Annotated in this window: 48 protein-coding genes and 6 pseudogenes (1 of these 54 only partly in view); 33 read left to right on the top strand and 21 right to left on the bottom strand. The window is 61.0% G+C overall.

Features of this window, described 5'->3' with window-relative positions; genetic code table 11:
- The 6 genes in view from AAEZ05_RS16645 to AAEZ05_RS16620 are tightly spaced (at most 27 nt apart) and all read left to right on the top strand, a layout consistent with a single transcriptional unit that may run on beyond the window.
- A protein-coding gene (locus AAEZ05_RS16645) for a type II secretion system protein (protein ID WP_045058816.1) crosses the window boundary here: on the top strand, positions 1-154 show its end. 320 nt of this gene lie to the left of the window's left edge; only the last 154 of its 474 coding nucleotides appear in the window; its start codon lies off the left edge, out of view; it ends in the stop codon at positions 152-154.
- 4 nt (positions 155-158) lie between these two features.
- Complete coding sequence (locus AAEZ05_RS16640; protein WP_045058815.1) at positions 159-533, top strand: type II secretion system protein; 375 nt, start codon at positions 159-161, stop codon at positions 531-533.
- Positions 508-1,047 carry a type II secretion system protein gene (locus AAEZ05_RS16635; protein WP_045058814.1) on the top strand — a complete coding sequence of 180 codons (540 nt, stop codon included), beginning with the start codon at positions 508-510 and terminating at the stop codon, positions 1,045-1,047. The genes AAEZ05_RS16640 and AAEZ05_RS16635 overlap by 26 nt, the downstream gene beginning before the upstream one ends.
- Positions 1,044-1,436, top strand: coding sequence for a curli production assembly/transport protein CsgE (gene csgE, locus AAEZ05_RS16630; RefSeq protein ID WP_045058813.1), 393 nt, complete (start codon positions 1,044-1,046; stop codon positions 1,434-1,436). The genes AAEZ05_RS16635 and csgE overlap by 4 nt, the downstream gene beginning before the upstream one ends.
- Entirely contained in the window at positions 1,433-1,867 is a 435-nt protein-coding gene (locus AAEZ05_RS16625; protein WP_045058812.1) for a curli assembly protein CsgF, read from the top strand. The genes csgE and AAEZ05_RS16625 overlap by 4 nt, the downstream gene beginning before the upstream one ends.
- Before the next feature lie 27 nt (positions 1,868-1,894).
- Complete coding sequence (locus AAEZ05_RS16620) at positions 1,895-2,761, top strand: CsgG/HfaB family protein (protein WP_045058811.1); 867 nt, start codon at positions 1,895-1,897, stop codon at positions 2,759-2,761.
- Positions 2,762-3,201: 440 nt separating this feature from the next.
- Here the strand turns inward: AAEZ05_RS16620 and AAEZ05_RS16615 are convergent, their stop codons facing one another.
- The 4 genes from AAEZ05_RS16615 to AAEZ05_RS16600 are packed head-to-tail and all read right to left on the bottom strand — an operon-like array spanning position 3,202 to position 8,828.
- Positions 3,202-4,650, bottom strand: coding sequence for a curlin (locus AAEZ05_RS16615; RefSeq protein WP_045058810.1), 1,449 nt, complete (start codon positions 4,648-4,650; stop codon positions 3,202-3,204).
- Between the two features lie 27 nt (positions 4,651-4,677).
- Positions 4,678-5,139: a curlin gene (locus tag AAEZ05_RS16610; RefSeq protein ID WP_045058809.1), complete on the bottom strand. Its 462-nt coding sequence runs from the start codon at positions 5,137-5,139 to the stop codon at positions 4,678-4,680.
- Positions 5,140-5,199: 60 nt separating this feature from the next.
- The gene (locus tag AAEZ05_RS16605) at positions 5,200-7,446 is read right to left on the bottom strand and encodes an Ig-like domain-containing protein (RefSeq protein WP_045058808.1); all 2,247 of its coding nucleotides are present in this window, start codon (positions 7,444-7,446) and stop codon (positions 5,200-5,202) included.
- A gap of 35 nt (positions 7,447-7,481) precedes the next feature.
- Entirely contained in the window at positions 7,482-8,828 is a 1,347-nt protein-coding gene (locus tag AAEZ05_RS16600) for a hypothetical protein (protein ID WP_045058807.1), read from the bottom strand.
- Positions 8,829-9,109: 281 nt separating this feature from the next.
- On the opposite strand from AAEZ05_RS16600, the gene AAEZ05_RS16595 reads away from it, so the two are divergent.
- From AAEZ05_RS16595 to AAEZ05_RS16575, 5 genes are all read left to right on the top strand, one after another.
- A complete protein-coding gene (locus AAEZ05_RS16595; RefSeq protein ID WP_045058996.1) occupies positions 9,110-10,558 on the top strand; it encodes an ATP-binding protein in 1,449 nt (482 codons plus the stop codon).
- 253 nt (positions 10,559-10,811) lie between these two features.
- Positions 10,812-13,550 carry a multicopper oxidase domain-containing protein gene (locus AAEZ05_RS16590; RefSeq protein ID WP_442963623.1) on the top strand — a complete coding sequence of 913 codons (2,739 nt, stop codon included), beginning with the start codon at positions 10,812-10,814 and terminating at the stop codon, positions 13,548-13,550.
- Positions 13,547-14,575 (top strand): SCO family protein, encoded by a 1,029-nt coding sequence (locus AAEZ05_RS16585; RefSeq protein ID WP_350598373.1) that lies wholly within the window; start codon positions 13,547-13,549, stop codon positions 14,573-14,575. The genes AAEZ05_RS16590 and AAEZ05_RS16585 overlap by 4 nt, the downstream gene beginning before the upstream one ends.
- 87 nt (positions 14,576-14,662) lie before the next feature.
- Complete coding sequence (locus tag AAEZ05_RS16580; protein WP_350648110.1) at positions 14,663-16,153, top strand: sensor histidine kinase; 1,491 nt, start codon at positions 14,663-14,665, stop codon at positions 16,151-16,153.
- A complete protein-coding gene (locus AAEZ05_RS16575) occupies positions 16,122-17,549 on the top strand; it encodes a sigma-54-dependent transcriptional regulator (protein WP_045059000.1) in 1,428 nt (475 codons plus the stop codon). Before AAEZ05_RS16580 ends, AAEZ05_RS16575 begins: the two co-directional genes overlap by 32 nt.
- Before the next feature lie 5 nt (positions 17,550-17,554).
- Here AAEZ05_RS16575 and AAEZ05_RS16570 read toward each other — a convergent pair whose 3' ends face one another.
- Positions 17,555-17,938, bottom strand: coding sequence for a hypothetical protein (locus AAEZ05_RS16570; RefSeq protein ID WP_045059001.1), 384 nt, complete (start codon positions 17,936-17,938; stop codon positions 17,555-17,557).
- Between the two features lie 237 nt (positions 17,939-18,175).
- On the opposite strand from AAEZ05_RS16570, the gene AAEZ05_RS16565 reads away from it, so the two are divergent.
- Together AAEZ05_RS16565 and AAEZ05_RS16560 are read left to right on the top strand one after the other, a co-directional pair.
- Positions 18,176-18,982 (top strand): class I SAM-dependent methyltransferase, encoded by an 807-nt coding sequence (locus AAEZ05_RS16565; RefSeq protein WP_045059002.1) that lies wholly within the window; start codon positions 18,176-18,178, stop codon positions 18,980-18,982.
- A gap of 66 nt (positions 18,983-19,048) precedes the next feature.
- On the top strand, positions 19,049-19,441 hold the full coding sequence (locus AAEZ05_RS16560) for a c-type cytochrome (RefSeq protein WP_045059003.1): 393 nt from the start codon (positions 19,049-19,051) through the stop codon (positions 19,439-19,441).
- 67 nt (positions 19,442-19,508) lie between these two features.
- Here AAEZ05_RS16560 and AAEZ05_RS16555 read toward each other — a convergent pair.
- The 3 genes and pseudogenes from AAEZ05_RS16555 to AAEZ05_RS16545 form a co-directional block, all read right to left on the bottom strand.
- Positions 19,509-19,790 (bottom strand): annotated as a pseudogene (locus AAEZ05_RS16555) (phage infection protein); the annotation flags it as partial.
- 121 nt (positions 19,791-19,911) lie between these two features.
- Positions 19,912-20,484 carry a chorismate mutase gene (locus tag AAEZ05_RS16550; protein WP_045059005.1) on the bottom strand — a complete coding sequence of 191 codons (573 nt, stop codon included), beginning with the start codon at positions 20,482-20,484 and terminating at the stop codon, positions 19,912-19,914.
- A gap of 156 nt (positions 20,485-20,640) precedes the next feature.
- Positions 20,641-21,000: pseudogene (locus AAEZ05_RS16545) on the bottom strand (phage infection protein); the annotation flags it as partial.
- Positions 21,001-21,294: 294 nt separating this feature from the next.
- Here AAEZ05_RS16545 and AAEZ05_RS16540 point away from each other — a divergent pair.
- From AAEZ05_RS16540 to AAEZ05_RS16525, 4 genes and pseudogenes are all read left to right on the top strand, one after another.
- Complete coding sequence (locus AAEZ05_RS16540; RefSeq protein WP_350648106.1) at positions 21,295-22,641, top strand: MATE family efflux transporter; 1,347 nt, start codon at positions 21,295-21,297, stop codon at positions 22,639-22,641.
- Between the two features lie 174 nt (positions 22,642-22,815).
- Positions 22,816-23,385, top strand: coding sequence for a YceI family protein (locus tag AAEZ05_RS16535; protein WP_350648104.1), 570 nt, complete (start codon positions 22,816-22,818; stop codon positions 23,383-23,385).
- 136 nt (positions 23,386-23,521) lie between these two features.
- A pseudogene (locus AAEZ05_RS16530) lies at positions 23,522-23,802 on the top strand (cupin domain-containing protein); the annotation flags it as partial.
- A 133-nt stretch (positions 23,803-23,935) separates the two neighbouring features.
- Positions 23,936-24,625: a GNAT family N-acetyltransferase gene (locus AAEZ05_RS16525; protein ID WP_045059008.1), complete on the top strand. Its 690-nt coding sequence runs from the start codon at positions 23,936-23,938 to the stop codon at positions 24,623-24,625.
- On the opposite strand, the gene AAEZ05_RS16520 is transcribed toward AAEZ05_RS16525, so the two are convergent.
- The gene (locus AAEZ05_RS16520; RefSeq protein ID WP_350648101.1) at positions 24,618-25,922 is read right to left on the bottom strand and encodes an ATP-binding protein; all 1,305 of its coding nucleotides are present in this window, start codon (positions 25,920-25,922) and stop codon (positions 24,618-24,620) included. The genes AAEZ05_RS16525 and AAEZ05_RS16520 overlap by 8 nt on opposite strands.
- Complete coding sequence (locus AAEZ05_RS16515) at positions 25,919-26,659, bottom strand: response regulator (RefSeq protein WP_045059010.1); 741 nt, start codon at positions 26,657-26,659, stop codon at positions 25,919-25,921. The genes AAEZ05_RS16520 and AAEZ05_RS16515 overlap by 4 nt, the downstream gene beginning before the upstream one ends.
- A 307-nt stretch (positions 26,660-26,966) precedes the next feature.
- Between AAEZ05_RS16515 and AAEZ05_RS16510 the strand changes: the two genes are divergently transcribed.
- The 3 genes from AAEZ05_RS16510 (at position 26,967) to AAEZ05_RS16500 (ending at position 28,770) form a co-directional block, all read left to right on the top strand.
- Positions 26,967-27,230 carry a DUF2790 domain-containing protein gene (locus AAEZ05_RS16510; RefSeq protein ID WP_205892265.1) on the top strand — a complete coding sequence of 88 codons (264 nt, stop codon included), beginning with the start codon at positions 26,967-26,969 and terminating at the stop codon, positions 27,228-27,230.
- 42 nt (positions 27,231-27,272) lie between these two features.
- Positions 27,273-27,485 (top strand): hypothetical protein, encoded by a 213-nt coding sequence (locus AAEZ05_RS16505; protein WP_045059012.1) that lies wholly within the window; start codon positions 27,273-27,275, stop codon positions 27,483-27,485.
- 76 nt (positions 27,486-27,561) lie between these two features.
- Positions 27,562-28,770, top strand: coding sequence for a cytochrome c biogenesis protein DipZ (locus tag AAEZ05_RS16500; protein WP_045059013.1), 1,209 nt, complete (start codon positions 27,562-27,564; stop codon positions 28,768-28,770).
- A 159-nt stretch (positions 28,771-28,929) separates the two neighbouring features.
- On the opposite strand, the pseudogene AAEZ05_RS16495 reads toward AAEZ05_RS16500, so the two are convergent.
- Positions 28,930-29,073: pseudogene (locus AAEZ05_RS16495) on the bottom strand (AraC family transcriptional regulator); the annotation flags it as partial.
- Positions 29,074-29,314: 241 nt separating this feature from the next.
- On the opposite strand from AAEZ05_RS16495, the gene AAEZ05_RS16490 reads away from it, so the two are divergent.
- Positions 29,315-30,127, top strand: coding sequence for a class I SAM-dependent methyltransferase (locus AAEZ05_RS16490; RefSeq protein WP_350648098.1), 813 nt, complete (start codon positions 29,315-29,317; stop codon positions 30,125-30,127).
- A gap of 110 nt (positions 30,128-30,237) precedes the next feature.
- Here AAEZ05_RS16490 and pcsA read toward each other — a convergent pair whose 3' ends face one another.
- Positions 30,238-30,960, bottom strand: a complete 723-nt coding sequence (pcsA, locus tag AAEZ05_RS16485; RefSeq protein WP_045059015.1) for a phosphatidylcholine synthase — start codon at positions 30,958-30,960, stop codon at positions 30,238-30,240.
- Between the two features lie 264 nt (positions 30,961-31,224).
- Here pcsA and AAEZ05_RS16480 point away from each other — a divergent pair, with 264 nt between their 5' ends.
- The 4 genes from AAEZ05_RS16480 to ligD all read left to right on the top strand — a co-directional run bounded on the left by AAEZ05_RS16480 (position 31,225) and on the right by ligD (position 37,210).
- Positions 31,225-31,950, top strand: coding sequence for a tellurite resistance TerB family protein (locus tag AAEZ05_RS16480; RefSeq protein ID WP_205892262.1), 726 nt, complete (start codon positions 31,225-31,227; stop codon positions 31,948-31,950).
- A 240-nt stretch (positions 31,951-32,190) separates the two neighbouring features.
- Positions 32,191-33,576 carry an iron-containing redox enzyme family protein gene (locus AAEZ05_RS16475; RefSeq protein ID WP_350648095.1) on the top strand — a complete coding sequence of 462 codons (1,386 nt, stop codon included), beginning with the start codon at positions 32,191-32,193 and terminating at the stop codon, positions 33,574-33,576.
- A gap of 10 nt (positions 33,577-33,586) precedes the next feature.
- Positions 33,587-34,579, top strand: coding sequence for a methyltransferase (locus AAEZ05_RS16470; RefSeq protein ID WP_350648093.1), 993 nt, complete (start codon positions 33,587-33,589; stop codon positions 34,577-34,579).
- 3 nt (positions 34,580-34,582) lie between these two features.
- A complete protein-coding gene (ligD, locus tag AAEZ05_RS16465; protein WP_045059019.1) occupies positions 34,583-37,210 on the top strand; it encodes a DNA ligase D in 2,628 nt (875 codons plus the stop codon).
- 60 nt (positions 37,211-37,270) lie between these two features.
- Here the strand turns inward: ligD and AAEZ05_RS16460 are convergent, their stop codons facing one another.
- The 3 genes from AAEZ05_RS16460 to potE all read right to left on the bottom strand — a co-directional run bounded on the left by AAEZ05_RS16460 (position 37,271) and on the right by potE (position 41,455).
- Positions 37,271-37,672, bottom strand: coding sequence for a hypothetical protein (locus tag AAEZ05_RS16460; RefSeq protein ID WP_045059020.1), 402 nt, complete (start codon positions 37,670-37,672; stop codon positions 37,271-37,273).
- Positions 37,673-37,763: 91 nt separating this feature from the next.
- Complete coding sequence (locus AAEZ05_RS16455) at positions 37,764-40,049, bottom strand: Orn/Lys/Arg family decarboxylase (RefSeq protein WP_350648091.1); 2,286 nt, start codon at positions 40,047-40,049, stop codon at positions 37,764-37,766.
- The gene (gene potE, locus AAEZ05_RS16450; RefSeq protein ID WP_045059022.1) at positions 40,046-41,455 is read right to left on the bottom strand and encodes a putrescine-ornithine antiporter; all 1,410 of its coding nucleotides are present in this window, start codon (positions 41,453-41,455) and stop codon (positions 40,046-40,048) included. Before potE ends, AAEZ05_RS16455 begins: the two co-directional genes overlap by 4 nt.
- 181 nt (positions 41,456-41,636) lie before the next feature.
- On the opposite strand from potE, the gene AAEZ05_RS16445 reads away from it, so the two are divergent.
- Complete coding sequence (locus tag AAEZ05_RS16445; RefSeq protein ID WP_045059023.1) at positions 41,637-41,966, top strand: hypothetical protein; 330 nt, start codon at positions 41,637-41,639, stop codon at positions 41,964-41,966.
- Between the two features lie 243 nt (positions 41,967-42,209).
- Complete coding sequence (locus tag AAEZ05_RS16440; protein WP_045059024.1) at positions 42,210-42,863, top strand: peroxiredoxin; 654 nt, start codon at positions 42,210-42,212, stop codon at positions 42,861-42,863.
- A 1-nt stretch (position 42,864) separates the two neighbouring features.
- Here the strand turns inward: AAEZ05_RS16440 and AAEZ05_RS16435 are convergent.
- Positions 42,865-42,951 (bottom strand): annotated as a pseudogene (locus AAEZ05_RS16435) (cytochrome C); the annotation flags it as partial.
- Positions 42,952-43,152: 201 nt separating this feature from the next.
- Between AAEZ05_RS16435 and AAEZ05_RS16430 the strand changes: the two are divergent.
- Positions 43,153-43,374 carry a hypothetical protein gene (locus tag AAEZ05_RS16430; protein WP_045059026.1) on the top strand — a complete coding sequence of 74 codons (222 nt, stop codon included), beginning with the start codon at positions 43,153-43,155 and terminating at the stop codon, positions 43,372-43,374.
- Here the strand turns inward: AAEZ05_RS16430 and AAEZ05_RS16425 are convergent.
- Entirely contained in the window at positions 43,371-44,270 is a 900-nt protein-coding gene (locus AAEZ05_RS16425; RefSeq protein WP_350648088.1) for a LysR family transcriptional regulator, read from the bottom strand. The genes AAEZ05_RS16430 and AAEZ05_RS16425 overlap by 4 nt on opposite strands.
- A gap of 148 nt (positions 44,271-44,418) precedes the next feature.
- On the opposite strand from AAEZ05_RS16425, the gene AAEZ05_RS16420 reads away from it, so the two are divergent.
- The 3 genes and pseudogenes from AAEZ05_RS16420 to AAEZ05_RS16410 all read left to right on the top strand — a co-directional run.
- The gene (locus AAEZ05_RS16420; RefSeq protein ID WP_350648086.1) at positions 44,419-45,720 is read left to right on the top strand and encodes an NAD(P)/FAD-dependent oxidoreductase; all 1,302 of its coding nucleotides are present in this window, start codon (positions 44,419-44,421) and stop codon (positions 45,718-45,720) included.
- Between the two features lie 52 nt (positions 45,721-45,772).
- Positions 45,773-46,861, top strand: a complete 1,089-nt coding sequence (locus tag AAEZ05_RS16415; protein WP_350648084.1) for a polyamine ABC transporter substrate-binding protein — start codon at positions 45,773-45,775, stop codon at positions 46,859-46,861.
- Between the two features lie 208 nt (positions 46,862-47,069).
- A pseudogene (locus tag AAEZ05_RS16410) lies at positions 47,070-47,884 on the top strand (tripartite tricarboxylate transporter permease); the annotation flags it as partial.
- Between the two features lie 6 nt (positions 47,885-47,890).
- On the opposite strand, the gene AAEZ05_RS16405 reads toward AAEZ05_RS16410, so the two are convergent.
- From AAEZ05_RS16405 to AAEZ05_RS16395, 3 genes are all read right to left on the bottom strand, one after another.
- A complete protein-coding gene (locus AAEZ05_RS16405; RefSeq protein WP_350648082.1) occupies positions 47,891-50,332 on the bottom strand; it encodes a TonB-dependent siderophore receptor in 2,442 nt (813 codons plus the stop codon).
- Between the two features lie 154 nt (positions 50,333-50,486).
- Positions 50,487-51,461 (bottom strand): FecR domain-containing protein, encoded by a 975-nt coding sequence (locus AAEZ05_RS16400; protein WP_045059031.1) that lies wholly within the window; start codon positions 51,459-51,461, stop codon positions 50,487-50,489.
- Positions 51,458-51,856, bottom strand: a complete 399-nt coding sequence (locus AAEZ05_RS16395) for a sigma-70 family RNA polymerase sigma factor (protein WP_350648079.1) — start codon at positions 51,854-51,856, stop codon at positions 51,458-51,460. Before AAEZ05_RS16395 ends, AAEZ05_RS16400 begins: the two co-directional genes overlap by 4 nt.
- A 200-nt stretch (positions 51,857-52,056) precedes the next feature.
- Here AAEZ05_RS16395 and treS point away from each other — a divergent pair, with 200 nt between their 5' ends.
- Positions 52,057-54,123: a maltose alpha-D-glucosyltransferase gene (gene treS, locus AAEZ05_RS16390; RefSeq protein WP_350648077.1), complete on the top strand. Its 2,067-nt coding sequence runs from the start codon at positions 52,057-52,059 to the stop codon at positions 54,121-54,123.
- A gap of 113 nt (positions 54,124-54,236) precedes the next feature.
- Here treS and AAEZ05_RS16385 read toward each other — a convergent pair whose 3' ends face one another.
- The gene (locus tag AAEZ05_RS16385; protein WP_045059034.1) at positions 54,237-55,025 is read right to left on the bottom strand and encodes an AraC family transcriptional regulator; all 789 of its coding nucleotides are present in this window, start codon (positions 55,023-55,025) and stop codon (positions 54,237-54,239) included.
- Positions 55,026-55,110: 85 nt separating this feature from the next.
- Here AAEZ05_RS16385 and AAEZ05_RS16380 point away from each other — a divergent pair, with 85 nt between their 5' ends.
- Complete coding sequence (locus AAEZ05_RS16380; RefSeq protein WP_350648075.1) at positions 55,111-56,109, top strand: bile acid:sodium symporter family protein; 999 nt, start codon at positions 55,111-55,113, stop codon at positions 56,107-56,109.
- Positions 56,110-56,517: the final 408 nt, after the last annotated feature.

Genomic DNA, 56,517 nt, shown 5'->3' with positions numbered 1-56,517 from the left:
TTTGGCGTCGGTCAAGCGTGACGACGAGGGCGGTTGGGGTTTGCGCGCCTATGACAGTTCGGCCCAGAACCCGCGTGAGGGGGAGGACGTCTTTGACGTCTATTCCCAGGCTCGCGGCAAGGGGCTCAACGGCGTCGCCTATAGGGAGTGGTGAAATCATGCGTCGGCAAAAGGGATTTACCCTGCTGGAATTGATGGTGGTCATGGCAATCATCGCAACCCTGATGACCATTGCCTTGCCCCGTTATTTCAACAGCCTGGAAACATCGAAAGAGACCACCCTGCGCCAGAGCCTGTCGGCGATGCGTGAGGCGCTGGACCACTATTACGGCGATACCGGGCGTTATCCCGACTCCATCGAGCAACTGGTCGAGCAGCGTTACCTGCGTAACCCACCGATGGACCCGATCGTCGAGCGCAAGGATGCCTGGGTCATGGTCGCGCCGCCGGAGGGTGTGGCGGGCGGTGTTGCCGACATCAAGAGTGGAGCCACAGGGAGGGCACGTGATGGCAGCCTTTATTCCGAGTGGTAGGCCGTCCGCAGAGGGCGGTTTCACCTACCTGGGCGTGTTGTTCCTGATCATGGTCATGGGCATGGGCCTGGCCAGCGCCGGCGAGCTGTGGTCGACCGCATCGCGGCGTGACCGCGAGAAACAGCTGCTCTGGGTCGGCACCCAATATGCACAGGCGCTGCGCAGCTATTACCGCAGTTCGCCGGGCCTGGCGCAGTACCCCAAGGAGCTCGAGGACCTGTTGGACGACCAGCGTTTTCCAACGCCCAGGCACCATATCCGCCAGCTCTATCCAGACCCGATCGGCGGCGGTGAGTGGAGCCTTCAACGGGGCTTCGATGGACGCATCACCGGCCTCAACAGCCCGTCTACCGACAAGCCGCTCAAACAGGTCGATTTCCCCAGCCAGTGGTCCGACTTCACCGGCATGGCCAGTTACAAGGACTGGCAGTTTGTCGCCGAGAAAGCCTTCCTCGATGGCGCGTCGGGTCCGGCTAAAGGTCAGTCCAGCGCACCCGGGGCGTTGCAGCCATGAACCGCCAATGGCTGGCCGCCATGGCCCTGGTGCTGGTGCTGCCGTTCGCCTCGGCAGGGGAAGAGGACGAAATGATGGGCTTCATCGTCGATGACACGATCTCGCACATCGGCCACGAATTCTACTACTCGTTCAGTGAACGCCTGCGAGCCACCAGCCCGATGGATTTCAACCTGGTGGTACGCGAACGACCTTCGGCACGCTGGGGCAGCCTGGTGACCGTGGAATACCAACAGAGACTGGTTTACCGGCGCTTTCTACCGCCGAATACCGTGGAGCTCAAGGACGAGGCTTATGACGCCGCCGACTGGGTTCGCGGACAGATTGTCCAGCGCAAGCTGGAAGCCTTGTTGCAAGACACCACGGACCTTGAGAGGGACGAATTATGAAGACGACATTGTTTTCGCAGCGCAGCGGCCTCGCGTGGGCAGGCATGTGGCTGCTCGGGATTACCAGTTGCGGTGTGGTCCAGGCCACTGAACTGGTGTACACGCCGGTCAACCCCTCGTTCGGCGGCAACCCGCTGAACGGCACCTGGCTACTTAACAACGCCCAGGCGCAGAACGACTACGACGACCCGGACCTCAAGGATCGCACCGCGATCGCCGGCACCTCGGCCCTCGAGCGCTTCAGCAGCCAGTTGCAATCGCGCCTGCTGGGGCAGTTGCTGGACAACATCTCCACCGGCAACGCGGGGAGCCTGTCCACCGACGCTTTTATCGTCAACGTCATCGACGACTCGGGCGCACTGACCATTGAAGTGACGGACCGAGCGACCGGCGAAATTTCGGAAATCCTGGTGAACGGCCTGGCTCCTTGAGCCAAGGACTGATGGGGAGTAACGGACATGAAAAAAATAATTGTGCTAGGGATGCTGTTGGCGGCCTTGCAGGGTTGCAGCCTGCGCGAACCGATGCCGGCCGAGCAGGACAGCGAAACCCCGACCCTGACACCCAGGGCGTCAACCTACTACGACTTAATGAAGCTGCCGCGTCCCAAGGGCCGCTTGATGGCCGTAGTCTACGGTTTTCGCGACCAGACCGGGCAGTACAAACCCACCCCGGCCAGCTCCTTTTCCACCAGCGTGACCCAGGGTGCGGCGAGCATGCTGATGGACGCCATGCAATCCAGCGGCTGGTTCGTGGTGCTGGAGCGTGAAGGGCTGCAGAACCTGCTGACCGAACGCAAGATCATTCGCGCTTCGCAAAAGAAGCCGAACACGCCGATGAACATCCAGGCGGAACTGCCGCCGTTGCAGGCGGCGAACATGATGCTCGAAGGCGGCATCATCGCCTATGACACCAATGTGCGCAGCGGCGGGGAAGGGGCCCGTTACCTGGGCATCGACATCTCCCGCGAGTATCGGGTCGACCAGGTCACCGTCAACCTGCGGGCGGTGGACGTGCGCAGCGGCCAGGTCCTGGCCAACGTGATGACCAGCAAGACCATCTACTCCGTGGCCCGCAGTGCGGGAGTGTTCAAGTTCATCGAGTTCAAGAAACTGCTCGAGGCCGAAGTGGGCTACACCACCAATGAGCCGGCGCAGTTGTGCGTGTTGTCGGCCATCGAATCGGCGGTCGGCCACCTGTTGTCCCAGGGCATTGAACGCAAAATGTGGCAGGTCGCCGGCGACAACTCGGCACCGCCACAGAACGAAACCATGGAACGCTACCTGTCGCAGAACCGCGTAGTACCGGAAGGCGAGGAAGAGTAACCGAAGCAGCCCCAGTCTTCCCTGACCCCACAGTCACAGTACTGTGGGAGCAAGCCTTTCCCGCGATGACAGAGTGTCAGCCAACACATCTTTCAACTCAAAGACCATCGCGGGCAAGCCTTGCTCCCACGCGAATTTGCAGTGCACACGCGACTCCTACGCGACCAAACTGTAGGAGCTGCCAAGTGAAACGAGGCTGCGATCTTTTGATCTTGGTGGTGGCTCAACCAGATCAAAAGATCGCAGCCTCGTTTCACTCGTCAGCTCCTACGGTCAGCTCCTACGGTCAGTGCCTACATCCAGCTCCTACATTCAGCTCCTGGAGAATGGTCTGCCCTCCAAAAGTCATGATTGATGTTCGATATTTTTGGGGCAGACCAGAACCGCGCAAGCAAAAAAACCGCGACCTTCAGGCCGCGGTTTTGGTACCCCCCTATCAGTTATTGCTGCAATACAGTCGCCTGGTTAGCCCCCCCAAACTGCTGCACCGTCGCCATCTGCGACACGCCGCTCTGATCAACATTGGCAATGTTCCCGGTTCCGCCCTGGGTCACATATGCCACGTTCATGCTGTCGGCCTGTTTGACGGTGATCTGGTTGTCACTGCCATACATCTGTGTGGTGAATGCCTGGTTGCCGCTGCCCGACTGGTCGAACTCGCTGCTGTTGCCGGTGCCGGTGGAGGAACCCTGGATCAGGTTGGTGGTGCCGCGCTGGTCGGCGATGAGGATGTTGTCGGTGCCGTTCTGGTCGAAGTACAGCTCGTTGTAGGACTCGGCCTGGCTGACCGTGGTCTTGTTGCCCAGGCCGCTCTGGTTGGTGGTCATGATGTGACCGGCGCCGGTCTGGGTGAAGTTGGCGATGTTGGCATTGCCGGTCTGGTTGACGGTGGCGCGCTGGTTGGTGCCGAACTGGCCACCGGATTGTGGGCCTTTCCAGTTGCTGGCGTAGACCTTGTTCTCGTTACCTACGGAGCTGGCATTGAGTACGTGGCTGTCGCCGCTCTGGTAGGTGAAGTGGATGTTGTTGGTGCCTTGTTGGTACAACGCCAGGGTCGAGCCGATGGATTCGAACTGGTCGGCGTAGAGGGCGTTGAGGTCGCCGACTTGCACGACCTGGGCGTAGTTGTTTTGCCCAAAGCTCTGGTCGACGATGGCTTCGTTGGCCTGCCCGTATTGATCGACGATAACCTGGCTGGCGGCTTGACCGAACTGCCAGACTTCACTGCCGTTCATGTCGCCGAACTGGCTGATGGTCACGGTGCCGCCAACGCCGCTGCGCTGATCGCCGTAGGCATAGTTGTCGCCGCCATTCTGGTTGATCGCAATTTGGCCTCCCGAGTGACCGACCTGTTCGGCGGTCCCATAGTTGGCGGTGCCGTACTGCACCACGGTGGCGACATTCGCATCGCCCACTTCCATCTGTTCGATGTAAGCCACGTTGCTGTCACCGTTTTGAAAGGTCTGGCCCGAGGCTCCTTGCTGGCTGTCCTGGTAAATGAACGAAAAGTTGCCGTTACCCTGTTGCTGTTGCAGCGCTTCGTTGCCGGTCAAGCCAACAGACTGACTGGCATGGGTGTTGTTGAACGTACCCACCTGCCGTTGCACGATGGTGCTGCCGTCCTCGAACAGTTGCTCGGCATAGCCGGCGTTGTAATCACCGACCTGATTCTGGTCGATGCTACTGCTTGCAGTGTCCTGCACCGCCATCGCGTCGTTACCCTGGCCGAACTGCTGCTCGGTTGCGGTGCTGAACGGGGCCTGGGTCTGCTTCACATTGGCGATGTTGGCATCACCGAATTGTCTCTGGGTCGAGACACTGTCGTCGGCCATGGCCTGGGCACTGACAATGACCAGGATGGCGGCGGTGAGGGGCGTCAGTTTGAACATGATGAAACCTCCGGGTAGTGCAGTGCTTTAGCGATATTGTTTGACCGAAACGCTCATGCCATTACCCGACTGGGTGACGGCGCTGGAAAGCCCCGTGCCGGCCTGGTCGATGGTGGCGTCGTTGTTGTTGCCGTTCTGGGAGATCTGCGCGCGGTTGTGGCTGCCGGTCTGGGTGATGCCGGCGTTATTGCCCGAACCTTGCTGGGTGATCAGGGCCATCAGGTCGTTACCTTGCTGAAGAATGAACGCCTCCTGATTACTGCCCGACTGGACGATGCTGCCGAGCAGCGACTGGCCGTTCTGTTGCAGCAGCGCAACGTTGGCCTGGCCGTTCTGGTCGATCAGCGCCTGCTGGCCAACCGGCGGTGGCAGCTCGCCGAGGTCGGTGGCGGGGGCCAGGTCGTCGTTGTCCATCAGGTCGTCTGCGCGCGCACCAGCGCCACTGCAGAGCAGAAGCAGGCAGAGCAGGGTGGCGGTCGACGTTTTCATGGCGTTGTCCTGTGAGAAGAGGCTGGCCCCGTCAACTCGAGGAGTTGACGGGGCGAGGGCTCAGTTCGCCGTCACCGACACCGTACGCACGGTGCCCTGGGACGAGGTGATGGTGGCTGTCGGGTTCGCCGACGGGATCACCGTGGTGCTGTTGCTGACCGTCAACCGCCAGCGACCGGTCACCGGCACCGTGGTGGTACCCAGGGTCACCAGCCCCGTCGGGGTGCTGACCTGGACGGTGATGGTGTTGCCGGTGATCACCGAGCTGGTGCCGGCAAAGTCCCAGGTGAAGCGGTTGTTGGAGCGTGCCGACACCGTGGCCGTGGTCACTGTGAAGTTCTCCGCCGCAGGCCGTGGCGAGACTTGCACGGTGACCGTCGCCGGGGCCGCTGAGACAGCACCGAAGCTATCCCGCACGGTGTAGGTGAAGGTCGTGGTGAAAGCCGTGGTCACGGTGGCCGGTGGGGTGTAGGTCAGTACCGTGCCGTTACTGGTGACACTGCCGCGAGTCGCTGGTGGTTGGGTGAAGCCGGCGATTGCCAGCGGCAGGTTGCCTTCCGGATCGGTATCGTTGGCCAGCACGTTGATCGGCACTGCCACGCCCAGGGTGGCGATGGCGTCGTTCACCGCCACCGGTGCCTGGTTAGGCGCAACGGTGATGGTCACGGTCGCCGGAGCGGTCGAGGCCAGGCCTTTGATGTCTTGGGCCTTGTAGGTGAAGGTGGTGGTCAGCGGGGCATTGACCACCGCAGGGGGGGTGTAGACCACTGCAGTTGCGCCGCTCAATGCCACGGTGCCCTGGCCCGCAGCCGGTTGGGTCAACGCTGTGATGCTCAGCGGCACGTTGCCGTCGGGGTCACTGTCGTTGGTCAGCAGGTTGAGGGTGATGGGTACGCCGAAGCTGGTGCTGCCACTGTCGGCGACGGCCAGCGGAGGCTGGTTTTCGCCGGCGTTCGGCGCGCTGCCGACCACCACGACTGGCTCGGTGTCACTGCCGCCGGCCGCGGATTTTACCGTCACCGCGGCGGGCGGCTGAGTCAGGTCGGCAATGGTGATTTTCTGCAGGGTGCCTGATTTCGACAGGCGTCCGTAGCCTTGCGCGACCATGTCCGGAATGGCCACTTCATCGGTGGAGGTGGCCTCGATCAGCAGGCTGTGGTTAGACCAGTTGTAGCGTGCGGTCTGGATTTTCACCACGTCGGTGAGCTTGCTCGATACGGCTGTCGGCCGGGTAGTGCCTGCCGGGTTGGAGGCGGTGACCACTATGACCGGAGGCACCGGCCCAATGGCCTGGCGTTGACCGAAGAATAGCCCGGTGTTGTCCCCAAGCAGGCTGGTCTGGCAGGGCGACAGCGGTGGTCCAGGAACCAGCGCCACGCTTTCTCGGAAGCACAGGGACGAACCGTTGCCGGCCTTGGCGAACACTTCGACGCGCACGTTGCTGCTGCCACCTGAGGTGGTGCGCCGGTAAGTCGCGCGGTCCAACTCGACCGGAGTTTGCGCACGAGCGTCAAGTACCTTGCCTGCCACGGTGAAGAGGTTGGTCTGGATGGTGCCCGCAGGCCCCGTGACCCGCAGGAAGTTGGTGTCGTTCGGGCTGCCGGTGACTTGCTCGGTTAGGTTCGGGTCGCCGACGAAGGTTTCCACGCCACCAGTGTCCGGGTTCACCTCGGTATAGGGGCCGTTGATGCTGCGCAGGAATGGGCCTATGGCGCCATTCACCGCACCGGTGAAATTGCCCGGTGCGCCGATGCCGATGTCGCGGGTGATGTTGATCGCACGACGGCCAGGCGCCGTCACGTTGACCGTTTCCACACCGTAAGGGTGGGTGATGGTGTAGACACCCGCCGTGGGAATGTTCACCCGGATGCGAATCCGAGCAAAGCTTTGCTGGTCGCCATCTATGGGGTTCTCTGAAGCGAATGCCGCTTCGATCCCGGCCACGTAGGCGTCTACGCCATAGCCGGCGCCGTTATCGGGGATTGCGGTTTCGGCGAGAAACCAGAAGGCTTCCGGTGGCCAGTTGTCCGGGAACACCATGGGTTGGGTGTCATCGTAAATACCCGGTTCCGGCAGCAGGGTGCACATGTAGGCCGGCGGTACCGAGGCCGGCACTCGCGAGCTGGCGGCCCGGGACTGGCACAGTTCCATCGAGAGTTGATTGTTGTCCTGGTACCACATGGGGAATTTCCCCGTGGCAAAGGTATAAGGGCCCGGGTCGACGGCGGCGAGTTGCGCGAACGCGCTGCCGGACAGCGATAGAGTCAGTCCCAGGGCGTTGAGCGCCAGGCGTGGCCAATTGTTCATGATGCCTCCTGATGAGGATCTGGGCATGTGAGCGTTCATTGCACGATGACCACTTCTTCGGTGTCGCTGCCGCCATTGGATGACGTCACACGAACCCGGGACGGTGGAATCGGCGAGATACCGGTGGCCAGGGTTTTCACCGCGCCTTCGCCGCTGAGGGCGCCGATGGCGGCACCACTGCCTGACGTTGCCGTGAGCACTGGCGGCGAGGTTTCATCGCTGGTGGAGGCTACGAGGGTCAGTTGCCCGGAACTCAGGCTGTACTCGGCCCGCTGGATCACCACCAGGTCGGTCAGAGCCATGGGCAGGGTGGTCGGCGTGCTGCTGGGAATGGCCAGGTGGTTGTCGGCGGTCACTTGCAAGGTGGTCGGCAAGGTCGGGTTGGCCGACGACTGCGCGTACCAGTTGCCGGTGGTGTCGGCTTCACTCAGGTTCAGGACCGGGGTGCTGCTGGAGAGGGTCACGCTCGCCGGTGGCGGTGGCGCCATTACGAACACGTCCTGCTGGGCCACCGGCGCGCTTTCACCGGCGGTGCGTGAGTAGGTACTCCGCTGGGCGATCATGGGTGTTGGGCGAACCAAGGTCGACAATTTGCCCGAGATCGAAAACAGCGTTGTACGAAGGTCCAGGCCGTTAGGGCCTTCGATGCGCACGAAGTTGGTGTTGAACGGGCTGCCGGTTACGGCTTCGGTAAGGTTGGGGTCGCCGACGAACTGTTCGGCGCTGCCGGTCAGCGGGTTGGTCTCGGAGTAGGGGCCGTTGACGCTGCGCAGAAAAGGCCCGACATCGCCCTTGAGGGCGCCGTCGTAGGTTTTTGGCGAGCCGATGCCGATGTCCCGGGTCATGTTGATCGCACGCCGCCCGGGGGTGTCGATGTTGAACACATCGACGCCATAGGGGTGGGTGATCACGTAGGTGCCGGCGAGGGGCACGTCGACGCGAATCCGCACCCGGGCAAAGCTGACCTGGTCGCCTTCCATCGGGTCTCCGGCAGCGAAGGCCGCTTCAATGGCCGTGCCAAATGACAGGTTAATCCCCCGTGCGGCGTCGACGATTGCCGTGTCGGCGGTAAACCAGAAGGCTTCGTCCGGGAAGTTGCTGGGGAAGACGATGGGCTGCGCATCGTCAAACACACCGGGGGTGGGCAGCAGGCTACACATGTAGGTCGGCGCGCCCGGCGCGCCGGGAACCCGCGAACTTACCGCCTTGGACAGGCACAGGTCGAGGGTTCGACCGTGCGTGTCCTGATACCAGGCGGCGAAGCCACCGTTGCCAGGTAGATAGGGTCCGGGATCGACTGCAAACAGCGCCGCCTGGGCGACGCCTTGAGCCAGAGCACTGACGACCAGGGCGGCCGCAGTTTTGGACAGTAAAGGGTGCATGAGTATTCCCTCTATTGGAGACCTGTCCCCTGGGGATGGGTCAGTTGAGAGGGGTTTCGGCAACTTCCGTACCAGAAAGCGAAAATGCCCCGCATAGGCCCGGCGCACGGGCGTGCAGGTGAGAGAGGGCGGCGTCTTGCGCAAAATCCCATCGGGCCCCAGCCCCCAGAGTTGGGGGTAGATGGGGGCGGCGGGGAATGGGGGGCAGCCACCCCCAGGATCGGGCAAAGATTGGCGGGTGGGCTATAACCCTATAGGGGAATTCGTGCGGAACGCTATCCATGGCCAGGTCGACTCAAACACTCGCGTCCCACCAGGGCGATGTTCGCCTGGGCTCGCGCAAACAGCCGTTCAACCTGCTGCGCTGGTTTTCGCTGATCAGCATGGCTGTGATCGGCACGGTGGCGATCGCCCTGGGGGCAGTGTCGACACGCTTCGTGATTACCGAAAGCGTCCAGCGTGACGCCTTGCTGACTTCGCAGTTCATCCAGGCAATCGCTTCTGCCGAAGTGCGCCACGTGTCCATCCCGCATGTGCGGACCATGGGCGAGCTGCTTGACCCGCGTCAGGATCGCAACTTTTCCGACGTCGACCCTCTGGCCCGGGCCAAAGCCCGCGGCGAATTCCTCGACCATATCGAGCACTTGCCGGACGTGATTCTGGCCAACATCTATGCCCCCGACCGCACGGTGATCTGGTCGACCAACCCGTCCCTGATGGGCACCTCCATCCACACCGACGATGACCTGGACCAGGCTTTCAATTCCAGAATTCCCGTGTCCGCCAGTTATCACGAAGTGGACAAGAGCCGCACGGAGCAGAAGTTCGTCACTCCCCCGGAATACATTTTTATCGAGAACTACATTCCATTGTTCGATGCCGACGGCGACAAGGTCACGGCGATGGTCGAGATCTACAAGGAGCCCAAGGATCTGATTGATCGCATGCAGCGTGGCCTGTTGCTGATCTGGCTGGCCACGGCCCTGGGCGGTGGGCTGATTTACCTGGGGCTTTACTGGATCGTGCGGCGCGCGGCGAATCTGCTGGCGACCCAGCAGAAGCAATTGATCACCAATGAAACCTTTGTGGCCCTTGGCGAGATGTCCTCGGCGGTTGCCCACAGTTTGCGCAACCCGCTGGCGACCATACGTTCCAGCGCCGAGCTGGCCCTGGAGTTCGACACTGGCGCGGCGCACAAGAACATCAACGACATCATCGGCCAGGTCGACCGCATGTCGAAGTGGGTGCGCGAGTTGCTGCAATCCTTGCGCCCGCTGAGCGAAGAAGCGGAACCGGTGAACCTGGTAGCGGCGTTGCACGACAGCCTGACGGCGTTCGAGCAGCAGATCGCCAAGGGCGAGATCAATGTCGTGTTCGAGCCCACACAGACGCCGATGGTGCGCAGTCAGCAGGTGCAACTCAACCAGATACTTAACAGCCTCGTCTCCAATGCCCTGGAAGCCATGGACAAGGGGGGCACCCTGACCGTGCGGCTGGATCCCGGTGATGCCCGCAGCGTCAGCGTGGTGATCAGCGACACTGGCAAGGGCATGAACGCCGAACAACGCACCATGGCCTTCCGCCCGTTTTTCACCACCAAGCAGGGCGGGCTTGGCGTCGGGCTGGTGTTGGTCAAGCGGATAATGGAGCGTTTTGGCGGCTCGGTGCAGCTGGAAAGTCGCGAAGGCGAGGGCACTAGCGTGCGCCTGTGGTTCAAGCTGATTCCCTGAACCTGGGGATGAACTTTCCCCGCTAGCGGGTGCCATTCCCCAGTCACTTCGGTCAGTCATGGCACATTGATGTTGTTAAGCCATTGTATTGAATGGCGTTAGTTCTTTTGTATTAATCTGTTACAAATATGGCGAGCTCCTTGCAATTCCACCAGTACCCCTTCTGACTGTGAGGCGGCTGGTGATGAACAGGCAATCGACGTACCCCTTCAAACGAACCTGCAAGTGGTTTACGCCCGTGGGCATCCTCCTGATGACCCTGGGTGCATCTTCCTTGCGTGCCAGCCCGATCGACGACGAGCGACAGCCCGAACCCTCGGACCCTTCGGCGTATTACGACGAACCCGAGGACAGGGCCGGCGCCTTGAATGCGATCCTCACCATGCCGGAGGCCAACGAAGATTCCTTCGATTTGCCCGATGGCGTTAAAGGCAGCCGCGACACGCCGCGTCAGGAAAACATCCTGCCGCCGACGGTGCAGACCAGTTTCAACTACCCCACGAATGGTAAGCCCAGCCCACTGTTTGGCGCCCAGCCATTTACCCAGCAACTGTTGTTGTTCGAAGAATTCGGCCCGGAAAAGCTCGACCCGACCACACCGGCGGCGCCCCTGCCGTTTCCGCCCGTGGCTATCGGCCCGGCGCCGCAACAGGACCCCGCCAGTGCAGCGCGCAGTGCGCCTCCGAGCGCCGCGCTCGATGCTTTCCTGCGTCAACCGGGGCTGACACCGTTCCCCAGTCAGTTCGCCAACGTCGTGGACCGCAACCCCTGGCAGGCGCAGATCGAATATTTCCTCAACCGGCATATCGGCTCGTCGGCGGAAGGGCGCCCGCCTGGAAAGGGCTGGTCCCACCAGCGCTGGAACGAGTTCTACCCGCAACTGGCCTACAAGACCGTGCAGACCGGTGCCCGGGTCAATGGCGGGCTGCGTGACAGCCGGCAGATGCATGGTTATGCGCTGGGCGAGTTCGGCCCCGGTGGGCTCTACCACAACGTGGCCGGCGTACCGGCCACCGACGGCACCGCCAAGGGCGTCGACCCGCGCTTTCACCCGAACATGCCGGTGCAGAACCACAATTCGATCTGGACCTTCGACGGCACCCTGCCGCCCAAGTTGTTGATGGTTCGCTACGGCCAGCCCGTCCTGATGAGGCACTACAACGGCCTGCCCATCGACCCGGCGGCCAACATGGGCTTCGGCCTGCACACCATCAGCACCCACGAACACAACGGCCACGCGCCAGCGGAAAGCGATGGCTATGCCAATGCATTCTTCTTCCCCGGCCAGTACTACGACTATCGCTGGCCGATCCAGTTGGCCGGCTATGACAGCATCAACACCGACGCCCAGGATCCGCGCGCGGCGTTCCCCTGCTCGCCGGGCGAGACCCTCTGGACCAACGACCTGGCCCCCAGCCGCAAGACCTGCGACCACGGTACGATCAAGATCCGTGGCGACTGGCGCGAAACCATGAGTACCCACTGGTTTCACGACCACATGCTCGATTTCACCGCGCAGAACGTCTACAAGGGCAACGCGGCGATGATGAACTACTACAGCGCCCTGGACCGCGGCAACGAGTCGGTCAACGACGGCGTCAACCTGCGCTTGCCCAGCGGCAGCGCCTTGCCGTGGGGCAATCGCGACTACGACGTCAACCTGGTGATCGCCGACAAGGCCTGGGATCAGTCCGGCCAGTTGTGGTTCAACCCGTTCAACACCGACGGCTTCCTTGGCGACCAGATCCTGGTCAACTGGCAGTGGAAACCCACCCTCGATGTACGCGCCCGCAGCTATCGCTTGCGCGTCCTCAACGGCTCGGTGTCGCGTTACTTCAAGCTGGCCATCGTGCGCGAAATCAAGGGCAGCAGCGGCGAGTTCCAGGGGCCGAAAAACTCCGGGGTGTCCTACAGCCGGGTGCCGTTCCACATGATTGCCAACGACGGCAACATCATGGAGCACAGCGTGCCCTTTGACGGCAGCATGGACCTGGATGCCGACGGCGATAAACAGAACCACAATGCGATCCTGCCGACCCAGGGCATCGCCGAGCGTTTCGATATCATCGTCAACTTCGCGAAAAACGGCATCAAGCCGGGGGACAAGCTGTTCGTGGTCAACCTGCTGGCCCACGACGACGGCAAGGGGCCGAATGAGCCAATCCCCCTTGGCGATGTGCTGTCGGAAAAATACCTGGCGGTGCTCAAACAATCGAGCAAGGGGCCGCAGTGGGACAAGGGTGACCCGGGCGTCGGCAAAATCCTCCAGTTTAACGTCAAGGCCTACACCGGCCAGGACCTGGCCATGGACCCGGCAGCCTACGAGCCGGCCAAGCCGGGCAAGGCGGAAGGTTTGGTGATGATTCCGCTGAAGATCCATCGTGACAACGCCGCCGACAAGGTACTGCTGGCCCAGGCCCGTCACCGCACCTTCACCTACGGCCGCTCGGACGGCACTGATGCCGCGCCCTGGACGGTCAAGACCGATGGCGGTTTCGGCTTCCACATGGACCCGCGGCGCCTGAATACCTCGATCCAGCTTAAAACCGGGCCTACCGACGCTGGAGTCAGCGGTTTCGGCACTCTGGAAGTGTGGAATATCAAGGCCGGCGGCAAGGGCTGGAGCCACCCGGTGCACGTGCACTTCGAGGAAGGGATCATTCTCAGTCGCGGTGGCAAGGCGCCTCCTGAATGGGAAAAATGGGCGCGCAAGGACGTGTACCGTATCGGCTCGGAGAACGACGGCCTGGACAGCGTGGAATTTGCGATCAACTTTCGTGAGTTCGGCGGCACCTACATGGAGCATTGTCACAACACCCAGCACGAAGACAACTCCATGCTGCTGCGCTGGGACCTGGAAAAACCCGGGCAATTGCAGCTGATGCCGACGCCACTGCCAAGCTGGGACGGAGTGCGTTATGTCAACTCCGCCGCACTGCCAACCTTCCGCACCGGCGACGGTTTCGGCCCGCAAGTGACGGTGAAAAAATGAACCGCCTACCGGTCGACCGGCCACTGTACACGCCGCGCTCCCGGGCCCTGGGCATGCACCTGGTGCTGCTGCTGGTGACCTGCGTGCTGGCCAGCCGGTTGCTGCTGGCACACGAGGCGGCGTCCGCGACGAATGGCTCGGTGACGCCCTGGGGCGGCGATTATTTCCCCAACACCCTGCTGACCAACCAGGACGGTCAGCAGGTGCATTTCTTCGACGACCTGATCAAGGGCAAGGTGGTGGTGATCAACTTCATTTTCACCTCTTGCAGCGATTCCTGCCCGCTGGAAACCGCGCGCCTGCGCCAGGTCCAGACGCTGTTGGGGGATCGGGTCGGCAAGGACATCTTCTTCTATTCGATCAGCATCGATCCGCTAAGCGACACACCCGCCGTACTCAAGGCCTACGCGCAACGCTTCAGGGTCGGGCCGGGCTGGCAATTTCTGACCGGTGAATTCGACGATGTCACCGAGCTTCGGCACAAGCTCGGGCTGTTCATCGAAGGCGTCGACAACGGCCGCAACAAGGACCACAACCTGAGCCTGATCGTCGGCAACCAGGAAACCGGCCGCTGGATGAAGGCCTCGCCCTTTGAAAATCCGTGGATCCTCGCCGATCAACTGGCCAATACCTTGCAGAACTGGAAGCAGCCGAGCATTGAACAAAGTTATGCCGACGCGCCGCAGATCCGCCCGCCGAGCACCGGCGAAGAACTGTTTCGCACCCGCTGTGCTTCGTGTCACAGCCTTGGCCCGCAGGATGGCCAGGGCATTGGCATGCGCAGCATCGGGCCGGACCTGATCGGCGTGACCCGCCAGCGCGACCCGGCCTGGCTGAGTCGCTGGATTCGTGAGCCGGACCGGATGCTGGCGGAGGGAGACCCGATCGCCACAGCGCTGTTCGAACGCTTCGAAAAAATCCCGATGCCCAACCTGCGGCTGGATGAAAACTCGGCCCAGGCGGTGATTGATTTTCTAACGCAAGAGACCGAACGCCAGCAGGCGCTGGCGGCACAAACACAATAGCGGCGATTTACCATCATTGGGCCGTCGGAGGCAATGATTGCCACCTACACTGATTGGGAACGCGCCCCTGTAGAGCGGGATAGGCCCATGCATAGACCACAACAATTAAAAGCACCTGCGCCAACTTTGGCCGCAATGCGTGAGGGCTGGCCTGGTCAGTTCAATCTGCTGCGTTGGTTTTCCGTGGGCAGCTTCGTCATCATCGCCGCCGTGGCCCTGGGCCTGGGTTATATCTCCACGCGTTTTGTGGTCGAGGAGAGCATCGAGCGTGACTCCATGCTGACTGCGCAATTCATCCAGGCCATCGGTGACGCTGAAATCCGCCATGCCTCGATCAATCCGCGCCGGACCATGGGCGAGATGCTTGACCCGCGTGATGACAACGCTTATCCAGATGTTCCCCCCGAGAAGCGCGCTGCGGCTCGCATCGAATTTCTCGACCACGTGGAGCACCTGCCGGACATCCTGCTGGCCCACGTCTTTGCGCTGGATCGCACGGTGGTGTGGTCGACCAACCCCGACCTGATCCGTGAGCGCATCACCGGTGACGAAGAGCTGGACGAATCCTTCATGATGAAGGAGGCGGTGTCCACCAGCTATCACGAGGTCGATGATGAGCGTCCCGAGCAGCGGTTCCTGCGCGAGCCGGCTTATCTGTTCGTCGAGAACTACATCCCGATGTTCAACGCCGACAGGAGCAAGGTCATTGCCATGGTGGAAATCTACAAGGAGCCCGTAGACCTGGTAGCGCGCATCCAGCGTGGGTTCAAGGCCATCTGGCTGGCCACTGCACTGGGCGGCGCGGCCATCTACCTGGGCTTGTTCTGGATCGTGCGGCGCGCTGCCAGGCTGCTGCAAACCCAGCAGAAACTGTTGATCGCCAACGAGACCTTCGTAGCCCTGGGGGAGATGTCGTCCGCGGTGGCGCACAGCTTGCGCAATCCCCTGGCGAACATCCGCTCCAGCGCCGAACTGGCCCAGGACATTGCCAGCCAGAGTGCACAGAAAAACATAAGCGACATCATCAGCCAGGTCGATCGCATGTCGCGCTGGGTCCGCGAATTGCTGGTGTCCTTGCGCCCGGCCAATGACGACTCCGAAGCCGTGGACCTGTTGCTCGCCGTCGAGGACACGCTGAACGCCTTTGAGCCGCTGATCCGGCGTTCGAACGTCGAGGTGCGCTTCACTGCGCGCTTGATCGAACCGGTCGTCAGTCAGCGGGTGCTCCTCACGCAAATTCTCAATAGCCTGTTTGCCAATGCCCTGGAGGCCATGCCCAAGGGCGGCGTGCTGACGATCGGCTTCGATTCGTCGCAGCCGGGGCAGGTGAGCCTGACGTTGAGCGACACCGGCAAAGGCATGACCGCGCAGCAGCAGCAAATGGTCTTCAAGCCGTTTTTCACTACCAAGCAAGGCGGTTTGGGCGTGGGCCTGGCGCTGGTCAAAAGAATAATGGAGCGTTTCGAAGGCTCGGTCGAACTGACCAGTCGGGAGCTGGAAGGAACCCGCGTATGTCTCAACTTCAAAGTGGCAACGGGAGGGGAATATGGAGCACAGCATACTGCTGGTCGAGGATGACGAACTTCTCGCCGAGAATATTCAGACCTACCTGGAGCGCAAAGACTTCGAGGTCACGGTCTGCCACTCGGCGGAAGATGCACTGGAGCAATTGCGTACGTTCGCGCCTGATGTGGTACTGACCGACAACTCGTTGCCGGGCATGAGCGGTCACGATCTGATCCAGAAGCTGCGCGTCAGCGCGCCGGATCTGAAAGTGATCATGATGACCGGCTACGGCAACGTCGAAGACGCCGTGGTGGCGATGAAAGAAGGCGCCTTCCACTACGTCACTAAACCGGTGGCTCTGCCGGAGCTCAAGCTGCTGCTGGACAAGGCCCTGGCGACTGATCGAATGGAGCGCACGCTGTCGTTTTATCAGGACCGTGAAGCACAGAAGTCCGGCGTGCAGGCGTTGATCGGCGAGTCGGCACCCATGCAATACCTCAAGGGCACCATCGCCCAACTGCTCGACGCCGAGCGGCGCATGGCCAACACCGATTTGCCGCCGGTGCTGGTGGAGGGTGAGACCGGCACTGGCAAGGAACTGGTGGCCAGGGCGCTGCATTTCGACGGGCCGCGCAGCAAGGGCCCGTTCATTGAGTTCAACTGCGCCTCGATTCCATCGAACCTGGTGGAGTCGGAGCTGTTTGGCCACGAGAAGGGCGCCTTCACCGATGCCAAGGATCGCCGGGTCGGGCTGGTCGAAGCCGCCGATGGCGGCACCTTGTTCCTCGATGAAGTGGGCGAGATGGACCTGCTGCTGCAAGCCAAGCTGCTTAAACTGCTGGAAGACCGGACCATCCGCCGGGTCGGTTCGGTGAAGGAGCGCAAGGTCGACCTGCGGGTGATCAGCGCCACCAACTGCAACCTCGAACAGATGGTGCAGCAAGGCAAGTTCCGCCGCGACCTGTTCTTCCGTCTGCGGATCATCTCGATCAAGGTGCCGCGCCTGTACGCCCGCGGCGAAGACATCCTGCTCCTGGCCCGGCATTTCCTGGCGGCCCACGGCAAGCGCTATGGCAAGCCGAACCTGCATTTCAGCGACCAGGCCGAGGAACTGCTGCTCAGCTACAGCTGGCCGGGCAACGTGCGCGAGCTGCGCAACATGCTCGAACAGACCGTGCTGCTGGCCCAGAGTGACACCATCGCGGCTCATCAGTTGAATGTGTGCCTGAGCCTGGTGGACGATCCACCGATCCTCCAGGAAGCGCAACACCACGAGCCGCGGCCGGTCTACAACGGCACCGAGTCGATGAACCTGCCTGAGGTCGAGCGTGACATGGTGCGCAAGATGCTCGACAAGACCGACTGGAACGTGACCAAGTCAGCGCGCCTGCTGGGCTTGAGCCGCGACATGCTGCGCTACCGGATCGAAAAGCTCGGCCTCTCGCGTCCGGACAAGCGCCAGTGGTAGCCGGGCTACAACGCCGGGCCCTGGCGACTCAGGCAGGCCAGCAGGCACGTGGGGTCGAGGACTTCTTCGTTGACGTACACCCCGCGCTGGGGGTCATAGGAGCGGATGAACACCCGTACGCTGGCGTCCGCGATGGTCGGCAGGCGGGAGTCGGTAAACTCGTGCTGGCTGGCTATCGGGATGAAGTCCTGCGGCGAGGTCGAGATGTATGACCCCGGCGGCACGGTGCTGATGGACGGAGGCGAGGGGTGGGCGAAGGGCTGGTCCGTGCCGTAGTAGCTAAACTCGCTGTTGTAGGTCTGCGTCTGCATCGGACTGTCATCGGCCTGGGCGCCGTTGGCACCGAGCAGGCATACAGCGAGCGACAGCATCAGCTTGATGTTTTGCATGGCATCACCTGGTTTTTCGGTGTTTCCCCAAGGTCGTTAACTATAGACCTTCCGCAGAGGCTGCACGTTCAACGCCAGGAGATCCCCCTCGCAGGGGTGACCTCTGCTCGCGCTGAGGCCATTGAAGTCAGCGAGTCTGCCCCTTACAAGAATCCAACAATCTCCCAATGGGTTTTCCTGCACCTCTCACCTAGACTCCTTCCCCGGTCAATCAAGACCGGATCTCTGGAGCCTGCAATGGAAATGCCGACCAAGGAAACAGCCATCGCCAGCAACCGCGAGGCCTGGAACGACTCCGCCCGCCATCATCGGGACAACCCTGAATGGCCGGCGCTGCTCAGTGCTGTAGAACGCAGTGAATTCAGCTGCCTTGACACCACCTTGCACACGCTGCTGGAGCAAGTCGGCGTCGCAGGAAAAGACCTCGCGCAAGTGGGCTGCAACAACGGCCGGGAAAGCCTCTCGCTGTTTGCCCTTGGTGCCCGTAGCGTGGTGGGTATCGATCAATCCGCCGCGTTCCTTGATCAGGCGCGGGAACTGGGGGCGCGCTCGCCCCATCCTGCGCAGTTCATCGAAGCCGACATCCATAACCTCCCAAGCGATCTCCACAACCGTTTCGATGTGGCGCTGGTCACCATTGGCGTATTGAACTGGATGCCGGACATTGGCGAGTTCTTCCGCCATGTGGCCCGCATCCTTAAAACCGGTGGCGCGCTGGTGATCTACGAAACCCACCCGTTTCTGGAGATGTTCGACCCCGAGGCGAGCGATCCTTACCGCCTGGACAGCTCGTACTTTCGCAGCGAACCATTCGTGCAAACCCAACCGATTGTCTATGCCGGCAAGGTCGAGCAGCAGTCCGCAGCGTCATACTGGTTCGTCCATACCCTGGGCGACATCTTTACCGGTGCCCTGGATGCAGGTTTGGCGATCAGCCATTTCAAGGAGTACCCGCACTCCAATCGCGAAGAACTGTACGACCGCTATGAGCAGCAGAGCGCCCAGTTGCCGATGTGTTTCACCTGGGTGGCGGTGAAAACCTGATTGAGAAAGGTGGGGCAATCCGTATCCTGTGCAGCCTGCATAGTGCTTGTCTGATCAGGAGTGAAAATGAACAACGCCGCTGGAATAACGGTTGCCTTGTTGATTAGTGGTGCATTGTTCACCGCACAGGCCAAAGGGGCGGGTGATGTCGAGGCAGGGCAGAAGCTGTTTGGCCGTATCTGCGGCGGCTGCCATCAGGTCGGAGAGTCCGCCCGGGCGTCTTTCGGCCCGCAGCTCAATCAGATTTTCGGTCGGATGTCCGGCAGCACCACGGATTACCAGTATTCCGATGCGATGAAATCAGCCGGTATCACCTGGACCACGCAAACGCTCACCGCGTACCTGGAAGCGCCGAAAAAGGTGGTGCCCGGGACCCGAATGATCTTCTGGGGGCTCAGCGATCCCGAGAAAGTCGCGGATGTGCTGGCCTACCTGCAGACGTTCCAGGACGGCCAATGAGCAGACAGAAAAAACCCGGCTGCTGAGGCCGGGTTTTTTTCGGGTGCTGCCGTTAACACTTCACTCATGCGTTGCGACTCTCGATCAGGCGATCGGAGCCACCTTCGGCTACACGACGTTCCAGCAGACGATCGGAGCCGCCTTCGGCTACACGACGTTCCAGCAGGCGATCGGAGCCACCTTCGGCTACACGACGTTCCAGCAGGCGATCGGAGCCGCCTTCGGCTACACGGCTTTCAATCAGGCGATCCGACCCGCCTTCAGCGACGACGGGCTGGGCGGAAGTGGCGGCGAAAGCGTTAACTGCAAAAACCGAGAAGGCGATGCTGAGAAGGACCTGGCGTTTCATGATGGTGTGCTCCGGGGTGTTATTGGTTGGTATGGAGCTGATGTTACGCCGGAGATTTTTTATGAGAACTTCATTGAGTTGATGGTGACTATCGACGCCAGCAATGGCTGCCAATCGCCTATCACTGGGCAGTGATACACAGATCGCCCGTCGCCCGGATCAGTCCCTGGCCATGCAGAGCGTCCTTGATCAGTCCGGACCGGGCGGTGGCCAGCCACAAGGGGCAGTTGGGGTCGGTACGATAGCGGGCGAACTTGGCGTACTCGGTCAACAGGCGGGCTTGCAGCTGATCCAGGCGCGGCCGAACCTGCGTGGAAAGGTCTGGCCTTGGCGTATCGGGTGCCTTGCCAGCCGCCTGCCACTGGGCAAGCAAACCGTACTGCACCAGCTTGCTGGCTTCAATCTGCGCCGCAACCAACTCGGCGACCTCGTCCGGGTCGAGTTTGCGTTCCAGCGCCTGTTTCCTGGCATTGGCAATGACTTGCGCTTCCCGCGCACTGTCTTGCGTCGGCTGGCGCGTATCCCATTTACTCAGCGCTACCTGATCGGCGATGCTCAGCCGCTCATACATCGTCACCAGCAATGGTCGCAAACTGTCGGGCGCCGGGGCGGGCACAGCTGCCTGCGCTCCACACATGAACAAACCGAGTATCGCAGCAGGCAACAGCTTTGGCAGGAACGGGCACAAGCGCATTGGCAAAAACCTCATGGGTACAAAGTTCACTACTCACTGAGTATGTAACACAGGTGTGCCGGTGGTCATAAGTGTCAAATTGCCTGGTTTGCCCACAAAAAAGCCCGGCTGCTGAGGCCGGGCTTTCGGTGAGTGTTGATCCAGAGCGATTCTTCATGCGGCGCGGGACTCGATCAAGCGGTCAGAGCCACCCTCGGCTACACGGCGTTCCAGCAGACGATCAGAACCACCTTCGGCTACACGGCGTTCCAGCAGACGATCGGAACCACCTTCGGCTACACGGCGTTCCAGCAGACGATCAGAACCACCTTCGGCTACACGGCGTTCCAGCAGACGATCGGAGCCACCTTCGGCTACACGGCGCTCCAGCAGACGATCGGAGCCACCCTCAGCCACACGGCTTTCAATCAGGCGATCCGAGCCGCCTTCAGCAACGACGGGCTGAGCGGAAGTGGCTGCAAAAGCGTTAACTGCAAAAACCGAAAAGGCGAAGCTGAGAAGGATTTGGCGTTTCATGATGGTGTGCTCCGGGGTGTTATTGGTTGGTATGGATGCGATGTTACGCCCCAGGATTTTTATGAGAACTTCATTGAGTTGATGGTGACTATCGACGCCACCGATGGAGCAAACGTATGCTTCCGGGCTGCCTGATCCAAATGGCGACAGGGACCTGGTCGCCACTGAGTGGCAGTCGTTGAAACGCAAGGTGTGGTCGCACAGGGCAAACGCGCAGCCTTTGGTTCCCTTGTCCCCGACCCTGGGGCTATCCTTGAGTACTCACCCTGCGCAGTCGAGACGGACCTCCCTTTCATGTCAACCCAGCCCCTTTGGAAAACCTACCTGCTGTTCCTCGCGCCCATGGTGCTGTCCAATTTCCTGCAGTCCATGTCGGGCACCATCAACAGCATCTACATCGGCCAGATGCTGGGCACTCAGGCGCTCGCGGCGGTCTCCGGCATGTTCCCTATCGTGTTTTTCTTCATTGCGCTGGTAATCGGGCTCGGTGCGGGGGCCGGGGTGCTGATCGGTCAGGCTTGGGGGGCGCGCGAGGCGCACATGGTCAAGGCCATTGCCGGTACGACGTCACTGCTGGGGGCGATGATCGGCCTGACAGCCGCAGTGCTGGGCAGTGTATTTGCGCGTTCGGCGCTGCAAGGGCTGGGCACGCCCGCGGACGTGCTGGACGACGCCGTTGCCTATGCCCACGTGATGATGTGGATCATGCCGTCGTTGCTGGTGTACGTGCTGTTTACCCAATTGCTGCGCGGTGTCAGCGATACGATGTCGCCTCTGGTGGCATTGCTGGTATCCACCTGCATTGGCCTGGCGCTGACGCCGGCCTTGATTCGAGGCTGGCTGGGGTTCCCGCCATTGGGGATTCAGAGCGCAGCGTATGCCGGACTGGCGGGTAACCTGGCGGCAATGGGATGGCTGGCGTGGCGCTTGATCGCCAGGCGCCACCCGCTGGCACCCGACCGGGAAATGTTCGCGGCGATGCGCCTGGACCGGGTGATCCTCGGCAAAGTGCTGCGTATCGGCTTGCCGACCGGCTTGCAGATGGTGGTGCTATCGTTGTCGGAACTGGTGATCCTGGCGCTGGTGAACCAGCACGGCTCCCAGGCGACGGCGGCATATGGTGCGGTGACGCAGATCGTCAATTACGTGCAGTTTCCGGCGCTGTCGATCGCCATCACCGCCTCGATTCTCGGCGCCCAGGCGATCGGCGCCGGGCGCCTGGAACGCATGGGGCCGATCCTGCGCACAGGGCTGTGGATCAACGTAGGCCTGACCGGTGGCCTGGTGTTGCTGGGTTACCTGTTGTCGCACTGGTTGCTGGGACTGTTCCTCACGGACGACTCGACCCAGGCGATGGCCGAACACCTGCTGCACATCATGCTCTGGAGCCTGTTGATCTTCGGCTTCCAGGCGATCATCGGCGGCATCATGCGCGCCAGCGGCACGGTGCTGGTGCCGATGGCGATCTCGATCGTCTGCGTGCTGCTGGTGCAATTGCCCGTGGCCTATGCGCTGGATACGCAGTTTGGTTTGCAAGGGGTGTGGATGGCGTTTCCGGTGGCGTACCTGGCCATGCTGGCGCTGCAGACGGCGTATTACCGATTCGTCTGGCTGCACCGCCGGATCGAGCGGCTGGTTTAGAAATACATGACGCGGTGACGTGCGTTCGGCGGTAGTCGCTTTAGTGAATGTCAGGGCGTCATCGCTGGCAAGCCAGGCTGGTGCAACAGTGGAACAACGCGCGTTTCTTTGCTTTAGTACATTTACCGCATTCGGCCGTGCAATCGGCAAACCTGGCCCCGACCGGAGAATCACATGACTTGCCGATTCCCGTGTTCCATTGCACTGGCGGTGACTTTGATCACGGGGGCGGTGCCTTGCACTCAAGCCGCCGAGTACACCCGCGTGAACCCTGCTGCGAGCAAGATCAGCTTCACCTTCAACCAGATGGGCTCCGAGGTCTACGGAACGTTCGGCAGGTTCGAAGCCAGCTTCGAGTTCGACACCGCCAACCCCACGGCAGCCCGTACCCGACTGGTCATCGACATGGCGAGCATCGACGCCGGCAGCAGCGACGCCAACCTCGAACTGCAGAAACCCGCCTGGTTCAACACCCCGGAATTTCCCCAGGGCGTGTTCGAATCGACCCGGGTCACGGACCTGGGCAACAACCGCTATGCCGTGATCGGCAATCTTACAATCAGGGGCCTGACCCGAGAGGTGCAGGTCCAGGTCGAATTGAAACCGGAAAGTGGCATCGGCCTGTTCAATGGCGAGTTCGTTCTGGACCGCGACCTGTTCCGGATCGGCGAAGGGGAGTGGGCTGACACCGTCGTTTCCAAGGACATCGACATCAAGTTTCGGGTCGTGGCGCCCGAACACTGAGAGCCTGCCTGGAATCTGGCTGATAACGGCACTCAGGCTCACGTGTTGCCCATCGCTGCGCGGGGTGCGCCTGCGTCAGGTCCGATACCGCAACCGAGCAGGCACTGGCCGGCCTCGGCAGGCGATACGCTGCGGGTCCTTCGAACCCGGTGCGCGCAAGGCCTGGCACACCCATCCGCTGGGACAGAAGTTGATTGTCATTGCGGGTAGTGGCTGGGTACAGGAGGCCGGCAAACCGGCAAACCGGCGCAATCGATCAAACCCGGCGACACGGTGTGGATTGCTCCCTATGTGAAGCATTGGCATGTGGCAACGGCGGAAACGTCCATGTCGCACATTGCCATTGCTGAGGCGCAGGATGGCAAGGTGGTGGAGTGGATGGAAAAGGTTGGCGAGCAGGAATATCCGCAGTTGTAGAAGCAAGATGATTCTGTGGGAGACTTATGCGTGAGGCTCATGAATTCGCCGCTTCATTCTTCTGCGGTCACCCGATGCGCACTCTGCGCGTTATCATTACACCTTCGAGCGCCACCCAGACCCAGAGCCGCACATGCCCCAGATCACCCATTTCAAAACCCCATGCCCAGAGCATCTGACCAGTCAGATCCTGCAGCTGGTGGTCGACAACCTCACTGACATCAGTATGGTCGCGATCCCGCCGAGCAACCTGCTGTACAACGTTTACCAATATGCGATCGGCTATGAAGTGCATCTGTATCTGGAGGCGTTGAATGGCACCAAGGGGGTTGCCGTGGAGTTGCTGGTGGCCACAGATGAGGACGACCCGGAGCAGGTCGTTGGTTTCCTGTTATACCTGCCGATCCAGGACGATCCCGATGCCTGTGGCGTGGCGTACATGGCGGTGCAGGCGGGTCATCGGCGGCAGGGGATCGCCCGGCGGATGGTGCGCGAGATGGTGGGGCGTTATCCCCACGCCGAACTGACGTGCGCCGTGGCCAAGGTGCCCTGGTTCGAATCGATGGGTTTCCAGGTCGTGGGCGTGCGCGGCACCCAGGTGCTCATGAACACCCGTGACCACAGCAGCGACGGGCTCATGGGATTACTGGACGTAGGGCCCATCTACAGCTCGCTGGAGGTACGGCAGATTCATACTTACCTGCTGCAAAAGCATGGCAAGCGGGCGATGGTCGATGCCGAAAAACAGCGCGACCGGCACCTGGATCAGCTCACGCACAAAGCCCACGAGTTCGTTCGCGGGCGTGGTAACGGCGCTATTTAGCCGCGGGCAGCTTGAGGTGCGCGCACAGGCCGCCGCCTTCTCGATTGGTCAGGGTCAAGGACCCGCCCAGCGCCAGCGCCAGCTGTTGGGCGATCGCCAGGCCCAGGCCGGTCCCGCCGGTGCTGCGGTTACGCGAGTTTTCCACTCGATAGAAGGGCTCCAGCACATGGGCCAGTTCTTCCTCGGCGATACCGGGGCCGCGATCCATCACCTTGATCGACAGGCTGCCATCGGCCTGTGACGCCACCTCCAGCTGCGCGGCGCCGGCGAACTTGAGGGCGTTGTCGGTCAGGTTGACCACTACCCGGCGCAGCGCATGGGGGCGGGTGTCGATCACCGCGTCGGTCTTGCCTTCCAGGGACACGTCCTTGCCCATGTCCTGATAATCGAACACCAGGCTGTCGAGGAACGAATCCAGGTGGGTACGGCAGACTTCCTCGGTGGCGCCGTGCACGCTGCGTGCATAGGCCACGCCCTCGCGCACAAGGTGCTCGATCTCGCCGAGGTCGCTCCATAGCTTGTCCTTCTCGCTGGAGTCGTCCATGAATTCCGCGCGCAGTTTCATCCGGGTGATGGGGGTTTGCAGGTCATGGGAAATCGCCGCCAGTAGTTGCATGCGTTCTTTTAGGTACGCCGCAATTCGCGCCTGCATCGCGTTGAACGCCTTGGCCGCATGGGCGACTTCGGTAGGACCTTTCTCGTCCAGGTGCACCGGTCGCGCATTGGGGTCGAGGGTTTCTACCGCTTGGGCGAGGCGGGTGAGGGGGCGGATGGCGATCCTCACGGCCAGCCAGGTGCACAGGATCAACAGCGCCAGTTGCCCCAGCAGCACCGCCGGCAACCACGGCGACAAGGGCGCCATTGCCGGACGGACGTCGATGGTCACCGGACTGCCATCGGCCAGTTTCAGGTGCACCTGGAAATGCTTTCGCGCCCCTGGAATGTCGGTGTAGGTCATTGGGTAGTCCTTGCCGATGGCTTCCTTGATCGAGCTCATCGCCATCGGCGAATCGGTCATGGGCATCCCGGCAGTTCCTTCGTCGAGCAGGTAGCCGTAGTTCGGCCGATTCAGCTGTTGCAGCCAGCTGGCCCGCTCATTGGCAGGCAGGCGGTCGAGGATCGCGATTGAGGTCGACACGTCGGTTTCCAGATTGCCGAGCATGGTGTTTTTCGCGCTTTCGTAGCGCTCGTAATACTGCACGCCGAAGGACAGCGCCTGCGCCAGGATCAGCCCTACCAGGAAAATCATTGAAAGACGCGAGGCGAGGGTGCGGGGCCAGCGCAGCGAGAAATTCATGAGGGTGCCCCGATGACTTCCACCGCCAGTGAGAACACGTAGCCCTCGCTGCGCACGGTCTTGATGTACGCCGGCTCCCGGGCATCGTCCAGCAGGCGCTGGCGCAAACGGCTGACCAGCAGATCGATGGAACGGTCGAACAGGTCGGCGTCGCGGCCCTGGGTCAGGTTCAGCAGTTGGTCGCGGTTGAGCACGCGCTGCGGATGGTCGAGGAATACCCGCAGCAAACGATACTCGGCGCCACTGAGCGCAACCATGGTGCCGTCTTCGTCCAGCAGGTGCCTGGCCGAGGTGTCCAGCCGCCAGCGCCCGAAGGCCAGCAGGCGCCCGCTTTCGGTAACCACCAGATTCGGCGGCAGCATTCGTGTGCGGCGCAGCACGGCGCTGATGCGCGCGAGCAGTTCCCGGGCGGCGAAGGGTTTGACCAGGTAATCATCGGCGCCCATTTCCAGGCCAATGATACGGTCGGTCTCGTCACTGCGGGCGGTGAGCATCAATACTGGGGTGGCCTTGTGTTTGCCGGCGCGAAGCTCACGGCACAGCAGCAGGCCATCGTCCCCCGGCATCATGATGTCCAGGACGATGAGGTCCACTGGCGTGGATTCGAGAAAGGCGCGCATTTGTCGGCCGTCGGCGACCACCGTGGTACGCAGCCCGTTCTTTTTCAGGTAATTGCCGACCAGCTCGCGAATCTCGCGGTCATCGTCAACGATGAGAATGTGATCAACGTGTTCCATGGGGCCGGGCCTCTGTAAACGGGGGATGTCGCGCAGTCTATCGAGCCTTCGCGCGCGTGACTCCTGCCCTTTGTATTGCAGTGTATCTGGCCTTAAGGCGGACACACGCAGACTCAAAAACCGTGTTTTTTCGGGTTTTTGTATCGCTGTGTATCGGGAGGCGGTTCTGATACGTAGCGATTAACCCGCGCCTGTTTCCGACACAGAGGGGATACCTGGCGAGCTTCTAATGAGCTCCATCGAGGCAACCCCAAACCGCCTCGGCTCAATACCACGATTGACCCATTGAAGCCTTGAGGAAACCGCCATGAACACCAAAGCCGTCTACGCCGCCTGCCTGTTTGCCGCGCTGAATATCTGCACCTTGTCGGCCCGCGCCGAAGCCACGGTCAAGCCTGAAACCTACACCTACGGCACGCATCTGGACATCAAGAAAGTCATCTCGATGAAACAGGACGCCACGCCGACCTGCGGAATCATCAACGCCCAGCTGACCTACCTCGATTCCCAGGGCGACACCAAGGTCCTGGACTACCGAAAATTCGCTGACAACTGCCACGACGACAACTGAGTCGCCTGTTTGCCCATTACTGATTTTACGAGGATCCGCATCATGAAAAACCTGACCCGTTATCTGACCGCAGTGGCTTTTTCCGTAGCCGGCGCGGCTGCCCATGCCAACGCTGCGGTGGAGCAGAGCAGCTGCGCTGGTAGCACCTGTTTTCAACTGACCCCGGTGGGGCACAAGGATGCAAGCCCGTTGCTGGTCGAAGACGGTTCCAGCCGCACGCCGCAGGGGCAGTTGCTGGAAACCCAGACGGCCTGAACCCAAACACCAATCCCCTGTAGGAGCGAGCTTGCTCCTACAGGGGGCATGAACCGCTCATTATTCAGGTGATCCCATGTTAATCATCGCTTTTCTGGGCGGTATCCTCACCGTCCTCAGCCCGTGCATCCTCCCGGTCGTGCCGTTTTTGTTCGCCGGCGTTGACCGCAGCCGTACCTCGATCCTGCTGACCCTCGGCGGCATGGTCCTGACCTTCGCCCTGATCTCCAGCCTGGCGGTGGTCAGCAGCGAGTGGGTGGTACAGGCCAGTAACACCGGCCGCCACGTGGCATTGATGGTGATGGCACTGTTTGCGCTGTCGCTGATTTCCGCGCGCATTGGTGAATGGCTGGCGCGGCCTTTCGTGCTGCTGGGCAATCGCCTTGATCCCGACATGCGCAAAATGTCCGGCCCGGCAGGCTCGATCATGATCGGCGTGGCCACCGGCCTGCTCTGGGCACCCTGTGCCGGACCAATTCTCGGGGTGATCCTCACTGGCGCCATGTTGCAAGGCGCGAATGCCGGCACCAGCCTGCTGCTGGTGGCTTATGGGCTGGGCAGCGCGCTGTCGCTGGGTACCCTGATCTTCGCTGGTCGTGGCCTGGTAAACCGTCTCAAAGCATCGATACCGGTCACCGGCTGGTTGCGTCGCGGTGCTGGCGTGGCAGTGCTGGCCGCTGCAGTGGTGATCGCCACCGGTGCCGACAAGACCCTGCTGGCTGGCACGTCGTCCGAAGGCATCAGCAGCGTTGAGAAGGGGGTACTGGAGACCGTGCCAAAAGTGCTGGATTACTTCGTCAGCAAGGTCAAGGCCGATACCATGGACAACGCCCAGGGCGCCATGCCATCGCTGGCCGGTGCGGTCCAATGGCTCAACTCCCCGGAACTCAGCGGCGAATCGCTGAAAGGCAAGGTGGTGCTGGTGGATTTCTGGACCTTCGACTGCATCAACTGCCAGCGCACCTTGCCGTACGTGAAGGACTGGGCGAAGAAGTATGAGAAAGATGGCCTGGTGGTGATCGGCGTGCATACGCCTGAGTACGGTTTTGAACGCATCATCGATAACGTCAGGGACCAGGTGAAGAAGCTTGGCATCACCTACCCGGTGGCCATCGACAACAACTACGCGATCTGGCGCAATTTCGACAACCAGTACTGGCCCGCGCATTACCTGGTCGATGCCAAGGGGCAGGTGCGCTACACCCACTTTGGCGAAGGCGCCTACGACGCGCAGGAGCAGATGATTCAGCAACTGCTGGAGGAGGCCAAGGCGCCCGGAGCTTGATCGAGGCCATTGCCTGACAAGCTGAACCCTGTAGGAGCTGCCGAAGGCTGCGATCTTTTGATCTTTGGCATTTGTGATCCCGCCGAAGATCAAAAGATCGCAGCCTTCGGCAGCTCCTACAGGGTGGGTCTCGCTGGCGGCCCATAGTTCAGATGATAGTCACCGCCGCTGCTGCACAGTCCCGGTCTGGCAGCGGCGCCAGGCCGCAGGCGGTGAGCCGAATTCGCGCCGAAATGCGCGACTGAAGGCGGTGTCCTTCTGGCATCCGACGTCCTCGGCACTGCGCGTCAATGAACTGTTGCTGCGGCTCGCGCTCGGCCCGCACCGCCTTGAGGCGCCGGCGGTGCGGGCCAGCAATGGGAAAACTCCGGACGATCGGACACGCCTGGCCGACGATCGGACAGGACGCCGCCGTGCTGCGGCGCGATAGTTTGCCTGCAGGGCAAAAAACCCTGTTCCCATATCAAGAATGAGAGGTTGTCATGCCTAAGTTCGTCATTGAACGGGAGATAGCAGGTGCAGGAGCACTGTTGGAGCGCAATTCATGAGCACACCCATTGATCTAACTGCCTTGAAAAACCGTCAGATGGCCGCCTGGGCCAGTGGCGACTACGCCGTGATCGGCACCACCTTGCAGATCGTCGGCGAGCAGTTGGCCGAGGCCTGCGACCTGCTGTGCGATGAGCGCGTGCTGGACGTCGCCGCCGGTAACGGCAATGCCACGCTCGCGGCCGCACGGCGCGGTTGCATCGTCACTTCCACCGACTATGTGGCCGCATTGCTGGAACGCGGCGAGGACCGCTCGCGGGCAGAGCGCCTGCAAGTCACCTTTCAGGTCGCCGATGCCGAAGCATTGCCCTTTGAAGATGCGAGTTTTGATGCGGTGCTGTCGACCTTCGGCGTGATGTTCACCCCCGATCAATCGAAAGCAGCTGCAGAGCTGGCCCGGGTGTGCCGCCCCGGAGGCCGTATCGGCCTGGCCAACTGGACGCCCGAAGGCTTCGTTGGCCAGGTGTTCAAGACCCTGGGCAAGCATATGCCACCACCACCGGGTGCGCAGCCGCCTTCGCAGTGGGGTACCGAGGCCTGGCTGCATGCGCACTTCGACGAGCGCAGTTTCCTGGTCCAGGTCAGCCGCCGGACCTTCAACTTCCGCTATCGCTCGGCGGCCCATTTCATCGACACGTTTCGCCGCTGGTACGGTCCGGTGCACAAGGCATTCGCCGCGCTGCCGCCCGATGGCGCCACGGCGCTGGAAGCAGACCTGACCGAGTTGCTCAACCGGATGAACAGGGCGGGCGAGAAATCACTGGTGGTGCCGAGCGAGTACCTGGAGGTGGTCATCACCCAGCGCTGAACCCCGGTAGGAGTTGCCGCAGGCTGCGATCTTCGATCTTGAGATATAAGGTCAGGATCAAGAGATCGCAGCCTGCGGCAGCTCCTACGTTAGCGTCATCTTTTGGCGGGTTATTTGTGCCGCGATCCATCAAACCACTCCAGCGCCGTACGCCAGATGCAAATGCCCAGGAAGTAAGCCGACATCAGCAACCACAGCCCCATCACCAGCGGGTTGATCACCGGATGGTTGACCACCAGCGACAAGCTGCACAATAACCAGATGGCCGTCACGGCAATATTGATCGGCATGAATTTACGCACGCGAAACGGGTGCAGGAACTTCATGCGGGTCACGGTCAGCAGCGCCAGGCCAATCACCGTGAGGAAGGTGATCCATGGCGAAGGCGCAATGATGTACAGGCACAGCGCCACCACGTTCCACGCAGCGGGGAAGCCCTGGAAGTAGTTGTCCTTGCTCTTCATATTGACGTTGCAAAAACAGAACAGCGAAGACACCAGGATCAGCGACACCGTTAGCAGCAGCGTGTAGTCCGGCAACGGAATGTAGCGATAGATGAACAGCGCGGGGATGAATACGTAGGTCAGGTAGTCAATGACCAGGTCGAGGATCGAACCGTCGAAGCTGGGCAGCACCGACTGCACGTTGACCTTGCGCGCCAATGCGCCATCCAGGCCATCGACGATCAGCGCGACGCCGAGCCACAGCAGGCAACTGGTCGGCTGGTTATCCAGCAGGGCGAGGGTCGCGAGGAAGGCGGTGACCACGCCGGTGGCGGTAAAACCATGGGCGCCCCATGCTTTGAGCCTGGCGATGTGTAGGGTCGATATCACGGGGGCGTTCTCCAAAATGTGAAGCAAGCCAGTCATCACCCTCGCGAGCGAGGGCGGCGGCAAACCGGTTCGGGTTGCAGGTATCGACCGAAAATCCGCGAATAAGGTTCACCGTCAGTAAATCTTAGCTGCGTCGCGGGAAAATACTTCGGCTAAATCCACGCCGCTGTTGCCCTGATGTCGGCAGCCAGACGGTGGTGGCAGATTGGCCCGCAAGGACTATCGTTTCCTGACCGAAATACTTCCATTAATAAGGACGACGTCATGAACACCAGCGACCTGCTCGAACAACTGCTCCGTGGCCAAGCCTCGCAGCAAACGGGTGCCGCTTCCCCCAAGGGAGGCATCGGCGGTGATCTTGGCGGGTTGCTGGGCGGCCTGTTGGGTGGCGGTCGCGCCGGTTCCAGCATGGGCGGCGGTGGCTTGGGCGGTTTGCTCGGTGGCCTGCTTGGCGGTGGTTCGGCCCTGGGCGGCGCGAACCAGAACCGATCCGGACGCAGTGGCGCAATGAATTACGCGGCCCTGGCCTCGCTCGGCATGATGGCCTTCCAGGCTTATCAGGCCTGGCAGCGCAATCAGGCGTCATCCGTCCCGCAGCAAGCGCCACAGACCGTGAACCTGCTGGCCGGACCGGAAGTCGAGGAACACAGCCACGCTATCTTGCGCGCGCTGATCGCAGCGGCCAAGGCCGACGGCCGGATCGACCCTGCCGAGCATGAGATGATCAGTACAGAAATCGGCCGTCACACCGACGACCCGCAACTGCAACAATGGCTGGACAACGAAGTATCCCGGCCTCTGGATGCCGCCGACGTGGCACAGTCGGCCACGGACCCTGGTATTGCTGCCGAAATGTACCTGGCCAGCGTGATGCTGGTGGACGACCAGCAGGATGTTGAGCGCGCGTATCTGGACGAACTGGCAGCCGCATTGAGCATAGATCCACAGCTGCAAGTGCATCTGGAACAGCAGGCCAAGGGCACTGCATAAGCCATCACGCAAACCCGAATGAGCAGGGTTTGCTGGCGATCACGACGGCAGCGGTCTATCTGGCCGGCCCCATCGCGAGCAAGCTCGCTCCCACAGGGGGGCTTGTTTACTCCAGGCCCTGGCCGTCTGTCCGGCCATTTTTAACCTCGATTGAATTTTCTCCCTGGCTCATCGATCTGCTGCAGTAGAGACGCGTTGATTCAGCGTCCTGCCACTGGCCATAGACCGAGAGATGCGCCCATGACTGCCCTGACAAGACTTGAAGCCCGGCCTGCCCGCGCAGAGTCGATCCCGACCGCCGGTAGCCTGAAAAATACCTATGCCCAACTGCTGCTCAACGTCGATGACGCGCAGCGCAAATCCCTGGCGCGGACGTTCCTGGTCGAGCAACTTCAACAGGCCCAAGACCTGCCTGAGGAGATGCCCCGGGACCTGTCTGCCTTGCCAGGGTTTGTGGAACAGCACTGCGCGCAGGTAGCGCGCCAGTACGCCGATTATCTGCAACAACGCAAGGATGGCGGCCCACGTCAGTTCTTCAGCAACAAGGCCCATGCGCTGTTTTTCCTGCAGGCTGTCGGGCCGACCAAATTGGTGGACGGCGCATGGTTGTATGGCTTGCTGAGCCACTGGCGTGACCCGCGGTTCGACGGGCTGATCTGCACCTACCTGGAAGAATTGGGCGACGGCAATCCGGCGCAAAACCACGTAGTGATCTATCGCAAGCTCCTGGCCGAACATGGCCTGGATGACACCTGCGCGCTGCCCGACGAGCGATACCTGCAAGGCGCGATCCAGCTGGCGCTGGGCGAGTGCAGCGATGACTTCATGCCTGAAAAGATCGGCTACAACCTCGGTTATGAACAACTGCCGCTGCACCTGCTGATCAGCGCCTATGAACTGAGCGAACTGGGCATCGATCCTTACTATTTCACGCTCCATGTCACCATCGATAACGCCAGCACCGGCCACGCGCAAAAAGCCGTGCAGTCAGTGCTGCAGCTGATGCCGCTGGAAGGCGACCGAGAAGAGTTCCTGCGTCGGGTTGCTGCTGGCTATCGACTTAACGATCTGGGGCAGGGCAGTCGCGCGATTATCGAGTCGTTCGACCTCGAGCAAGAGCTGCTGGGCATGCTCGAACGCAAGCGTCCGTTCGGCCAGCACATGCATTCGGACTATTGCCGTTTCGAGGGCAAGACGGTCAATCAGTGGTTGTCTTCACCCGAGCAATTACCCGGTTTCCTCAGTGCCATGGAAAACAAGGGCTGGATCAAGCGCCACCAGGATCCGCAGGGCAGCCGGTTCTGGCAGATGATAGTGGGTGATGGTGCGGCGATGTTCGGTGTGTTCAGCCCTTATGAGAAACAATTGCTGCATGACTGGATCGCTGGAGACTGGGCGCCCGAGCGTGCAAGGCCGGCACATCGGCGTGTAGTCAGTGCCGCCCGGGTTCCTGAGCTGCCGGCCAGTGACCCTGACGTGCAGACGCTGCAAGCGTCCCTCGCGGGGCTGGATCCCCATGCACAGATGTCCGTGTTGATCCCGTGGCTATCAGCCCATCGTCACTCACACCCGGCGGGACTGCTCGCCACGCGGCGCTACATCGAACTTAAATCCAGCCTGCGCTAGGGAGCTGCACATGAATCAGGAAGAACGACTGGACGCCGACGAACTGGCTCTATTGCAGCTGGGAAGACGCCTGCAGGCGGACGGCTATCATTTTGTCACGCCCACTCCGCTCACCCACCAGCGAGTACTCGACCGCGACGCCACGCGCCCGGCAAAAAACCTGCGGGATGTCTACGGCTGGTCGCGGACGTTCGAGTCCGGGCTGCTGCCTGTCGATGAACAGCACCAGCTGCAGCAGGCCGGCGTCCTGGTGGACAGCCAGGGGCGGCTGAAAAGTCGCGTACGCTGGTCGAGCCTCGACGATTTGCTATTCGTGCACTCGGGCTTTCCTACTGAAGCGGCCGATTCGGTTTTTTTTGGACCGGACAGTTATCGCTTTGCGCAGTTAATCCATACGCACCTGCAGCAGAGCTTTGCGCCGATTCGCCGTGCCGTGGATATCGGTTGCGGCGCTGGCGTCGGGGCAATCGTGATTTCCCGGGCGCGCCGTGAAGCGCAAGTGCTGGCGGTCGATATCAACCCGGCGGCATTGCGCCTGACCACGGTCAATGCCGCCCTGGCCGAGGTGGCCAATATCACAGTGGAGGCCAGCGACGTGCTACAGGACGTCGACGGCCAGTTTGATCTCATAGTCGCCAATCCGCCGTATATGGCCGACCCCGGTGAGCGCGCATACCGCCATGGCGGTGGCGAGTTCGGCGAGCAGTTGTCGGTGCGCATCGTCGAACAGGCGCTCAATCGCCTGGCAGCCGGAGGCTCGCTGGTACTGTATACGGGGGTGGCCATGGTCGAGGGGCGGGATCCATTCCTCGAAGCGTTGTCGTCGCGCCTGGCCTCGCCACTGTTCGCTTGGACTTACCGCGAGATCGATCCCGATGTGTTTGGCGAGGAACTCTTGACTCCGGGTTATCAGCGGGTCGAGCGGATCGCAGTGGTAGCGTTGATCGTCACGCGCATCGGCCCCGGCATCGGGGGCAGCGTTGCAACGGCATCAGGGGAGTGAGCCATGACCCGGAACCTCGACGATTACAACCGCATGCGCGACTTTTCCGCGACTTCCGAGCCGGCGGCGAAACGACCAGGCAAGAAAAAGTCCAAAGACCATGCCTTGCAGTTCTGCATCCAGAAGCATGACGCTTCGCGCCTGCACTATGATTTCCGCCTGGAGCTCGACGGAGCCCTGAAGAGCTGGGCGGTTCCCAAGGGGCCGTCCCTGGATCCCAAGGTCAAGCGCCTGGCGGTGCATGTCGAGGATCACCCGATCGATTACGCGACCTTTGAGGGCAGTATTCCCGAGGGACATTACGGGGCCGGTGATGTGATCGTCTGGGATCGCGGGGTGTGGATACCCCAGGAGGATCCGGCCCAAGCCTACGCCAAGGGCAAGCTCAAGTTCGAACTGCAGGGCGAGAAGCTCAGCGGGTTGTGGAACCTGGTGCGCACGCACATGCCGGGTAAACAGGAGCAGTGGTTTCTGATCAAGCATCAGGACAGCGCGGCCAAGCCCGAGAGCGATTACGACGTGGTCGTCGCCGTGCCCGACAGCGTGCTCAGCGACCGCACCATCCTGCCGAAAAAGGCCAAGGCCGCCGCCAAACCCAAGCCCGTCAAAAAGCCCGCATCCAAGGTCGCCCCTGAAGGCCGCTCGGCCAAGCTTACCGGCGCTCACAAGGCCAAGCTCCCGGAGCTGATCAAGCCGGAACTGGCGACCCTGGTCGAAAAAGCCCCGGATGGCGAATGGAGCTATGAGATCAAGTTCGACGGCTATCGAATCATGGCGCGTATCGACCATGGCCAGGTCAAGCTCTTCACCCGCAACGGCCATGACTGGACACACAAACTGCCGGCGCAAGCCAAGGCGCTGACCGACCTGGACCTCGAGTCGGCCTGGCTCGACGGTGAGATGGTGGTAGCCAACGAGCAGGGAGTTCCAGATTTTCAGGCCCTGCAAAATGCCTTCGAAGAGGGCAGCAGTGGCAACATCCTTTACTACCTGTTCGACATGCCATACCTCAACGGCGTCGACCTGCGTGAAGTGCCGGTGGAAGAACGTCGGGTGGCACTGGCGACGGTCCTCAGAACTCACGAAGATCCCTTGCTGCGGTTTTCTGACTCATTCGGCGAAGCGCCGGATGCCTTGCTCACCAGCGCCTGCCAGATGCAGATGGAAGGCCTGATCGGCAAGCGCCTGGGCTCCCCTTATGTGTCGCGGCGCAGTGGCGACTGGATCAAGCTCAAGTGTAAGCATCGGCAGGAATTCGTGGTGGTGGGTTACACCGATCCCAAGGGTTCGCGCAGTGCCTTCGGCGCGTTGTTGCTGGGCTTGCATGATCGCGACAGCGGCAAATTGCGCTACGCCGGTAAGGTGGGCACCGGGTTCAACGAAACGACACTGAAGAGCATTTACGCGCAATTGCTGCCGTTGAAGGCGAAGAAACCCTCGGTCGCCAACCCGCCCTCGGGGTTCGATGCCAAGGGTGTGCATTGGCTCAAGCCGGTGTTGCTGGCGGAAATTGCCTTTGCCGAAATGACCAAGGACGGCTCCGTGCGCCACGCGGTGTTCCATGGCTTGCGTGACGACAAGCCGGCCAAAGACATCACTGAGGAGCGCCCAGCCGTGGTGAAAAAAAGCGCTGCATCGGCGCCTGCTGCCAGGAAGTCTGCTACCAGGAACCCTCCAACCAAAAAGCCTGCCGGCAAAAAAGCCGCCGCAGAGCAAGCCAGCCCGGCGCCATCCCAGGCGGGACTTGCTGCGGGCAAGGTGCGCATTACTCATCCGGGCCGGGTGATCGATGCCAGCAGTGGCACCACCAAGATGCAACTGGCCGAGTATTACGCCCGAGTCGCCGAATTCATCCTGCCCGAACTGAAGGATCGCCCGGTCGCCCTGGTGCGCGCCCCGGATGGCATCGCCGGCGAACTGTTCTTCCAGAAAAACGCCGAGCGCCTGGCGATCCCGGGCATTACTACCTTGGACAAGGACCTTACCGGGCAGCCGGTGATGATGATCAACAACGCCGAAGCGCTGATCGGTGCCGTGCAGATGAGCACGGTGGAACTGCATACCTGGAATGCCACGTCCGATAAGCTGGACAGGCCTGACCGATTCATCCTCGACCTCGACCCTGACCCGGCGCTGCCTTGGAAAAGCATGGTCGAGGCGACTCAGCTGACCCTTTCGGTGCTGGATGAACTGGGGCTTAAGGCGTTCCTAAAGACCAGCGGTGGCAAAGGTATTCATGTGGTGGTGCCGCTGACCCGCAAGCTTGGCTGGGATGAGGTGAAAGAATTCAGTCACGCGATTGTCAGCCACATGGCGAAACTGCTGCCAGAACGGTTTTCCGCCGTGTCCGGGCCGAAAAACCGCGTCGGGCGGATATTCATCGACTATCTGCGCAACGGCCTTGGCGCCACGACGATCTGCGCCTACGCGGTGCGCACCCGTGAAGGGCTGCCGGTGTCAGTGCCGATTTTCAGGGAGGAGGTAGGAGAGCTGAAGGGCGGTAATCAATGGAATGTGCACAACGTGCATGAACGCCTTGCCGAGGTCGGCCATGAGCCCTGGGCAAACCTGAAAAAAACCCGCCAGACCATCACCGCCGATATGCGCCGTCGCGTTGGAATGAAAAAGTAGGCCTCACAACGGGTTAATTGCGGGCTTCAAAGTTTGCTGGATTTGCCCCTGATCTACGTTTCACGCATCTCTGAGCAGGTCATTGGCATTGAGCAATTCATAAGCCACTTCAGGATGCTTCTCCAACCCGCGCCGAATCGCCGCCGGGATCGATGCGCGGGTCTTGCGGCACAAGCCGGGCAGTTCGGCGATCGAAATGGCGATGCCGCGCATGGTCCGGACTTCGTTGAAGCCTGGCGCAATGTCAACGCGGATGCCCAGTTGTTCGTGCATGCGGCGTTGCAAGCGCTCCAGGTCACCAAGGCTCTGGAGGTTCTCCAGACGCTCGAGCAGACGTTTTTCTTCCGCACGGGTCAGCAGCAGGATGCGCACGTCAGCGCCCGGGGTTTCCAACAGCGGATCGCGCCCGCAATCGCAGGCGCCGGGAGGGCAGGGTTGGCGGAACGCAGGCATGTTGGTCATGGTGGTCAATCATAGCAGCCGAATCGGCTGCCGAAACTACCTTCAACCCACCACTACACCGAGCACACCCGCCGCCCCACAAACGCTTACTTCACTTCAACACCAACAACCGCGATACGCCGTCCTCGGTTTCAATGCCGTGCGTATCATGGGTAAAGCCCGGGAAGGACTTGTCGAAGTTCTCCAGCGCCTTCAGATATGCCAGCAATGGCCCATCCGCAGGTCCTGCGTTCTCGCCCGGCATCAACAACGGAATACCCGGTGGATAAGGCACGATCCCGGTCGCGACAACGCGCCCGGCAGCTTCTTCCAGGGTCACCAGTTCGACTTCGTTCCTCACCAGCTTCTCATAGGCTTCCACCGGGCTGAACTCGGCTTGCGGCAGCATGCCGAAGGCCCGGGCCATGGTGGAAGTGGTCTTGTTCTCCTTCATCGCGGCGAAAATCTCGTCGCCCAGGTTTTTCAGGCCCATGCCGGCATAGCGCTGCTGGTTCGCGGCCAACAAGTCCGGCAGGCACAGTTCAAGCTCCACGTTCTCGTCATAGTCACGCTTGAAGTCGAGCAAGGCGTTGACCAGCGTGCCCCATTTGCCTTTGGTGATGCCGATGGAGAACAGGAACAGGATGGTGAAGTCAGTGGTTTTTTCCACCACGATGCCCTGGCGACCGAGGTACGCCGTGAGCACGCAAGCGGGAATACCGGATTCCAGCAAATTGCCGTCGTCGCCCATGCCCGGGCTCAGCACCGACACCTTGATGGGGTCAAGCATGCAGTAGCCGTCTTCGATGTCGCCAAAGCCGTGCCACACCTCGTTCGGGTGCAGGACCCAGCAGTTCGGCTCGCTTTTGAGCAGTACCGGGTCGACTTCGTGGAACGGCACCGCCGCCGCGCCGACTTGCACGGTCGGTGGCTGCCAGCAGGTGAAGAACCACTGGTCATCGCTGGCCATCTCATGGTGCATGCGCGAGATGACCTGGCGGAAGCTGATCGCTTCTTCGATGGATTCAGTGGTGAGGATTTGCCCGCTGGGCGCTTCCATCATCGCCGAGCTGACGTCGCATGAGGCCATGATCGCGTAGTTCGGCGAGGTTGAGGCGTGCATCATGTACGATTCGTTGAAGCGTGCATGGGGGATCGGATTACGGCCGTTACGCACGTGAATCATCGACGCCTGGGACAGTGCGGCCAGCAGTTTGTGGGTCGATTGGGTGGCGAACACGGTTGGCCGGGACTCGTCGTGATCCTCAGGGGCGCCATGCATGGCGAAGCGTTCGCGGTACAGCGGGTTGAACCGCGCATAGCCGTACCAGGCCTCGTCGAAATGCAGACGATCGACGCTTTCCCCCAGCAATTTCTCGACTCGGGTGACGTTGTAGGTCAGGCCATCGTAGGTAGAGTTGGTGATGATGGCGTGGACCGGCGTCGAATCGATGCCTTCCTTGACCAACGGGTTGTTGGCAATGGCGGCCTTGACGCCCTCGGCGCTCAAAGTCTGCGGCAGGATCGGGCCGATGATGCCGTAGCGATTGCGGGTCGGCACCAGGTAGGTCGGAATGGCCCCCGACAGCGTCATCGCGTGTTCAGCCGACTTGTGGCAATTGCGGTCGCACAGGGCGATCTGATCGCGCGTGACGCTGGCCATGAGGATGACGCGGTTGGACATCGAGGAGCCGTTGGTCACGTAATAGGTGCGGTGCGCGCCGAACACCTTGGCCGCGTAACGCTCGCCCTGGCCGATCGGGCCGCTGTGATCGAGTAGCGAACCGAGCTCGCCGACCGAGATAGACAGGTCGGAGCGCAACAGGTTTTCCCCGAAGAACTCGTAGAACGCGCGTCCGGCAGTGCTTTTCAGGAAGGCGGTGCCACCGGCATGGCCAGGGGTGTGCCAAGAGTATTCGTAGGAGCGGGAGAACTTCACCAGCGCGCCGAACATTGGCGGTAGAGCGGCCTGCCGATAGCGCTCGATGGCTGCCATGATGCGGCCGCTGAGGAAGCGACTGGTGTCTTCCGGTAGCCAGATGAAGTCATCGGCGTGCTGCATCACCACCAGCGGAATGTTCGACGCGGTGCTGCGGTCGCTGATCAGGAATACCGGCACCCGAGTGTTGCGTTCGCGCAGGGTGGTCAGCAGCTTGATGCATTCCTGATGGCCTTCACTCTCGTCCATTTCCCAGCTCAGCAATACGCACTGGATGGCCGAGTCCGAGCGCAGGATCGACGTCGCGTCGCTCAGGCTTTCCGACATCAACACGCTGATGGAGCGTTCTTCCACGTCGTGGATCAGTTGGTCCAGGGCGCGACCGAAAACGGTACGTTTGTCCGGGGGAGTGCCCACCACCAGCGCGAGCATGCCCAGCGAGTGTTTATATTCCGTCATGATCTAACCTCCAAAGGCACAGTATTCAAATGATTCACCGGCACCGGTTCGCCCGTGATGTGCTGGGCGCTGACCGTCTGCGTCGGTACGCTGTTGTTGTGCGCTTCAAGCGCAATCAAGCGGTTGTTGACGAAGCTGAACAGGGTGTAGCCGAAGATCGTCGCCACACCGCCGAGCATCAGCGCCTGCTCGCCTGAACTGTACAGCGCCAGGTAACTGTAGGCCGTGGCGACCCAGGCAATGATGTTGGTAGCCAGTGCCTTGCCTGCCGGTACGTTGGAGACCTTCTGGATCGTCATGAGGGCCGCCATCGACAGGATGTACGGGATCAGGTTGGTGACCACTGCCAGGTTGACCAGGATGTCGAACTGCTTGCTCAGATCCGGACTGATGGTCAGGAAGCCGATTGCAGTCTGGATCGCCAACAGGATCAACATGCCGACAATCGGCGTACCGGCCTTGGTGGCCTTGGCGAAGATCGGCAGGAAGTAACCGGTATCCGCCGAGCTCTTGAACACTTGGGCAATGGTGAACTGCCAGCCCAGTAACGAGCCAATGCAGGCCAGGATCATCGCCGCCATGACGATGTTACCGACCATCGGATTGAACATCTTGGCGAACACCAGCCCGAACGGCGCGGTGGAGGAGGCCAGCTCCGGATTGCCGACGATGCCGGCGATCACGTTGGTGGAGACGATGTAGATCACCGCTGCGCCCAAGGTGCCGCCGAGTACGGCGATCGGTACGTTCTTCTCCGGGTTTTCCACGGCGTCGGTGTTGGCGCACGCCGATTCCAGGCCCAGGAAAGCCCACAACGTGATTGCGACCGAAGCCCCCGCTGCTTCCAGATAGCCCATGTTGTGCGGGTTCCATCCCGCCGCGTAGACGCTGCTGTCGAACCAGAACCAGCCGACGGTGGAAACCAGGACCACAGGTGCGATCACGCCCCAGACGGTGATCGAACCGATTTTGCCAGTAATCCGCGCGCCGCCGAAGTTGGCGAACGTGGTGATCCACAGCAACGCAATGGTCGCCAGGCCTACTTGCAGCGAATCGAGTTTGACGTCGAACAGCGTCTGTATATAGCCGACCGCCGTAATGCTGATCGCTACGTTGGCAATCAACAGCGACACGCCGTAGGTGTAGTTGGTCAGGTAGTTGCCGGCCTTGCCGAAGGTGTATTCAGCGTAGCCACCCATGCCGCCCGTCTTGCGGCTGAGCATTCCGCAGCGCGCGAAGGCATAAGCCAGCGCGAGGGAACCGGTGGCTGTGATCAGCCAGGAAAGAATGGAAATTCCGCCGACTTCGGCGAGTTTGGTTGGCAACAATATGATGCCGGACCCCAACATGTTGACGGCTGTCAACATTGTCAGTTGCCCTACCGTCATTTTCTTTGCGACTGACATTCCGTTGCCTCACTTTAGAACATTGGAGTGTTAGCTATAGCTAACAAAATGGATGTTGCAAGAAATGTCTTGGATTTATCAAGAACTATTCTCATGTAGGCGTAAGGCATTTTACTGGCCCCGAACGTTGCGGGTTTTGATCAGAATCAATTTAATTTCAAATTGTTAGGATCGAATCTACATGCGCAGTGTGATGATCGCGTTAATGTCGTGCGGGCTGGCCAGTGTGGCGACGATGACCGAAGCCAGGGAACTGAAGACGAATGATCGTTACATGTGCAGTTGGGGCGCGGGGACGGCCGCTAAAGCCCAGGAGTTGAAGCTGGCGGGAGTGTCGCTGTACGCAGCGCGGCAGAAGCTGCAGACCTACAAATTCACCAAACCGTGGATGCGCATGATGGCCATGGGCATCACCGAACAGACCTACGACAGCCCCTCGCGGATCAAGCCGGCGGCCATTCGCCAAGGCTTTTATGAGGATTGTGTCCGATACAAGCTGGCACGTCGGTAAACACTCTGGAATCCCATGGGTTCCCCGTAGGAGCTGCCGCAGGCTGCGATCTTTTGATCCTGGAAAATCAAAAGATCGCAGCCTCGTTTCACTCGGCAGCTCCTACAGGGTCAGGGTTGTGCACGGGATTTGTGCAGCACATCAGACTCTACGGGTTCTCCATTCCCGGACCTCTATCCTCAACCGTCTCCTATACTGACCCGTCCAGCAGTTTCCCAACCCTTCACCGCGAGGAGAACGCACATGACCATTCGTATTGGCGACGAAGCACCGGATTTCACCGTCGAGAGCACCGAGGGCACGCTGCATTTCCATGAATGGATTGGCGATCAGTGGGCCATCCTGTTTTCCCACCCCAAGGACTTCACCCCGGTGTGCACCACTGAACTTGGCTACATGGCCGGGCTCAAGCCCGAGTTCGACAAGCGCAACACCAAGATCGTCGGGCTCAGCGTTGACCCGGTGGGTAACCATCAAAGCTGGGCCAAGGACATCGAGGAAACCCAGGGCCACGCGGTGAATTACCCCATGATCGGCGACGAGAACCTGGTGGTGGCCAAGCTCTACGACATGATCCACCCCAATGCCAGTGGCGGCGCGCGCACGGCCGTGGACAACGCCACCGTGCGCTCGGTGTTCATCATCGGCCCGGACAAGAAGATCAAGGCCATGCTGATCTACCCAATGAGCGCCGGGCGCAACTTCGATGAAGTGCTGCGACTGCTCGATGCCATCCAGCTCAATGCCAAACACACCGTGGCCACCCCGGTGAACTGGCGCCCGGGCGAGGACGTGATCATCCCGACTTCGGTTTCCGATGAAGACGCGAAGAAGAAGTATCCGGACGGTTTTAAAACGGTAAAACCCTATTTGCGCACAGTCGCGCAACCGAAATAGCTCAGTTGCCCATCCCGTCTTCAATCGCGATGCCTCGTGCCCGCATCGCCTTGATCAGCTCGGCGCGGGTGCCGGGAAGACTGAGCAAGCGTTGGCGCTGTTGACCGGTGCACTGAGCCTGTTCGTCTGATCGCCTGATTCCCCCTGAAAACTGTCCACGCGGCCCTGCAAAGGGCGCGCGGATCAGCATCTGCCACTAACAATAATGAGGTTAATCGCCGTATGTCGGCACCCGGGAACCGCTATCTGCACCAGACGCCCAACCAGAAACAACCGTTGGAGTCTGGCCATGAACGACGATCGAAAGCAGCAAGCAATGGCGGCCTGGTACCAACTGCTCAAGGAGCCGTTGATTCGCATGGATTGTGAAGAGCAGTACGATGAGCTCCTCAAGGCCGCTGACGAGATGGAACGTACCGGTCTGATCAACAGCTATGAATGGCGTCAGCTGGTGCGCGAGGCCGGTGTGGCGTTTGCCCAGGCGACCGAGGGCATCGGTAACGGCACCTAGCTTTCGGGGTTCGCGATTTCCCCCTCGGCCTGCTGGGCAAACCACTCAAGGATCAGCCCACAGGCCGGATGCGTGCTCGCTGAGGGTTGCAGGATCAGCGCATACACGCCCGTTGTCTTCAGCGCCTTGCCGAAGGGAATCACCAACACGCCTCGATCTACCGACTCGCCCGCCAGGGTCAGGTCTGTCATCGCCACACCCAGCCCGCGTGCAGCCGCATCCAGTGCCAGTTCATCCAGGTTGAAAGGAATGTGCCGGTAGCGCTCCAGCGGTCCACCGCCGTTGGCTGCCAACCATTTTATCCAGTCATGCCGGTCCGAGGAGCGATGCAGCAGGGTGCAATGCACCAGGTCTTCAACTGCTCGCAGCGGGTCAGCCAGCCCCGGCGCGCAGACGGGCACTAGCGCTTCCTCGAACAGCGTCATGGACTGCGGATCATTCGAGGGTTGCGCCAGGTAGAGGATGTAGGCGTCGCTGTCGACGGCTGGCTCCACCACTTCAGTTGCCACAGTCTCGATCGACAGCAAAACCTCGGGATGAGATCGGTAGAACTCGCTCAGCCTGGGCAGCAGCCAGCGCACCGCCAGGGATACGTGCATGCGGATGCGAAACGGACGCTCCCTGGGGGCCAGCCGTTCCTCCAGGGCCTTGAGTTGCTCAAGGATGCTGCGGGCACTGGTTAGCACCTGCTCGCCCTGGGGCGTGAGACTCAGGCAGCGACTGGTGCGCACGAACAACGCCACACCGAAGTGACTCTCCAGCTGCTGAATTTGCCGACTCACAGCGCTTTGAGTCAGGCACAGCCTTGATGCGGCCTGCGTAAAGCTGCCCGAGTTGGCGACTTCCACCAGCGCCTGCATTGCTTGCAGCGACGGCACGTGACGAAGCTTATCCATGCGTTTTCCGAATACTTCGATGATTTTATAACGTTGGTTTTATCACCGATGACACTCTAAATTCCAGTCAAGGCCGAGGTTTCTCATGCGTTCAGCGCATGGGAAAGGGCAGTGCCCACGGCGGGACAACAGTGGATCGAGGTGATGCATGACCAATGAATGTGGCTGGATTGCGCAGGCGGGCAGCGCGCCCGTGCGCGGTTCCCTGAAGGGTACCGAGAAGGCTGACTGGCTGATTATCGGGGCTGGGATTACCGGGTTGAACGCCGCCCACACCCTCGCGCAGATGCACCCTCAGGCCCGCATCGTGATCGTTGATCGCCAGCGTGCGGCGCAAGGCGCTTCGGCGCGCAACTCAGGGTTTGCCGTGGCCCACGAACATCCGGGCACCGATGAGTTGTTGGGTAGCAAGGGTTTTGCCAATTATCAGGTGGACACCGAGATCTCCCGGGTTGCAAGCCTCGAAGTGCGCCAGCGTATCGCCCGGCATGGCATCGAATGCGATTTTCGCGACGATGGTTACTTTTTTGCGGTGAGCGATCCCGGCAAATTGACCCAGGTCGAGGACAAGCTGCAAACCCTGCGCGCGGTGGGTGCTTCGGCGCATTTTCTACAAGGCGAGGCGCTGTATCACAAGCTGGGCACCCGGCATTACCAGGCGGCTATCTGGTGCGGCAATGGCAACGCGTTGTTGCAGCCGGCGAAGTACGTCAAGGGCTTGCTGGATGCATTGCCCGCCAGCGTCACCCTCTACGAAAACACCGACATCACCGGTCTGGAGCGCCTGAGTCAGGGGCGCGTGCGCGCCAATGGCGTTGCCGGCCGAATTGAAGCGCAGCAGGTGCTGGTATGCCTGAATGCATTCATCTCGCGTTCGGGCATCGACGACAGCGCAACGTTTGCGATGGAGCTCAGCGCGAGCCTCACCCGGCAGCTGACTGACGCCGAGTACCAGGCAATCGGCGCGGTCGAGCCCTGGGGCGTGCTGTCCACCCGCCCGCTGGGCGCCACCGTGCGCTTGACCCCGGACCGCCGGGTGATGATCCGCAACACGGCGGAATACCGGTCGCGGGATTTGTCCGCCAGCGAGCTGCGAGTGCGCCGTGAACATCATGTGCTGGGTTTGCAGCGGCGTTTCCCATTCCTCGGCGCGCAGGACATCCAGTACACCTGGACCGGACATTTGAGTGCATCGCGCAGCGGCCAGCCTTACTTCGCCAAGGTCGAGGAGGGGGTTTATGCGGTGGCCGGCTGCAATGGTTCCGGCGTGGCACGCGGCACTTTGTGGGGGCGGTTGCTGGCTGAAATGTCCTCTGGCGTCGATTCGCCAGTCCTGCAATCGGTGATGCGCCGAGCCCAACCCGGCTGGCTGCCACCCAAACCGTTGCTGGATATCGGTGCCATGCTGCGCATGCGTGTGGAGTCAGTCAGGGCCAGAACTGAAATCTAGAACATCCGTCGATCAACCAAGAACAACAACTCAGCACACACGGTGACAGAAAATGCGCATCAACAACCTTACCCTGATGGTCATGCTCGCCTCGTTCCCGGCAGCCAGTTACGCGGATGAAGTGGTCAATATCTCCAACTGGAACGGCTACATCGCCGATGACACCCTGACTACTTTTACCAAGGAAACCGGGATCAAGGCCACCTACGACATTCATGACAGCAACGAGGTGCTGGAATCCAAGCTGATGACCGGCAACACAGGGTATGACGTGGTCAGCCCTTCAAACCATTTTCTCTCGCGCCTGATCAAGGCCGGCGCCGTGCAGAAGCTCGACAAGAGCCAGCTGCCGAACTGGAAAAACCTCGACCCGGTATTGCTGCACAAGCTTGAGGTCAACGACCCGGGCAACCAGTATGGCTACCCCTATATGTGGGGCACGGCAGGCATTGGCTACAACGTCGAGAAGATCAAGGCGATCTTTGGCAACACCGATATTACCCGTTCCTGGAAATTGTTCTTTGACGAAGAGAACATCAAGAAGCTCAGCCAGTGCGGCGTGGCGATCATCGATAACCCCACGCAGATCCTGCCGATCACCCTCAACTACCTGGGCCTTGCGCCCCACAGCCACGAGCCGGCGGACTACAAGAAGGCCGAGCAGGCGTTGCTGAAAATCCGCCCGTATGTGCAGTACTTCCATGCCTCCAAGTACATCAGCGACCTGGCCAACGGCAATGTCTGCGCAGTGATCGGCTTCAACGGCGACGTGGTACAGGCGGCGGCCAGTGCGAAGGATGCCAACAATGGCATCAACATCGCCTATTCGATTCCTGATGAGGGCTCGACCCTGTGGTTTGACATGGTGGTGATGCCCAAGAGCGCACCGCACGAGAAGAACGGCTACGCCTACATGAACTACCTGCTTGATCCGCAGGTGATTGCCAATATCAGCAACAGCATCCACTACGCCAACCCCAATCTGGCGGCGGATCAATATGTGGTGCCGGCGGTGAAGCAGGACCTGGCGATCTATCCGCCAAAGACGGTGCTGGAGAAGCTGTTCACGGTCGAGGAGTTGCCAGCGGCGATTGCGCGGTTGAGTACGCGCTTGTGGACTCGATTGAAGACCAATACCTGAGGTTTCGATAGCCTGATCCCCTCCGCACGGGTCTGGCAGAGATCACTGTGGGAGCAAAGCTTGCTCGCGATAGCGGCATGACATCCACCAACGATGTCGCCTGATACGCCCTCATCGCGAGCAGGCTCACTCCTGCAGGGGATCGCCACACCGTCACAGCGCGCCTGTACTACGCTGTGTGGAATCGCAGGCTTATAAAAACAACTCCGGCCGACATCGCCTGACTTCGCTGTGGATGACCCGCTCGGACTGGAAACGCTAGGTGCCCGCCTGGCTGCGCGGAACCCTGATCGGCTTTCCGTTTGGCTCGATTCCGGCTGGCGGTGCGCAGATCCCGACTTTCCTGTCCTATTCCACGGAACGCAAACTGAGCAAATACCCCAAGGAGTTCTCGGCGAACAAAGGCGAGGGCGCCATTGAGGGCGTCGCCGGCCCCGAAGCGGCGAACAACGCCAGCGCCACCGGCTCGCTGGTGCCGCTGCTGACCCTGGGCATCCCCACTTCAGCCACTGCGGCGATACTGCTGGCAGCGTTCCAGAACTACAACCTGCAGCCGGGGCCGATGCTCTTTGAACCTCTGCGGACCTTGTGTGGACGCTGGTGGCTTCGCTGTACATCGGCAACGTGATTCTGCTGGTGTTGAACCTGCCGTTGGTGGGCCTGTGGGTCAAGCTGTTGCAGATCCCCAGGCCCTACCTCAATGCCGGCATCCTGGTGTTTGCCACGATCGGCGTGTACGGCATGCGCCATTCCTCGTTCGATCTGCTGTTGATGCTCGGGATCGGTTGGGGCAGGGTGTTGATGCGGCGATTCGATTTCCCTGTGGCCCCGGTGATCGTCGGCATGGTGCTGGGGCCCATGGCGGAAAAACAGCTGCGAAACGCCTTGTCGATCAGCGAGGGCGACTGGCTTATCTTCGTCACGCAACCGATATCGGCTGCGTTCCTGGCGTTGACGCTGCTGGTGCTGGTGGTCCCGCCGCTGCTGCATGCCCGTGGCATCAAGCTGCATGAGGACGACTGAGCCGGCTTAAAAGATGGGAGTGTATTTGACGCTGAACATCAGGTTGCGTGGATCGCCATAGTTGTTATTGCCATTGAGCTGGTTATACCCCGCCGTGATGTAGCTTTTGTCGAACAGGTTGTTGGCGTTCATCGCCAGGCCGATCTCCGGAGTCAGCTGATAGCCGACGCGGGCATTCCACACGGTGTAGCCCGGCACCTCGTAAGTGTGTTCGTAGCCCAGGGTATGACTTTGCGTGGTGAAGCCCAAGCCGGTGCTGAGGCGGTTGAAGTCGCCACTGAACTGGTAGTCGCTCCATACCCGCAGCATGTGCTTGGGCGTCCAGGTACTGAAGGTCTTGCCTTCATTGTCCGGGTCGTCGAGGTACTTGGTGGTGTTGTAGGTGTAGCCGGCGAACAGTTGCAGGCCATTGAGCACTTCACCGCTGATCTCGGCATCGAGCCCCTGGCTGCGGACTTTCCCCGAAGCAGTGGAGCAATACCAGCCGTCACAGGCGAACCCCGAGGCCACATCGTTGACCGCGCGGTTTTCCTGGTCGTAGCGGAATAGCGCCAGGGAGGTGTTGACCCTGCCATCCATCAGTTCGCCCTTGAGACCGATTTCGTAGTTGCTGCCAATCACCGGCTTTAGCACCGAGCCGCTGGTGGTGCGAGCGGTCTGTGGCTCGAAGACATCGGTGTAACTGGCGTACACCGCCCATTCGCGGTTCAGGTCGTAGACGATGCCGGCGTAAGGCGTGACTTCACCGTTCTCGCTCATGGTGCTTGGCGCATTGGTAGTGGCAACATTGGCGAAGGCTCGCTGGTCCGCCGATTTGTAGCTGTAATCGTACCAACTGACCCTGGAGCCGAGCACCAGGGTCAGCGGCTCAATCGGCTTGACCCGCCAGCTGCCGTAGAGGCCTTTTTGCCGAATGTCGTATTTGCTGAGAGTTGCGCGGCCACCGGCAGTATTGAGCAAACCCTCGTAGCTGATCTCGGGCCGATGGTGGTCGATGTCGAAAATCGTGTCGCTGCTGTTGTTGAAAGTGCGGGCGAATTTGTCGTCGGACTTCAACTTTGAGTAGTTGCTGCCAAGCATGATTTCCTGGGGCATGGACAAGGCTTCAAAGCGCCCTGTGAGGTTCATGTCCAAGCCGATCTTGGTGGCATCGAAGTCAGTCGCGAAGTCGGCATATTGCACCCCGCTACCGTCGGCATTGATACCGGCTCCGGAGGACTGCAGGCGCTGGTTTATAGCGTCGTTGTCTTCGGTCATGCGCACTGCACCGACCTTGAGTGCCCAGTCGTCGTTGAAGCGATGTTCCATATCGGCATACACAGTGGTCAAGTCAATTTGTGAGTGGTTCCAGGTGGCGCCGGTGAAGGTCGAACGGGGCACGTTCAACCCGTCGCCATTGGTATAGCGGGGCAGGCCGCGAATGATCGGGCGCGACTCGTTGTCGGAGCGGCTGACGGCCAGTCCCAGGGTGGTATCCTCGCGCAAGTCGACGTCGAGAGCGCCGTATAGCGAGTGGGTTTTGCTCCATTCATAATCGGTGAACGAATGGCTGTCGTCCTCGTCGGCAACCAGGCGTCCACGCACCGTCCCGCTCTCATTCAGCGGGCCACCGGCATCCAGTTGCAGACCGTAACGGTCCCAGGAGCCGGCCTTGCCGGTGAGGGTCACGGTCGGTGCGTTCTGTCCGCGTTTGCGTACCAGGTTGATCGCACCGCCAGGGCTGCCGGTGCCTTGCAGCAAGCCCGATGCGCCGCGCAGCACTTCCAGGCGATCGAAGAAGATCAGGTCCTGGGTCGCCCAGTTGCCCAGAGCGTAGTTGTTGCGGGGGATCGGCACGCCGTCGTACTGCCAGTCATCTATCTGGAAGCCGCGGGAAGTGAGGATCATGCCTTTACCCACGCCTTGCACACCGACCAGGCCGGTGGTCTGGTTGGCGGCGTCCTTGAGGTCGGTCAGGCCCTGGTCGTCCATCTGTTTGCGAGTCATCACGGTGACTGACTGCGGAATTTCTTTGAGGGTGTGGGTTCCCTTGCCGATGGTCACGGCCCGCGCGGCATAGGAGCCGGAGCCTTCAGTCGTGGCCTCGACGCTGTTCTCAACGATGGTGGTCGCCCCCAACTGCACTGCCGCGCTGCCATCGGCGCCAGGCTCGACGCTGAAGTTGCCTTGCCCGGTCACGCGCAATTGCAGGCCGCTGCCGGTCAGTGCCTGGTTCATCGCTTGTTCGGGGAGCATCCGGCCGACCACCGCAGGCGCCTGCTTGCCTTGTACCAGAGCGGGTTCAAGCGAGACGATGTGCCCGCTTTGGCTGGCAATCGCATTCAACGTGGCGGCCAAGGGGCCGGCCGGCAGGTTGAAGGTCAGGGGTTGCGCCTGGGCCAGGATGGGGCTGGCCAGGGTTGCCAGGGCAACAGCGACGGAAAGGGCGTGGGGCCACGGGTTGAACACAGCGTTCTCCTGATGATGTGAAAGTGTCAGGAGATAGGTGGGATGAGAAACGAAAACCGGACACGAATAAGAAGTATTTTCAAAAAAATTTTTCGCTTGGAGTTTTGCACCCCTCTTGCGGCGAGCGCCACAGGGTCACAGCTTCCAGTTCCATTCACGTGTTTCGTGCCCGGATCAACGTCAGCCACGGGCTGTAGCTGTCCACCTGGATCGGCAAGGTTTCTGCCAGCGCGGCGAGGGTCCGGGCCGGGTCGTCGAGGGGGAATACACCCTGGACCCGCAAGTGACGCACCTGCGGCGCAATCCGGATGAATCCGCGCTGGTACGGACGCAGGGCCTCGACCACTTGCTCGAGGGGTTCGTCGAGCACATTCAGGCGTCCGACCAGCCAGTCGGCGCGACCACGCTGGTCGCCGGCCGTTGGCGTGATGCGCCCAGTGGCCAGCAGGGCGGACTGGCCTTCCTGCAGATCCCGTGTGGTGCCGTCCGGCAGTCGCAGCTGCACCGAATGCTGCAGCACAACGACCCGGGTGGCGTCCTGTTCCTGGGCCACCAGGAAACGTGTGCCCAGGGCCTGCACCTGCCCTTGAGCGGTGCGCACACGCAATGGACGTTGCGGATCGGGTGCCACCTGAATCACCAATTCGCCGTGACGCAGAACCACCAGGCGTTGCTGGTCGTCGAAGCGCAGGTCCACCGCGCTGTTGGCGTTGAGGTTCAGGCGGCTGCCATCTGCGAGGTTGTACCCCTGACGCTGACCGCGCCCGGTGCTCAGGTCGGCCAGTAAGGAATCCCCCAGCGGACTGCGGGCGCAGAGCCACAGACCGCCGCCCAGCAGACCCAGCCCGGCAATGACCCGCAGAGCATCCCGTCGAGAGCCTTGGGGTTGCAGCAGGATCTGCCGCGCTTCACCGGCCTGGCCCGGCACTCGGCGATCCAGGGCGCGCACGGTGTTGAACGATGCCCCGAGTCGCTCCTGCAGATTCGTCCAGGCCTGCAGGTGCGCCGGGTCCATCGCCAACCAGGCATTGAAGCGCGTTTGCAATGCGGCATCCGGGGTGCCGGCGCGAAGCTTGACCATCCAGTCTATGGCTTGCTCGCTGACCGGGTCCAGGCGCAGCTTGCTCATGGCGTGATCTCGCTCAGGTAGCACTGACGCAGGGCCTGCTTCATGTAGCGGCTGACGGTGCGCTCCGATAATCCCAGTTTCTGCGCGATGGCCACGTAGCTCAGCCCGTCGAGCTGGCTATAAAGGAAAGTCGCCTTGACGATCGACGGCAAGCCATCGATGGCCTTGTCGATGGCGACCAATGCTTCAATCAGCAGCATCTGCTCTTCAGGGGAGGGCGCCAGTGCTTCCGGCAGCAATGACAGGCGTTCCAGATAGGCCAGTTCCAGTTTGCGCCGACGGTGGCGGTCAAAGATCAGCCGACGGGCGATGGTCGACAGGTAGGCGCGTGGTTGTTCGATGCTGTCCGGGTCGACCCGAGCCGCCAGCAGCTTGCGGGTCGAGGAGGGTTGCACCGGTCGGCTTTCCAGATGTGAGTGAGAATCGCTCTCAATATTACCTGCGAGATGATGGCCACTGCAATCACTCGATAGTGGCGTTGGTCGCGACGAAGATGCAACGAATGGCGCCCCAGGCCCTCATATGAAAACGAGCGGTGCTATTGGAGTGCAATGGCCGACTGCGATTTCGATTCTCGAACACAGGTGATTGTTATATGACGGCAGCGGAAAATAACCATGTGGCCTGGCTGGTTCAACAATCAATGCTGCACGCCGCCCGCCAGCGGGCCAAGCTCTACTCGGGGCAGGGCCGCCTGTGGCAACAGCCGTTTGCCCATACCCGTCCGCGAGATGCTTCGGCGTTGTCTTCAGTGTGGTTCACCGCGTATCCGGCATCCATCGTCACCCGCGAAGACGGCACTGTGCTTGAGGCACTGGGCGATGAAACCCTGTGGCATGCGCTGTCGAAAATCGGTATCCAGGGTATTCACAATGGGCCGCTGAAAATGTCCGGTGGTTTGCGCGGCACGGTCCAGACGCCAACCATCGACGGTAACTTCGACCGCATCAGTTTCGAGATCGACCCGCAACTGGGCACCGAGGCGCAGTTGCAGGCGCTGACCCGCATGGCCGCCGCGCATAACGCGGTGATCATCGACGATGTGATTCCTTCGCACACCGGCAAGGGCGCGGATTTTCGCCTGGCCGAGATGGCGTACGAGGATTACCCGGGTCTCTACCACATGGTCGAGATCCGCGAAGAAGACTGGCCCCTGCTACCGGAGATCGAGGAAGGTCGCGACGCGCACAACCTCAGCCCGCAGCAGGTTGATGTGTTGCGGGACAAGCATTACATCGTCGGCCAGTTGCAGCGGGTGATTTTCTTCGAGCCAGGGGTCAAGGAGACCGACTGGAGCGCCACACCGGTAGTCGTCGGCGTCGACGGCAAACCGCGCCGCTGGGTGTACCTGCATTACTTCAAGGAAGGCCAGCCGTCATTGAACTGGCTGGACCCGACCTTCGCTGCGCAGCAGATGATCATCGGCGACGCCCTGCACGCTATCGACGTGATGGGCGCAAAGATCCTGCGCCTGGACGCCAATGGCTTTCTCGGCGTGGAGCGCAAGCTCGATGGCACCGCCTGGTCGGAGAGTCACCCGCTGTCGATCACCGGCAACCAGCTGTTGGCCGGGGCGATCCGCAAGGCCGGCGGGTTCAGTTTCCAGGAGTTGAACCTGACCGTGGATGACATCGCCGCCATGTCCCACGGCGGCGCGGACCTGTCCTATGACTTCATCACCCGCCCGGCCTACCAGCATGCCTTGCTGATGGGGGATACCGAATTCCTGCGCCTGATGCTGCGTCAGATGCACTCCCTGGGCATCGACCCCGGCTCGCTTATCCACGCGTTGCAAAACCACGACGAGCTGACCCTGGAGCTGGTGCACTTCTGGACGCTGCACGCCCATGATACCTACCTGTATCAGGGCCAGACCTTCCCCGGCAATATCCTGCGCGAGCACATCCGCGAACAGATGTACGAACGCCTGGCCGGCGAACATGCCCCCTATAACCTTAAATTCGTCACCAACGGCGTGTCTTGCACTACGGCGAGCATCATCACGGCGGCATTGGGGATTCGTGATCTTGACGCTATCACTGCGGCAGATATCGCGCAGATCCGTCAGGTGCACCTGCTGCTGGTGATGTACAACGCGATGCAGCCAGGGGTGTTTGCCTTGTCTGGCTGGGATCTGGTGGGCGCCTTGCCATTGCCCGCGGAACAGGTCGAGCACTTGATGCTCGATGGCGATACCCGCTGGATCCATCGGGGGGCCTACGACCTGGTCGATCTGAACCCTGATGCGCCCCTGTCCGCGGGACAGATGCCGCGGCCGAAGACGCTTTATGGCAGCTTGCCGACGCAGCTAAACGACCCTGACTCCTTCGTGTCTCAGCTGCAGAAAATCCTCGCCGCGCGCCGCGCCTATGACATCGCCGCCAGCCGCCAGATCCTGGTGCCGGATGTGCAGCACCCTGGGCTGTTGGTCATGGTGCATGAGTTGCCCGCCGGCAAAGGCACGCAAATCACCGCGTTGAATTTCGGCTCGACGCCGATCACCGAAACCCTGCACCTGCCCAACATCGCGCCGGGCCCGGTGGTCGACATCATTAATGAACGAGTGGAAGGCGACCTCACGGCCGAGGGTGAATTCACCATCACCCTGGATGCCTATGAGGGCCTGGCGCTGCGGGTGGTCAGCACTTCGCCTATGAATTAACGCTGCACAAAAGTCTTCGTAGGAGCCGGCTTGCCGGCGATTCGATGGTGCATTTGATGCCGCCATCGCTGGCAAGCCAAGCTCCTGCAGGGGCAGCTTGCAGCCACCAGCATCTACCGAAAAAACTCCCCCGGCGTTTCGCCAAACTGCTGCCGAAACGCCGCAATGAATGCCGAGGTCGATTCGTAACCGCAGGCCAGCGCCACATCGGTCACTCGTTCTCCCTGTTCCAACGGGGTGAGCGCGCCCAGCAGGCGCAGACGCTGGCGCCAGGCGCGGAAGGTCAGGCCGGTATCGCGCAGGAAGAGGCGGCTCAGGGTCTTTTCCGTCACGCCGAATTTCTGGCTCCAGTGCGCCAGGGTTGTCTGCTGTTCCGGATGGGCCTGCAGGCTCTGGTAGATCTGCCGCAAACGCAGATCCTGAGGCAGCGGCAGCATCAAGTCGATCGTCGGCGCCTCGGCGAGCTGGTCCAGCAATACCTGAGTCAGCCGCCCATGGGCGCCGTGCTGCTCATACTCTATGGGGATTTTACTGAAAGCCCTGATCAACTCGCGCAGCAGATCACTGACCCCCAGCACATGGCAACGCGGCGGTGCCCATTGCGTCACGCTGCAATCCAGGTACAGGCTGCGCATTTCCGTGCGCGGCGAGCTGAACACCCGATGCGGCATACCAGCCGGTATCCATACCGCCCGTTCGGGTGGCGCTACGAAGCGGCCCACACTGGTCTGCACCTCCAGCACGCCCTGAATCGCGTACGACAACTGCACCCATGGGTGACTGTGGCGGCGGGTTAACGCGCGATTGGGTAGTGATTCGGTACGACCGTAGACCGGTCTGGGCAGGCTGGGAAGCCCCGGTACACTGCGCCTTACGCTTTTTTCATGTCCTTTAGGCGGCATCAGCTGACTCATCGGCGTTAGTCGGTAATCAGCAGGCACGTTAGAGTCGGTGCCACGTACTTGGCAACCCCCGGATGATGATCTGATGACTCGCCCTCGTTTCCTGCCCGACAATTTCACCCTGACCCTGGTTGGTGTGGTCGTTATCGCCAGCGTGCTGCCTGCCAGCGGTCAGGTCGCCGTGGGCTTCGGCTGGTTGACCAACATCGCCATTGCGCTGCTGTTTTTCCTGCACGGTGCCAAACTTTCCCGTGACTCGATCATTGCCGGCGCCGGTCACTGGCGCCTGCACCTCTTGGTATTTGGCCTGACCTTCGTGCTGTTCCCGCTGCTGGGGCTGGCGCTCAAACCGCTGTTGACGCCACTGATTGGCGACGAGCTGTACATGGGCATGCTGTACCTCTGTGCGTTACCCGCGACCGTACAATCGGCGATCGCCTTCACGTCCCTGGCCCGGGGCAATATCCCGGCGGCCATTTGCAGCGCGGCGGCGTCCAGCCTGTTCGGGATTTTCCTGACGCCGTTGCTGGTGACCTTGATGCTGGACGTGCACGGCGACGGCGGGTCAACCCTCGATGCGATCATGAAGATCAGCGTGCAATTGCTGCTGCCGTTCATTGCCGGGCAGATCGCCCGACGCTGGATAGGGGCGTGGGTGGAACGCAACAAGAGCTGGCTCAAATTCGTCGACCAGGGCTCGATCCTGCTGGTGGTCTACGGTGCTTTCAGCGAGGCGGTGAACGAGGGCATCTGGCAGCTGATTCCGGTATGGGAGCTGGCGGGCCTGGTACTGGTGTGCTGCATCTTCCTGGCGCTGGTGCTGGCATCTGCCACGGTGCTGGGCAAGGTGTTCGGTTTCAACCAGGAAGACCGTATCACCATCCTGTTCTGTGGCTCGAAGAAGAGCCTGGCCACCGGGGTGCCGATGGCACAAGTGCTCTTCGCCGGCAGCACCATCGGCGTGCTGATCCTGCCGCTGATGCTGTTCCATCAAATTCAGCTGATGGTCTGTGCAGTGCTGGCGCAGCGTTATGCCAAGCGCCAGGAGAGCGTCGCCGAATTGATGGAGCAGGTGGACCCCTGATGTGGCAGTAGGATTCGCATTCAACGGCAGGCAATTTTGCAGGCAGGTTTTATCTTCACAAGGTTCTAGCGCCAGAGCGAATCAATCTAATCGAGCAGTTTGAAAATCGAGGGTTTTTGCTATCCTGAAGGTGTAGGTGAAGACGCAGACTGATGCGCAAGCGGATAGCGAGGAGACGCGGGGCAGCGTTCCGAAGGGTACACGGTTAGAAAGATCTCCGCGCTGAGATCCAGCCCTGATGCCGTGTGAAGCACTAGTGCAGTACATACAAAGCGCTTGTGTGGGAGTCCTGATAAACCTTGTAAGCCGGAGACCAGCACTGGCCACCTACTTGTCTAGTCCTGAAATAGGTTTACATCTGTTTCACCCCAACGCCCGATGCACCGCATCGGGCGTTTTGTATTTCAA

The sequence above is a fragment of the Pseudomonas sp. HY13-MNA-CIBAN-0226 genome, from assembly GCF_040310305.1.
GTDB lineage: Bacteria > Pseudomonadota > Gammaproteobacteria > Pseudomonadales > Pseudomonadaceae > Aquipseudomonas > Aquipseudomonas gregormendelii.
This window is presented reverse-complemented; position numbering and strand designations above follow the sequence as displayed.

Excerpts from the sequence above, each read along its gene's own strand:
- AAEZ05_RS16640 (WP_045058815.1), top strand. The coding sequence starts at position 159 with ATGCGTCGGCAAAAGGGATTTACCCTGCTGGAATTGATGGTGGTCATG.
- AAEZ05_RS16635 (WP_045058814.1), top strand. The coding sequence starts at position 508 with ATGGCAGCCTTTATTCCGAGTGGTAGGCCGTCCGCAGAGGGCGGTTTC.
- csgE (WP_045058813.1), top strand. The coding sequence starts at position 1,044 with ATGAACCGCCAATGGCTGGCCGCCATGGCCCTGGTGCTGGTGCTGCCG.
- AAEZ05_RS16625 (WP_045058812.1), top strand. The coding sequence starts at position 1,433 with ATGAAGACGACATTGTTTTCGCAGCGCAGCGGCCTCGCGTGGGCAGGC.
- AAEZ05_RS16620 (WP_045058811.1), top strand. The coding sequence starts at position 1,895 with ATGAAAAAAATAATTGTGCTAGGGATGCTGTTGGCGGCCTTGCAGGGT.
- AAEZ05_RS16615 (WP_045058810.1), bottom strand. The coding sequence starts at position 4,650 with ATGTTCAAACTGACGCCCCTCACCGCCGCCATCCTGGTCATTGTCAGT.
- AAEZ05_RS16610 (WP_045058809.1), bottom strand. The coding sequence starts at position 5,139 with ATGAAAACGTCGACCGCCACCCTGCTCTGCCTGCTTCTGCTCTGCAGT.
- AAEZ05_RS16605 (WP_045058808.1), bottom strand. The coding sequence starts at position 7,446 with ATGAACAATTGGCCACGCCTGGCGCTCAACGCCCTGGGACTGACTCTA.
- AAEZ05_RS16600 (WP_045058807.1), bottom strand. The coding sequence starts at position 8,828 with ATGCACCCTTTACTGTCCAAAACTGCGGCCGCCCTGGTCGTCAGTGCT.
- AAEZ05_RS16595 (WP_045058996.1), top strand. The coding sequence starts at position 9,110 with ATGGCCAGGTCGACTCAAACACTCGCGTCCCACCAGGGCGATGTTCGC.
- AAEZ05_RS16590 (WP_442963623.1), top strand. The coding sequence starts at position 10,812 with ATGACCCTGGGTGCATCTTCCTTGCGTGCCAGCCCGATCGACGACGAG.
- AAEZ05_RS16585 (WP_350598373.1), top strand. The coding sequence starts at position 13,547 with ATGAACCGCCTACCGGTCGACCGGCCACTGTACACGCCGCGCTCCCGG.
- AAEZ05_RS16580 (WP_350648110.1), top strand. The coding sequence starts at position 14,663 with ATGCATAGACCACAACAATTAAAAGCACCTGCGCCAACTTTGGCCGCA.
- AAEZ05_RS16575 (WP_045059000.1), top strand. The coding sequence starts at position 16,122 with ATGGAGCACAGCATACTGCTGGTCGAGGATGACGAACTTCTCGCCGAG.
- AAEZ05_RS16570 (WP_045059001.1), bottom strand. The coding sequence starts at position 17,938 with ATGCAAAACATCAAGCTGATGCTGTCGCTCGCTGTATGCCTGCTCGGT.
- AAEZ05_RS16565 (WP_045059002.1), top strand. The coding sequence starts at position 18,176 with ATGGAAATGCCGACCAAGGAAACAGCCATCGCCAGCAACCGCGAGGCC.
- AAEZ05_RS16560 (WP_045059003.1), top strand. The coding sequence starts at position 19,049 with ATGAACAACGCCGCTGGAATAACGGTTGCCTTGTTGATTAGTGGTGCA.
- AAEZ05_RS16550 (WP_045059005.1), bottom strand. The coding sequence starts at position 20,484 with ATGCGCTTGTGCCCGTTCCTGCCAAAGCTGTTGCCTGCTGCGATACTC.
- AAEZ05_RS16540 (WP_350648106.1), top strand. The coding sequence starts at position 21,295 with ATGTCAACCCAGCCCCTTTGGAAAACCTACCTGCTGTTCCTCGCGCCC.
- AAEZ05_RS16535 (WP_350648104.1), top strand. The coding sequence starts at position 22,816 with ATGACTTGCCGATTCCCGTGTTCCATTGCACTGGCGGTGACTTTGATC.
- AAEZ05_RS16525 (WP_045059008.1), top strand. The coding sequence starts at position 23,936 with ATGCCCCAGATCACCCATTTCAAAACCCCATGCCCAGAGCATCTGACC.
- AAEZ05_RS16520 (WP_350648101.1), bottom strand. The coding sequence starts at position 25,922 with ATGAATTTCTCGCTGCGCTGGCCCCGCACCCTCGCCTCGCGTCTTTCA.
- AAEZ05_RS16515 (WP_045059010.1), bottom strand. The coding sequence starts at position 26,659 with ATGGAACACGTTGATCACATTCTCATCGTTGACGATGACCGCGAGATT.
- AAEZ05_RS16510 (WP_205892265.1), top strand. The coding sequence starts at position 26,967 with ATGAACACCAAAGCCGTCTACGCCGCCTGCCTGTTTGCCGCGCTGAAT.
- AAEZ05_RS16505 (WP_045059012.1), top strand. The coding sequence starts at position 27,273 with ATGAAAAACCTGACCCGTTATCTGACCGCAGTGGCTTTTTCCGTAGCC.
- AAEZ05_RS16500 (WP_045059013.1), top strand. The coding sequence starts at position 27,562 with ATGTTAATCATCGCTTTTCTGGGCGGTATCCTCACCGTCCTCAGCCCG.
- AAEZ05_RS16490 (WP_350648098.1), top strand. The coding sequence starts at position 29,315 with ATGAGCACACCCATTGATCTAACTGCCTTGAAAAACCGTCAGATGGCC.
- AAEZ05_RS16480 (WP_205892262.1), top strand. The coding sequence starts at position 31,225 with ATGAACACCAGCGACCTGCTCGAACAACTGCTCCGTGGCCAAGCCTCG.
- AAEZ05_RS16475 (WP_350648095.1), top strand. The coding sequence starts at position 32,191 with ATGACTGCCCTGACAAGACTTGAAGCCCGGCCTGCCCGCGCAGAGTCG.
- AAEZ05_RS16470 (WP_350648093.1), top strand. The coding sequence starts at position 33,587 with ATGAATCAGGAAGAACGACTGGACGCCGACGAACTGGCTCTATTGCAG.
- ligD (WP_045059019.1), top strand. The coding sequence starts at position 34,583 with ATGACCCGGAACCTCGACGATTACAACCGCATGCGCGACTTTTCCGCG.
- AAEZ05_RS16460 (WP_045059020.1), bottom strand. The coding sequence starts at position 37,672 with ATGACCAACATGCCTGCGTTCCGCCAACCCTGCCCTCCCGGCGCCTGC.
- AAEZ05_RS16455 (WP_350648091.1), bottom strand. The coding sequence starts at position 40,049 with ATGACGGAATATAAACACTCGCTGGGCATGCTCGCGCTGGTGGTGGGC.
- potE (WP_045059022.1), bottom strand. The coding sequence starts at position 41,455 with ATGTCAGTCGCAAAGAAAATGACGGTAGGGCAACTGACAATGTTGACA.
- AAEZ05_RS16445 (WP_045059023.1), top strand. The coding sequence starts at position 41,637 with ATGCGCAGTGTGATGATCGCGTTAATGTCGTGCGGGCTGGCCAGTGTG.
- AAEZ05_RS16440 (WP_045059024.1), top strand. The coding sequence starts at position 42,210 with ATGACCATTCGTATTGGCGACGAAGCACCGGATTTCACCGTCGAGAGC.
- AAEZ05_RS16430 (WP_045059026.1), top strand. The coding sequence starts at position 43,153 with ATGAACGACGATCGAAAGCAGCAAGCAATGGCGGCCTGGTACCAACTG.
- AAEZ05_RS16425 (WP_350648088.1), bottom strand. The coding sequence starts at position 44,270 with ATGGATAAGCTTCGTCACGTGCCGTCGCTGCAAGCAATGCAGGCGCTG.
- AAEZ05_RS16420 (WP_350648086.1), top strand. The coding sequence starts at position 44,419 with ATGACCAATGAATGTGGCTGGATTGCGCAGGCGGGCAGCGCGCCCGTG.
- AAEZ05_RS16415 (WP_350648084.1), top strand. The coding sequence starts at position 45,773 with ATGCGCATCAACAACCTTACCCTGATGGTCATGCTCGCCTCGTTCCCG.
- AAEZ05_RS16400 (WP_045059031.1), bottom strand. The coding sequence starts at position 51,461 with ATGAGCAAGCTGCGCCTGGACCCGGTCAGCGAGCAAGCCATAGACTGG.
- treS (WP_350648077.1), top strand. The coding sequence starts at position 52,057 with ATGACGGCAGCGGAAAATAACCATGTGGCCTGGCTGGTTCAACAATCA.
- AAEZ05_RS16385 (WP_045059034.1), bottom strand. The coding sequence starts at position 55,025 with ATGCCGCCTAAAGGACATGAAAAAAGCGTAAGGCGCAGTGTACCGGGG.
- AAEZ05_RS16380 (WP_350648075.1), top strand. The coding sequence starts at position 55,111 with ATGACTCGCCCTCGTTTCCTGCCCGACAATTTCACCCTGACCCTGGTT.